Raw genomic sequence first — 40,426 nt, 5'->3', positions numbered from 1 at the left:
GACCAATTAGCCAAGCATTAGCAATATTTAACTGTTGTAGGAGGGTGACTAAATCATGAGCGTAAGCAGCTGGTGTATGGAGAGACTCAAAAGCGTAATTTAGGTTGCTAATGGATTTAGAGGCAGAACTGACAGAACTTTCTTCCTCTGGGAACTCAGTATCTAACTGAGACTGAGATTCACCAAAGCCCCTTAAATCATAAGACAAACACTGAAAATCCTCTGACAAACGAGAGATCACAGGTTGCCAGTATCCACGACTGTTTAGCCAACCGTGAACGAACACCAAAGCATGGGGACTGGACGTGGGAGCTGTTAGCTCGTATGCGTGTGGGAAACCCAAGATTTCAATAGTTGCCATATCTATATCGTACCGTTAAGAGTGGGCGCGACTGGATATAAAGCCAGACAAACTATCGAAAATTCAAAATTCTCTGTGGTCAGAAACTACAAAATTTTAAGAAAGCATTAGGCATTGATTGGCTTTTTCTCCTCCATTGCCTATGCCATTACTTACCTAGTAATCTTTGACGCACTCCCTCCGCAATCTTATGTCCTAGATACTCAGGAATTAAACTTTCATTTGGCCCTAATAGGTAGAGAATCAGTCTTGTACGTCCTCGCCAAACTAATAAATTGGCGTTAACAACTAAAAGGTCTTCCTGCCAAATGGCGTACATCACCTTATAAAATAGCCCTGGTTGATTATCCGCCTCAATGACTAAAGCCGGCAGATGAAATACCGGATCAACGTAAAATTCCGTCTGTACCTGTTCTAAACCCACATCTAAGTTAAATTCTACTGCTAGCATCTCTTCCACCTCGAATCTGCCGCCCAAGGCTTCACGAATGGCGCGACAAACATTGTCGGCGGTTTTCTCTGTCAAGGCTTTACTACCACGAGATACCAAAAGTTTGATAAAAACGAGCATGGGGGGACGAATCTGTCCATATAGACTCAAACTGTGGATAGTTAGTCCATAAGCTGCTAGCACACCAAAAATATCGCTTAACAGAAATGACTGATTGCGATAGGCAAAATGTAATGCACTTTTACTACCTTCTGGTTTTAGTTCAATGACAGCCCGTTTGGTTTTATAAAGCCGATAGGCTAACCGGAGATTTTGCAGTTGAATTTCACTGCTGACAAATTGCTCATAAAATTGGGGAAACGCTCGGTTGAAGCGTTTTAGGAGTTCCAGTGTTGAAGATTTTAAGCCAGAAGCCATCTTTGGGGTTAAAACTCGCTTGCTTACGTCGCCTGGGAAGTGGGAATGGGGTAAAGAGAGAATTGGGAATGGGGAATTGGGACTGGGTGTGAAAGTTTCAAGGTGTAAGGATTTTTTCTGTTACGAACAAGGTCAAGGTTTACAGTCTAACCCCTTGTTGATGATCTAGGTTTCCCAATTCCCCATTCTCGACTCCCTATTCCTTGTCTTTAGTCTTCCCCATCTTGCCCTTGACTCATCTTCAGTAATTAATACCTAATCGTTAAGTATTTATATACAAATCGATCCTAGTATTTTTGCCTTTTCAGGAATTTCTCCTAGCCTTTACAACAAAGTGCTAAAGTTGAAGATGATTGGTGTGAAACACGCAATATCTGCCTGTTGCTACAAAAAACCTCAACGATTTCTCACAAACTTGAGAATTCAGGTTAAAAATAGTACAGGTTTCAGAAAACGTGAATCAACACTTTTAAAAGTGGAAACCAATTCAGTTATACTACCCGAACCACGTTGGCATGGGTTTTTGGAAAACTTGGTTTAGTACATCAGAATCTGCGACAACAAGTAAGACAACCTCTTTTGAAGAGCATACAGCAGATGCTACAGGCAACTCTTACTCCAATAGTGATGCCTCCGCAGCTACGCGGAGCGCGGAACGTATTGTTTTCAGTACGGAGCGAGATATTGATCTGTATGAATTAGAAGAACTGTGTGATGCTGTCGGTTGGTCGCGTCGTCCCTTAAGAAAAGTTAAAAAGGCTATTGAGCATAGTTTTCTCGTAGCCTCCATGTGGCAAGTCAGAGGCAATCAAAGACGACTGATTGGCTTTGCTCGCGCTACCTCAGATCATGCCTTTAATGCCACTATTTGGGATGTGGTAGTTCACCCTGACTTTCAAGGTAGAGGGTTGGGTAAGGCTTTGATGAAATATGTCCTCAAAAAACTCAGAAGTGAAGAGATTAGCAATGTCACACTGTTTGCTGATCCTCATGTTGTAGATTTTTACAGGACTATGGGTTTTATGCCAGATCCAGAGGGGATCAAAGGTATGTTTTGGTATCCTCATTAACTTTACTCATCTAGGGCGAATGTTGAAATTTCGACTCGGCTCGGCTTCTTCTTCGGGCGCAGTCGAGGTTTCAACGGCTAGCCGTCGATTGCTTGGAGGGCAGATAAAAAATCGGTATGGAAAAGTTAAATGTTGTGGTAAGTTGTTAACAATAGTGATATAATAAAAAAGTTGTTACGGGATGTAGCGCAGCTTGGTAGCGCGCCTGCTTTGGGAGCAGGATGCCGCAGGTTCAAATCCTGTCATCCCGATTTAAGTTAATCAAGTTGTAACGTTAAGTCAAGACTAGAGTCGTTTTGCTTGAAAACAGAAAAGCTAAATTACGTTAAGTAATGTGAAAAAACTAGGATTAAGTTTGTAGTAAGAACTTTAGTCCTTATCTGTTCGCGGAGCATCTCATAGAGAGAACTTTAGTTCTCTCTACCAACCTTTAATGATTCAGTATGATCTACCTAATCGAGTAGCATCAGTTTTAACTTAATGCCAATCCATAGGAAATTCCCTCAAAAATAGAAAATTTAACTTGAATAGATAAATGTTAAGCTGTTGACCATTGAAGTTATATCAGGTCAATCAATTCATGCTGATAAACTTGTAAAGGTTGATTGGAACTGCATAGGATTGATTGCCTAAAACGCTGCTAAATGGAACAATTAACTATTTAATGGTGTCCCTCAAGTATGAGGAATTCCAGAAAATGGCCTTTAATCCTGGAAAAGTGAGAATGTTTTTTTGCGCCATAAGTGCTACAACAGCTAAATACTAATAGGCATCTACAGTATTACTTAGTGCATAGCAAGGTAAATTTGAAAGAAAACACAACTTGACCACATTCCAATAGTGATGAATATCACGATCGCAGTTCCCAAAAGCTTGAAGATATAACTTTTTGAGAGATGCTTGCTAGTATTAATCAACTGCGATAAGTTTTTCACATCTCCAAGGGATTGCTATATAACTAAGACTAGTTGGTGCTATGCCAATCACACAATTTGTCTCACTTCATAACTAAGTTGAACTATTGATACGAGGAACTGTCATGAAAACATTGGTTCGTTGGGGCTTAATATTGGGTCTTACTGGTAGTATAATACCTGCTGAATTGCCAGGATTAGGTAGTCAACAGGCACTAGCACTACCACAAGATCAGGTAGTTAGTAAACTACAACAAGTACCTGTATTTACACTCACCAATGCTAAAGGTGAATTTATCGTTGTTTCTAGAGACAACCAAGGGAAAAAGCTCTCACAGGTAGGATTTTTTCTAAGCAAACAGGATGCTCAAAAGTTTTTAGATAATCGTCTGAAGAAAGAAAACCCCCAATTGGCTGGTACGCTACAAGTCAGGCCTTTATCTTTAGCCGATTACTATAAGATTGTCCTAGAAGGTAAAAAGAAATCAGATTCGATTATTTATACCTTGATGCCAATGCAACAACAGGTTGAATCGGCTGTTAGTTTGTTAAATCAGAGTGGTCAAAAGGGAAATCAATTCAATGGTATCCCCCTATTTGTACCTAAGTTTAAGAAAGAAAATAGCTATTTGACAATCCCTTTAGCACAGGGAAATGAACGTTATATTCCGTTCTTTTTTGAGAAAGAGCAAGCTGTAGCTTTGTTAGATGAATTCAAGAAAGCTGTACCCCAAGAAGGTGCTAATACTGAGATTCAGGTGGTAGACCTTTATGGTGTGATGGAAGCTCTCAATAGCAGTAATGATCCGATGATGAATAAGATTGTCTTATATCCATCACGGGAATCTATAAGTTTTATTCGTTCTTTAGCTCCCAAATCTCCTGCGTCAAACCAACGTCCAGCAGCTACACCACCGAAGAAAAAATAATGACCCGAAGACTTACGCACTGTGTATTCAGGTAATTAAGTCGGTTGAGCATTTTGACGGCTAATATTTAATAAACAGCGATCGCTGGCGCATATAAAAAAATCAACAGTTCACACCTGATAATTCTGCTCAATGCGTAAGTACAATGTGGTTTCTGGTTTACAACTTTGGGAATGGCGCAACAAAGCAATCAAAACAGCGATCGCTGATCATATTCCAGTCGCGGAAATAGATTGGTTACTACAAGAGTTAGCGGGTTTAGACCGGTTAGCACTGCGTCTAGATTCTTTTAAAGACAAAGTTGAGATGAGTATGGCTTTGTCTTTAGAAGAACTAGAACAACTTTGGCAAAGACGCTTAGAAGAGCGTTTGCCAGTACAGTATATTGCTGGGAGTACACCTTGGCGAAATTTTCGCCTGAAAGTTTCCAATGCAGTTTTAATTCCCAGACCAGAAACTGAATGCTTGATAGATTTAGCTGTGGCTGCTACTGCTAACAGTGCGATCGCATCACAACTACAGCAAGGAAATTGGGTAGATTTAGGAACTGGTAGTGGCGCGATCGCTTTGGGATTGGCTGATGCTTTACCACAAGCGACAATTCACGCTGTAGATTTTAGTCGAGAAGCTTTAGCGATTGCCCAGGAAAATGCTGATACTCTATGTCTAGCTGACCGCATCCGGTTTTATCATGGGTCATGGTGGCAACCGTTAACAGACCTCAAAGGTCAAGTTAGTGGTATGGTGTCTAACCCACCCTATATCCCCAGCCATGTTGTACCGACATTGCAACCAGAAGTAGTCAACCATGAACCACATCTAGCCTTAGATGGTGGTGCTGATGGTTTGGATGATATTCGCCAATTAATCGAAGTTTCCCCCAGTTATATAAGGCCTGGTGGCGTTTGGCTAATTGAAATGATGGCTGGACAAGCTGAGTCGGTAAAAACACTTTTACACCAGCAAGGTAGTTATGACAACATTCAAATTCACAAGGATTTAGAAGGTATTGAACGCTTTGCTTTAGCTTGGGTGAGTGCTGAGTGCTGAGTGCTGAGTGCTGAGTAATTGAGTAATGAGTAATGAGTAATGAGTGATGAGTAATGACTATTGACTATTGACTATTGACTATTGACTATTGACTATTGACTATTGAGTGCTGAGTCTTAATTTTGAATTTTGTAGGCGCAAGCCTTCTCGTAGAGTATTTTGAATTTTGAATTTTAAGTTGGTATGAGTAGTAGTGTTTCACACAACTCATAACTCAGGAATTTATGACTAAAGTGGCTTTAGAAAAATTAATTGCTGGTGTGCGTGCTGGTGTTGTTGTCAGTTTTCCTACGGATACTGTTCCCGCACTGGCGACTTTACCAGAAAAAGCAGGGTTGATTTTTGCGACTAAACAGCGCAGTCAGGATAAGCCTTTGATTTTGATGGGAGCTAGTGCGGAAGATTTATGGCCTTATGTTCAGGGTAGCGCAGAAGAATATCAGATTTGGCAGCAAGTGGTGAATCAGTATTGGCCTGGTGCATTGACACTGGTATTACCGGCTAGCGATCGCGTCCCTAAAGCGATGAATCCCCATGATCCTACAACTATTGGGATTCGAGTTCCAAATAGTGCGATCGCTCAAGCTATTTTGTCACGCACAGGCCCTTTAGCTACTACAAGTGCCAACTTATCAGGTCAGCCAGCTCTACAAACTATGGCAGAAATTGATGCTCAATTTCCTGATGTACTGACATTAGAGTTTACATCTGAAGAATTTTTCAGTGAAAATACTATACTGAGTCAGCCTTCTACTGTTGCTAAATGGACAGGGAACAACTGGAAAATTTTACGTCAAGGTGCTGTAAATTTAAGCATTTAGCGTTTAAATGGGTTGAAGTGGGAAACAGTTGTTTCCTGGTTGTGATCAAATAAAAAGTTAATATCTGTCAAAATATGGATTGGAGTAACTGGGTATATCTCGGAGTAGGATTATTTATCGGCTTAGGTTCTAGCTGGTTATTGACAAAACGCTCTGTCAAACCGATTGCGCGAGAATCACCAATAACACCCACAAATCAACAAGCAGAAATATTACTCCAAGAAACGATCAGAAATACTCAATTAGCCTATGAAATGGCTAAGGAAATGAGTGAGTTTAAAGGGGGATTTTTAGCGCGGACTACCCATGAATTGCGATCGCCTCTAAATGGTCTAATTGGATTACATCAGTTGATTTTGTCGGATTTATGTGAAGATCCAGCAGAGGAACGCGAATTTATTGCCCAAGCGCATGAACGGGCTTTAAAATTGCTGCATCTTATGGATGAAATTCTCAATGTTGTTAGAACAGAACATGGTACGAATAAATTAGATATTCAACCCCGGCCTGTAGCTGAGATTTTACAAGAAGTCTATAACTTAACTTATATGTTGGCAGTAGACCGCAATTTTAAATTGCGAGTCATACCCCCAGAGCCAGAGATTTGCGCTTTAGCAGACCAAAGATGGTTAAGACAGATATTACTAAGCTTCGTAGATACAGCTATTTCTCAAATGAAAGAAGGTAGTATTTGTCTTTCTTGTGGTCTTAGTGATGACTATGTACAAATTTGGTTAGATTTACCGCAACACGCTTTGTTGAGCTATGAGTCTATAGATTTACTCACATCTGAAACCAGTGATGCAGAACCAGAAAAAACTGCTCTTTCCCCTGGGATGAAACTATTGCTCAATCAAAAGTTACTGGCAACGATGGGGGGTAAGTTGGAAATATTAGCAGATCCCGTGGCTGGGGAGACAGAGCAGTTAGCGAGGATACAAATATCTATGCCCCTAGAGATTCTGAAAGTTGAACTTCCGCAGTAGTCATGCTGCTCAGATTGGCTTGATTATACAGAACCATAGTGGTAGTGTTATTAGTCTGGAAACCAATTTTTTCATAGAACTTCTGTTGATAAGTAGTCATCAAATAAACACGCTCAACTTGCATTTGTGGATGACTCAAAACAGTTTCCACTAATTTACTACCTAACCCAGTTCCTTGATAATCTGGGTGAATAACCACATCCCAGATTGTCGCTCTATATATCCCATCGGAAGTAGCTCTAGCAAAACCAATCAGTTTTTTGCCATCCCAAACAGAAATTACCGGCTTGCTATTAGCAATAGCTATACTCAAATCTTTAATAGTACGTCCTTTCGCCCAAAAAGCTGCAATATCAAATAAATTTTGGAGTTGATCAAGGTCTATTTCAGCATGGTGATGCTCACGAAACTGAATTTGTGGGTGATTCATCATGTAGGCACTCCGATGTGGCAGTCTTTTCACTGTCTTTCAATCATATTGTGCAAGAAATCACCGGATTCTGGTATTCGTGTCCTGGGAAATTTGGGGATTGGGGATTGGGGATTGGGGACTGGGGATTGGGGATTGGGGATTGGTAGACAAGGTAGACAAGGTGGACAATGACTAATGACTATTGACTAATGACTATTGACTAATGACTATTGACTATTGACAAACCCATTTCCATAGGGGATGAGTAGGGCCTTGTTGGCGAATTTGAAATACTTGTTTTTCTAAACGATGCTTTTCTTGTTGCGGTAATCCCAACAAAATATTGCGACTTTGCCAAACTAACACAGAAGTTGTCATCCCGATACAAAAGGCTAACCCTAGAGCCGAAAAGGGATGGTAGACAACTCCATAACGCAGTGCTACCCAAGTAAAGTATTGTTTCCACAAGACGATTTCGGAACGGAGATTCCACAAACACAAGGGAGCAATTGTCAACCATAAACAGCCGACAAATATCCATCTACCATACACAGTTAACTGGTGTAGTCTTTGGACTTGTTGCGTTAGAGATTGTTCATTACCAGAAATTTCTGGTTCTTCTGATTTAGTCATGGGGATTGGGGATTGGGGATTGGGAATTGGGGATTGGGGATTGGGGATTAGGGATTAATCAATTTAAGATTCTATTCCCTGTTCCCTGTTCCCTATTCTCTATTCCCTAATTGACTACTCTACAGATGTATCAGTGACTCCAGTAGTTTCTACTACTGTATATTTACCTGTGCGTTCTCGCCATAGTGTTAGTAAGGTACTGGCGATAAAAATACTGGAGTAAGCTCCGGCGGTGAAGCCGATAATGAGTGCTAGAGCAAAGTTTTTCAGGGTTTCGCCACCAAATAAGAAGATGGCGAACAATGGGAGCATAGTTGTGAAAGTGGTATTGATGGATCTGCCTAAAGTTTGGTTGACGGCATCATCAACAATCTCGGTTATTGGTTGCTTAGGGTTGGTTTGTAATGTTTCTCGGATGCGATCGTAAATGACTACTGTATCGTTGACAGAGAAACCTGTAATTGTCAACAGAGCCACAATAAATAAACTGTCTACTTCCGTACCAAAAACCAGACCGAAAATTGAGAAGAAACCTACTGTGATCATCACGTCATGAAGTAGAGCGATGATGGCAAAGACGGCGTAATCTAACTGAAATCGGAATGTTAGGTAAACTACAATACCTACGAAGGAAACTATCAGAGCAAGAAGACCAGAGGTAAATAATTCTTTCCCCAATGTCGGCCCTACAGTGTCAATCTGATTTTTCTGTTCATCAAAAGTACCTACTTTTTCGCTTAAGGCGGTTTGTAGTTTGGTACGTTGTTCCCGATCTAAATTTTTGGTACGAATGAGGATGCCGTTTTCTTTACGTGTATCTTTGTCGGCGACGATTTGAATGCTGCTATCACCAAGTCCTTCTGCTTTGGCGACTTCCCGCACCACATTAATATCTATGGGTTTGTCGCAGTTTCCTGGTTTATTACAATCTCGTTCAAATTGTAGCCGTGTACCACCAACAAAATCCAAACTAGGGCGTAAGGGGGCGCGAATGTTGGGGTTTTGCCAGGAAATGAACATGGAGATCAAACCAGCCAGAGTGATAGCAGCAGAAAGAGTCCACCAGAGCGATCGCGATTTGTTAATACTTAATTTCATTTAGCCACCTCTGCCTGATTTGATGCTCCTGAATTTGGCAGGTTAGGACAAAAAAGTTCTGGTTTTCGCAGCGCAGGAATAGAAATTGCGACGAACATTAAACTGCGACTACAAGTAATAGCACTAAACATACTCACAGCCACACCTAAAGCCAAAGTTAAAGCAAAGCCTTTGACTAAGCCCGCCCCTAAGTAAAATAAAGCAGCACAAGCAATAACTGTGGTGACGTTGCCATCTAAGATGCTGGAAAAAGCCCGATAAAAGCCAGACTCAACAGATCGATAGAGTGATTTACCGGCTCTTAACTCTTCCCTAGTACGCTCAAAAATCAGCACGTTTGCGTCTACTGCCATACCGATACTGAGAATAAAACCTGCAATTCCTGGTAAGGTGAGGGTGACATTCAATAGACAAAAGCTAGCCCAGGTTAAGATGGCGTAGATAATTAGGGCAATATCGGCAATTAATCCTGGTAGTCTATAGTACACAACCATAAAGATTAAGACTAAAATCAGACCACCAATCCCAGCATAGATACTGCTCTTGATGCTATCTTGTCCCAGGGTTGCGCCGACTGTGCGGATTTCGGCAATTTCTACGGGTACAGGTAAAGCACCACCACGCAGTTGCACGCCTAAATCATTGGCTTGTTGGGCAGTAAATCTACCCGTAATTACCGCAGATCCACCAGTAATCCCAGCACTGGCAAATTCTACACCCACAACGGGCGCGCTAATTAGTTCATTATCGAGAAAAATCCCGATACTGCGTCCTGTACCTGCGAGATTTTTGGTAAGTTCGGCAAACAGTTCACCACCTTTTTGGTTAAAGCGGATAGCAACGTTCCAGTTGTTACCTTGTCGGGTGGGTTCGCCGTAGGCATCTGTGAGATATTTACCATCAAGCGGGGGTTTGGTGCTTTCAAATAAATCCGCGATCGCTTGATTATTGTTCTTTAAATCTTCTAAATTTTTATTAATTGCTGCTTGGTCTTGACTTTTTCTTAATGCTTCTTGCTTGGCTTTCAATTCCGCCCGTGATGCTTGAAATGCCAATAATTGAGTTTCTGTACTGGGTTTTTGCAGACGAAATTCTAGCTGTGCTGTACCGCCTAGAACTCGTTCTGCTTGTTCTGGATCATTTACCCCTGGTAACTGTACCAGGACTTTATTTCCACCCACGGTTTGAATAATAGGTTCAGAAACACCCAAACTATTAATCCGCCCTTCCACAACCTTTTTCACCCCATCTAATTCCCGTTCGGTAATTTGGGGAATTTCGGCTGTAGGTTTCACTTCGATGGTAAGTTGTGAACCACCGCGTAAATCTAAGCCCAAGGGTGCAGGAAATCTCCAGCTAAAGGCCAAGGAGGCTATGACTAAAATTAAGATTAACGCTAAAAGCGATCGCTGTCTCTCCATACCGTAACTCGCAAATGACAAACGCTATAATAACGCTCTTTGCATCAGTTATGAGTAGGTGGGTATGGGGAATGGGGCATTGGGAATGGGGAATGGGGAATGGGGAATGGGACATTGGGAATGGGGCATGGGGCATTGGGCATTGTATTTTTCTCCCCCTGCTCCCCCTGCTCCCCCTGCTCCCCCTGCTCCCCCTGCTCCCCCTGTTCCCCCTGCTCCCTACACCCCTAGACTCGCATCGCCACCATTTTCTGCACTGCTTCCACAATTTGTTCTGGCTGGACGATGGTTAGGCGTTCTAGTGCGCCGTTGTAAGGTGTGGGAATATCTTGGGATGATAGTCTTAATACTGGGGCATCTAGTTCGTCAAATAGGCGATCGTTAATAGATGCCACTAATTCTGCACCAATACCGCCGGTTCGCATACATTCTTCTACGATAATGACGCGATGGGTTTTACGTACTGATGCACCGATAGTATCAAAATCTAGTGGTTTGAGAGATATTAAATCAATTACTTCTGGGTCGTAACCTTGTTTTTCTAAAGGTTTCACAGCTTGCATCACATGATGACGCATCCGTGAGTAAGTTAAAATTGTGACATCTTTACCTTTGCGGACAACTTCAGCTTTATCTAAGGGAAGTACGTATTCTTCCTCTGGGAGATTTTCTTTTAAGTTGTAAAGTAAAACGTGTTCAAAGAACAATACGGGGTTATCATCGCGAATGGCAGCTTTTAGCAGTCCTTTGGCGTTGTATGGGGTGGAACAGGCGACAATTTTCAATCCTGGGACGGCTTGGAAGTAAGCTTCTAGACGTTGGGAGTGTTCTGCACCTAGTTGTCTACCGACACCACCAGGGCCGCGAATGACCATTGGGATTTTAAAGTTACCACCGGAAGTGTAACGCAACATCCCGGCGTTGTTGGAGATTTGGTTGAAGGCGAGGAGCAGAAAACCCATGTTCATACCTTCAATGATGGGTCGCAATCCTGTCATGGCTGCGCCAACTGCTATCCCAGTGAAGCTGTTTTCTGCAATGGGAGTATCTAAAACTCTTAAGTCGCCGTACTTTTTGTATAAGTCTTTGGTGACTTTGTAAGAACCGCCGTAGTGTCCTACGTCTTCACCTAAAACGAAGACACTGGAATCACGCGCCATTTCTTCATCAATGGCTTCCCGCAAAGCGTTGAAGAATAGTGTTTCTGCCATTTAGACCTTTTTTACAACTATTGTTTTAGAATCTTATCGCGCTACCGCGACTAATACCGTGAGCGATCGCACTAGTGAGAGAGTTAGCAAGGCTCAAAATTACCCTGAAATTATCTCTTAGCTTGTGGCAGATTTACACCTGAAACTGAATCAAACAGTGGTTATACAGCAATTAACTACTCAGACAGTTAGCTAAAGCCATTTTCAAATATGAGACTTTGAATTAGCAGGCTATCAGTTGCAAACCGGCGAATCAGTCACCTGTGTTACCTGATTTTCTGGAAAGCGTCTGGGCCTTCCTGGTTTGCGTTTGTGTTGTTGATTAATTGACTTTTCACTGGCGATCGCTAATTCTTCAGGGGTACATTTAAATATCCGCAAAGCTTCCAAATATTTTTTTGGGGTCATGGTTGGCTCAGTCCGCCCAGCTTCCCAGTTACGAACGCTGGTTTCACTGATTGCAAGTCTGAAGGCCACTTCGGCGCGACTGACACCAGCACGCTCTCTCAGGACTTGCATATCCATAGTTCATGCTCCCATTACAAAATTTAAACTTTTTTGTTAAACCAATTGACATTTTTGTCAATTATGAAATTCAAAAGACTAAATTTATTATCTATGTTTATTTTATAGGCGATCGCTGCACTCTTTGACAAAATCAGTCACTAATTTCTGTAACATCTCATACCAAATTGCCTGTGTCCGCATTAATAAAGCAAAAATAACCGATTTGAGCCATATAATAGCGCAAATCAGCCTTTTACTCTTGAACAGAAAAATATACTGTTATGAAGTCTGGTCAGGTTACTCACCCAAAGACAACCGGACAGGTGACAACTGACGCAGACCAGAAACTACGCTTAGTCCACCCATCCCAATGGCTAGCCAAGATACGAATGATTCCAGGGGTTCGACTTCTCTCGCTGTAGTTATCGGTTGTTTGGGGTCGTAACGCACAGCTACTATTTTGCCTTCGCTGACGCGGGAGGAATCATAGTCACCTGTGAAGCGGACAGGATCACCCTTGACGAGAAACTCGATTACTGGCGCGTAGGTATCTTTTTGTTTATCATTGCGATCGCGATCGCGGCGATGAACCGTATCTACTACCTTACCTTGGGTTTCTGTGAGTGTGGCACGCTCATAAGCAATTTGTTTATTTGACCAAAAACCAGCCCCAATAAACATTAGTCCCACTAATAAGCCAATCATTCCACCCAATTTATCTTCAAAGGTAACTTGACGCAGTTGCACATTCATAGAATTTAAAATAATCAACAAGAAGTTTATCGACTGTCGCTTGATTAAATAACAGCGAAGTAGCTAAAAATTATGTATATAAAAATTAGTAATTTGTGATATTGATTCATTTAAAAATATTACAATTGAGTTTGTAGTAAGGACTTTAGTCCTTTCCTGAGAACTAAAGTTCTCACTACAAACTTTCAAATTAAAAGACGTAGCAATGCTACGCCTTAAAAAAACACTCATTTCTTGATTTCTCAACATCACACAGATGATCGCAACCATCTAGCCGCATCTTTGGCATGATAGGTTAATATCAAGTCTGCGCCGGCACGTTTGAAACTGGTTAAAGTTTCCATAACTACGCGCTGTTCATCTATCCAACCATTCAAAGCCGCAGCTTTGACCATTGAATATTCACCAGAAACGTTGTAAGCAGCCACAGGTAAATTGCTTGCTTCCTTCACACGCCAGATGATATCCATGTATGCTAAGGCTGGCTTAACCATGAGCATATCTGCACCTTCAGCAATGTCTAGCTCAATTTCTTTAATCGCTTCCCGTGCGTTACCAGGGTCCATTTGATAGGTTCTTCTGTCGCCAAATTGGGGGGTTGAATCGGCTGCGTCTCGAAATGGGCCATAGTAAGCGGAAGCATACTTAGCAGCATAAGACAAAATGGGTGTGTCTTGGAATCCTGCTTCATCTAAAGCAGAGCGAATTGCTTGTACAAAGCCATCCATCATTCCCGAAGGCGCGATAATGTCAGCACCGGCTTGAGCTTGGGAAACTGCTGTTTTTTTCAATAGTTCTAGGGTGGGGTCGTTGAGAACTCGTCCTGTCAAATCACCCACTTGCAAATAACCGCAGTGTCCATGACTGGTGTATTCACATAAACAAGTATCAGCAATCACAATCAAATCTGGCACGGCTGATTTTACTGCTATGGCTGCTTTCTGCACAATACCGCAATCATGCCAAGCACCGGTAGCATCGGTGTCTTTGTCGGCTGGAATACCAAATAAAATGATGGCGGGAATGCCTAAGTCGTAAACTTCTTTGGCTTCTTCGACAATTTTATCTATCGAAAGTTGGTACACTCCAGGCATGGATTTGACTTCGTTGGCAATGCCCTCACCTGGTACAGCAAACAAGGGATAGATTAAATCATTTGTCGTTACTATGGTTTCTCGTACCATCCGGCGCAATTGGGGATGGGTACGCAGACGGCGGGGGCGATGGGTGGGAAACATAAATTTCTGTGAAAAAATACGAATATGATGGACACAAAACAAAGCGTCACAAAAGCCGGACGAAATTCCGCTATTGTCAGCCAGACTACAGACAGTGCTTAACTGTCCTTTGCCCTACTCCTGCTCAAGCTGTGGGGCAATTTTGTATTTTACAAGAGGCAGGAGACGAAGAATTTTAGATTTCGGATTTTGGATTGGTTATCTCAAAACCTAAAATAGTTGGCGGTCTGTTTTCAGCATGAGGTTAGACAAATATTGGAAATTGTCATTGAGATATGAACTAACTTTCAATTATCTACTTCTAAATTCTCAATTTTTTGGAAGGTTTTATGATAATTTTTATTAAAAGTTTATGTTGGGTGAGTAAGTTGGAGTTTTAACGCGGAGGTGCGCGGAGTTTTTTGGGTGTGGTTTAATTGATGCTTTTTAATTTTGAGTTACTTTTGGTGAGGTGCGTTGTTTTAAGATGAAGGGACTCGCTAAAGTAGAAAAGCATTAAGTTACGTAACAAGGAAGTAAATATAATTTTATGTCAACTGAACTTCAGGCAGAATTGGGTCAAGCAGTTGAGATGCGGCGCAATTTTGCGATTATCTCTCACCCTGATGCTGGGAAAACTACGCTGACGGAAAAGTTGCTGCTCTACGGGGGGGCAATTCATGAGGCGGGTGCTGTGAAGGCTCGCCGGGCGCAGCGTAAGGCGACTTCTGACTGGATGGCGATGGAACAGCAACGGGGTATTTCTATTACATCTACAGTATTACAGTTTGAATATCAAAATTGTCAAATTAATTTACTGGATACTCCCGGACACCAGGATTTTAGTGAAGATACTTATCGAACTTTGGCGGCGGCTGATAATGCGGTGATGCTGATTGATGCAGCTAAGGGTCTTGAACCTCAAACTCGCAAATTATTTGAAGTTTGTAAACTACGCGGTTTACCAATTTTTACCTTTGTAAATAAATTAGACCGTCCTGGTAGAGAACCACTGGAATTATTAGACGAAATTGAGCAAGAGTTGGGTTTGCAAACCTATGCGGTAAATTGGCCGATAGGTATGGGCGATCGCTTTAAGGGTGTGTTTGATCGCAAACAGCAGCAAATTCACCTGTTTGAACGTACTTCCCACGGTAGTAAGGAAGCCCTTGATACAGTTGTCAACTTGGGTGATCCGCGCATTGAGGAATTACTGGAACAAGAGTTGTATCACCAACTGAAAAATGATCTAGAACTATTAGAAGGGGTCGGCCCAGAATTAGATTTAGATTTGGTACATCAAGGCAAAATGACTCCAGTTTTCTTTGGTAGTGCCATGACTAACTTTGGGGTAGAGTTATTTTTGAAATCCTTCCTCGACAATGCCTTAAAACCAGGTGTCCACGTCAGTAGCGTCGGTGAAGTCCCCCCCACTTATCCAGAGTTTTCCGGTTTCGTTTTCAAATTGCAAGCCAATATGGACCCTAAACATCGCGATCGCGTCGCTTTTATCCGGGTCTGCACTGGTAAGTTTGAAAAAGATATGACAGTGAATCATGCGCGAACTGGTAAAGTTGTGCGGTTATCTAGACCCCAAAAACTGTTCGCGCAAGAACGGGAATCTATTGATGTAGCGTATCCAGGTGATGTCATCGGTTTAAATAATCCAGGTGTTTTTGCGATCGGCGATACAATTTACACTGGGCAGAAGCTGGAATATGAAGGGATTCCGTATTTTTCACCAGAACTATTTGCGACTCTTCGCAATCCCAACCCCTCCAAGTTTAAGCAATTCCAAAAAGGCATCTCCGAATTGCGGGAAGAGGGTGCAGTGCAAATCATGTATTCCGTTGATGAAGCCAAACGCGACCCCATTATGGCAGCCGTGGGGCAGTTACAGTTTGAAGTGGTGCAGTTTCGCTTACAAAACGAGTATGGTGTAGAGACCCTCCTAGAACTATTACCCTACAGCGTTGCTCGTTGGGTAGAAGGTGGCTGGGAAGCTTTGGACAAGGTGGGACGTATCTTTAACACCACCACAGTCAAAGACAACATGGGTCGCCCAGTTTTACTGTTCCGCAACGAATGGAACTGTCAACAATTACAGGGAGATCATCCAGAGTTAAAACTCAGCGCGATCGCCCCGGTGTTTTCTAGTCAAAAGGCAGTTGAAGAGTGAGTTAGTGCTGAGTGCTGAGTGCTGAGTAGTGAGTGCGGAGTTATTCTGCCCCCTGCCCCCTGCCTCCTCCTAGAAACCACAGGCTTTGATGTAGACCACATCTGAATGATCCGCGCTTTGTTATAGCAGTTATTTAGTTGGATGAGAACAAACAGTGATCAGAAAACTTTAGATTCACAACAACTTTCTTCACTGTTTCCTGTTCCCTGTTCCCCGTTCCCTGTTATATAACCGTGGATCAAATCACACAGATGGAGTGTCAAGATTTCTATGCCTTCACACGCTAAATCGTCTTTGGAGGCTGGTTTAGTTGCCCTCAAACAAGGAAATTATCAAGCAGCGATCGCTCAACTACAACCGCTAGCCAGTCATCAGGGTGATGAGACTGTGAGTTTACAGGCTAGGGTGGGGTTAGTTATGGCTTATGCGCGCAGTGGCGAAGTTCGTAAGGCGATCGCCCTGTGTCAAACTCTCACGGATAGTCAAAACCCCAAGGTACAAGAATGGGCAAAAACCGCCCTTGTACATTTGACCAAAAAGAAGCGTAAAAAAACAGATAATACTCAAGTTAAACAGGCATCACAACCAACACAAGCTCAATCTCAACCTAACTACGCTTCAACTTTGCCCTCTGTAGGGTTACACAATGTCTATCAGGGACAGAGTTTAGCTGGCAATCCCTTGATTAATCAAGCCAGTTACAACAAAACTCAGGAATTTGGTGTTTATTGGCGACAGGCAAAGCGCGCGAAGGTTTGGCAGCCTTTACAAAAAACAGGTTTAATCCCCTTGCGATTATTGGCAGCAGGCACGTTTATGGCACTGTTTTGGGTGCTGCGAGAACTGCTCAATTTCACAATCGACTCGATTAACTTGGCTATAGTAAAACTGCCGTATTTAGAGCCTGTGCAGTTTCTCTATCGTGATCTTACCCCAGCGTTATTTGCTATTTTGTTCATTGCGATCGCCATCTCACCTTGGTTATTGGATTGGCTATTAGCAAAATTTTACGGTCAACGTGAGTTGTCTAAGGATGTTTTAAACAACCATAGTCGGGAAACACCCCGCGTATTGCATCGCTACTGCCAACAACGTCACTGGCCATCGCCCCAATTGCGGATTTTACCCACGGCTGCACCTATAGCTTTCACCTATGGCAATTTACCCAGAAATGCCCGAATTGTCGTCAGTCAAGGTCTGTTAGATCAACTGGCAGATGATGAAATTGCTACTATCTATGCGGCACAACTAGGACAAATCACTTACAAAGATTTCGTCCTCATGTCTTTAATCTTGCTGGTGACGCTACCAATTTATCAACTTTATCAGCAAGTATCAGATTGGGGAAATACGACCGCTAAGGGCATATGGCATTGGCCGTTTACCATTGTCTCTAGTCTCACCTATGGATTATGGTGTGTGCTGACCGGCACAGCTTTGTTATATTCGCGGTTGCGTCCTTATTATAGCGATCGCCTTGCCGCCGAAATCACAGGTAATCCCAATGGTTTGATTCGCGCCTTACTCAAAATTACCATTGGCATTGCTGCTGATATCCAAAAGTCAGAATTTACCAGTTGGCAATTAGAAAGCTTGAATCTGTTACTACCAGTTAGTTATCAACAAAGTGTGACTCTTGGTAGTATTGCTGGTCATCTCAATTTTGAGTCAATGTTGATGTGGGATAGTATCAACCCCTATCGCCGTTGGTTGATATGGAACAATACACATCCACTCATTGGCGATCGCATTGAACGCCTATGTAAAATAGCACGTCATTGGCACATTGACCCAGAACTACATTTAGCCAGTCAACAGTCCCTCAGCCAGCAAGCACTGACAGTTACCCGTCAGTCTTTCCTACTGCAAATTGCCCCATTTTTGGGCATTCCTCTCGGCTTTGTGTTTGCAGGTTTAATTTGGTTAGCGTGGCAAACCGCCTTTGCTCTTAGAATTATCAATCTGAAGTGGATTTACGAAGATTGGTCTTTTGTGACAGGTTGTCTTTTGATCTGCTTTAGCATTGGTTTGGTAATCAGGATGAATTCCTTTTTTCCAGACATTAAAACGAGTAACGTCCATACTGAAGAACAGTTACCTTACTTATTAGCCAATCCCTCTAGTATCCCCATCGATAGCATTAAAGTGCGTTTTGCTGGTAAGTTACTAGGTCGTCCTGGAATTAGTAACGCTCTAGCACAGGACTTAGTTTTACAATCCACCACAGGTTTAGTGAAACTACACCATATTTCTTGGTTAGGACAGCCAATTTACCATCAAGAATTAATTGGTCGCCAAGTCACCGTTACAGGCTGGTTGCGTCGAGGTGCAACACCCTGGATAGATATCCACACCCTGCAAACTCAAGGCGGTAAAACTCTCAATAGTCCCCATCCCATTTGGTCTACTGTCATAGCCGTTATAGCCCAAGCTTGGGGTGCTTATATTTTTCTCACAGGCTAGTTATACCAATTCACAATTCGCAATGGACTTCGTCCCGCTTCGCTAACGCAATTCGCAATTGATAAATCCTGACTTGACAAGGTTTTCTGGGTTTCGATCTGTATCAGAATTTTAGTGAATTGGTATTAGAAAGGAAAAAGGCAAAAGGCAAAAGTAAAAAGAGATTGATTGTTGAAAGTTTGCGCTGATTGCGACTGGGTAGTTAAGTTTGAAGCCATAACTATTCCCAATGCCCAATGCCCAATGCCCAATGCCCAATGCCCAATGCCCAATGCCCAATGCCAAAATGTAAATAAATATTGCAAAGACTGACGATTGATGTTACATTTGTTCACAAATATCTTGGTAACTGAAATTACACAGCGTTTCAGCTTGGCAACTGCCACTGTCTGTACACGCCTATCTATTCATGTTTATCCTCCTAAACACAGCAGCAAATTGACCAGCCAATGGCTGGTTTTTGTTTCCACCTTCAATATTCCTTCTTGAGAAAATATGTGTTTTATGCTACGATGGCTTAATAGAATTACAAAAAAAGTGTCTGCTGAACTAGCTACGTAGAAAATACCGTGGTAATGTAAGGGATGGTGTTTAATTCTGCGGGCGAAAGCATTGAAAAAAATGCTGACGGCAAGAAACAATTAAAAACAAATTTACAACTTCTAGAATTAAGGTGGTACTAGCATAGCGTTGTATGCGCTTTTGGATTCAGTTAAGTTTGATCCCAACAAAAAACTGTATTGTAAAGATTGACAGTTTGGAGTAAAAAAATTGGTTTATGGCAGACTTGGTCAATAGCATTTAACAGCCAACACCAAGCAGTTGTTTTCTTGCCTTGCCATGTTCATTCAACTCTGGAGGTATAGTTCATGTCCGTTCGCCTATATATAGGCAATTTGCCAAAAGAAGAAATAGATCGTCAAGAACTACAAGCGGTTTTTGCTGCTGAAGGTGATGCGGTCACTACTAAGTTAATCAAAGACCGCAAAACAGGCAAATGTCGTGGTTTTGGTTTTCTGACAGTCAACAACGATGAACAAGCTGATCAAATCATCGAAAAATATAATGGTCAGTTGTTCAAAGAAACACCCATCAAGCTAGAAAAAGCTTTACCTCGCACTAAAGGTGAGGAAGGAGACGAACAAGCAGCCCCAACACCTGCTGCTAGCGGTAATCCTAGCCCGAAAACTAACAAAGAAGGTTCTCGACGTGATCGAGGTTCTAAGAAGTCTCGTCGCGGTGGTGGTGGACGGGAAACCAGCACCAGCACCTCTGACTCAGATGCTATTCGCCCCGATCCGCGTTGGGCTTCAGAGCTAGAAAAGCTCAAGCAAATGCTAGCTGCTCAGACTACCAACTAGGTGCAAGAAGTGAAAGATTAAAAATTAAAAGTCAGATTTTTTTGATTTTTAATTTTTAATTGTTTAAGTTTCCGTCATGGCTCAACTGAGGGTTAATGATAGCTACGATTTTGGGTGCGATCGCTCTTTTAGTGTGAAGTGTACCGCTAATTCCGGTAAAAGTTGCGATCGTACTTAGTCTCAGTTAACTCATCAATTTTTTTTGAATCTTCCAGAGTCATTATCACCAGAGTGAGGGCAAGGAAAACTCCTCGACTGGAATCTGATTTCATTGCGGTAAAATGCTCAAAACTTCTGTCTTCAACAGGAGTAGTCAGATTTTCATATAAATGAATAACCCCTTTAGTCTGATTGGGTGTTGAATTAGGGCTAAAGGGGTTTTAATTTTTAATAGGGAACAGGGGGAAGATAGGGGTGAGACTTTTCCTTGTTGTCTAAACCCACCACAGAACTTTTCACAAACTCTCATTGAGGATGATTGATTTTTGGTGTTCCCTAAATATTAGTATTCCACTGGATTGATTTTCACAGATTGCAGGTGTTCAGCTACCCGACTTTTAAACAAGTCGGGTAGTTATGACCGATGATCATTTGTTTGGACGACTACTATATTTTTGGCATTTTTTGTATTTTAAGCTACAAAAAAATTGGCTATTTATTAGTAATATTTAGAGCTTTTTTGACGAAAAATAAACTGAATTTAATGCAAAAATCACTATTCCGTATTGATACTGATAAATTAGTCTAGCTCAATTGTTATTTGATGAATTCATGAAGATTGGGACGAAATAATTAAGTACAAATACGGTAGTTTAATTATACTTTTTACTAATAAAAATAGTATATCTATGGATATAGAAGGGGTGTTTTTCAGTAGGAAAACGGATTAATTGCTATTGGGAATAAGAGTATATCTGCGTCTTAATCTTTAGTTAAATAGAACTTTATCTATCACAAGGATTAGATTTGAGTATGACTATTTGTGTATAAACAAATCAAATATAAATACCAAGAAAGAAAGTATCATCCTAGCAATAGATAGATAAAAATATTTGACATATTAAATTAAAATAAAGGTTACTCAAAGTTCCTACATAATCCTAGTAATTGCACTGTAAGTAATCTGGGAATTGCCCACAACTTTATTCACATCAGCAACACACCAACGTATGAACGCTAACACTGAAAAACGTATAGCTTTGATTTCCGTCCACGGAGATCCAGCTATTGAAATTGGTAAAGAGGAAGCTGGGGGACAAAATGTGTACGTGCGTGAAGTAGGTAAAGCCTTGGCAAATTTGGGGTGGCAAGTAGATATGTTTAGCCGCAGAGTCAGTCCTGAGCAGGAGACAATTGTGCAGCATAGTCCATCTTGTCGAACAATCCGCTTAACAGCTGGGCCAGTAGAATTTGTCTCCAGAGATCAGGGTTTCAAACATTTGCCAGAGTTTGTGCAGCAATTACTGCAATTCCAGCGAGAGAACGACATTATTAAATATCCAGTTGTACATACAAACTATTGGCTTTCTAGTTGGGTAGGAATGCAATTGAAGGCTTTGCAAGGTAGCAAACAAGTTCATACATATCACTCTTTAGGAGCAGTTAAATACAAAAGTGTCGATACAATTCCTTTGATTGCTACGAAACGGTTAGCTGTAGAAACACAGGTTTTAGAGACAGCAGACAGAATTGTTGCGACTAGTCCGCAAGAACAGCAACATATGCGATCGCTAGTTTCCACAAAAGGTTATATTGATGTGATTCCTTGCGGTACAGATATCCGAAAATTTGGCTCCATAGATAGAGAAACAGCTAGAGCTGAATTAGGGATTGCATCTGATGCCAAAGTTGTATTGTATGTAGGACGTTTTGATCCGCGCAAAGGCATAGAAACTTTAGTACGTGCGGTGAATCAGTCGCAATTACGTGACTCTGGTAAACTCAAACTCATTATTGGTGGTGGTAGCACTCCTGGTGCTAGCGATGGTAGAGAACGCGATCGCATTGCAGGTATTGTGCAGGAATTGGGCATGAGTGAATTGACAATTCTTCCAGGTCGTTTAGGACAAGAGATTTTACCGACTTACTACGCGGCGGCGGATGTGTGTGTAGTTCCCAGCCATTATGAACCATTCGGACTAGTAGCAATTGAAGCAATGTCCTGTGGTACACCAGTAGTGGCTAGTGATGTGGGTGGTTTGCAGTTTACAGTCGTCACAGAAAAAACTGGTTTATTAGTTCCACCCAAAGACGTTGATGCGTTCTCTGTTGCCATTGACCGAATTCTTCTCAATTCAGCGTGGCGAGATGAATTAGGTGAAACTGCGAGAAAACATATTGCCTCTAAGTTCAGTTGGGGTGGCGTAGCAGATAGATTAAGCCAACTATACACCCAAATTCTCAATACATCGATTCTAGAACCGATGTTAGTTGGTAAATAAAAGGCAATGGGAATAGGGTATGGGGCATTGGGCATGGGGCATTGGGCATTAAAGTAAAATCTACCTTGTCTCCCATTCCCGATTCCCGATTCCCGATTCCCGATTCCCTACTCTCCCGCATGATAGGAACTACGAACCAGAGGCGCGGAACGGACATGAGTAAATCCCATTTCCCAGGCGATTTTGCCGAGTTGATCAAATTCTGCGGGTGTCCAGTATTTCTGCACTGGGAGATGATCTAGAGAAGGGCGCATATATTGACCGATGGTAATGCGATCGCATCCTACTGCCCTTAAGTCTTTCATGGTTGTGATCACTTCCTCTACTGTTTCGCCATGTCCCAGCATTAACCCTGATTTGGTGGGAATTGTGGCATCGAGTTCTTTAACTATAGCTAGTACCCGCAAAGAGCGATCGTATTTAGCACCCCGACGTACTGGCCCTGTTAAGCGTCGCACTGTTTCTATATTATGGTTAAAGCAAGCTGGTTGGGCTTGTACAATCATTGCCAGACGTTGACGTTGCGTAGTTTCACTTGCACCCACGCCTCCCCAGAAATCTGGTGTCAAAACTTCAATTTGTGTGTCTGGGTTGAGTTGACGAATAGTCGTCATTGTTTGGACAAAGTGGCTGGCTCCTTGATCTGGCAAATCATCACGGGCTACGGAAGTTAACACCACATAACGTAATCCTAAAAGCTGTACAGCTTCCGCTACCTTTTGGGCTTCCTCTGGATCGAGTGGCATAGGTGCATGACCCTTATCAACTTGACAAAAAGCACAAGCACGAGTGCAGGTTGGCCCCATCAATAAAAAAGTGGCGGTTTTTTGGGCGTAGCATTCACCCCGATTAGGACAACGACCTTCTTCGCAAATTGTATGAATTTGGCGTTGTTTAATTATGCGTTGTACTGTGGAAATTTCGCTGGCTTTGCCGATAGAACGACGTAACCAACTAGGCATAGCCATGATTTCCGCTTTGATTTCGGCTGGTTGAGAAGAAGTCATATCAATTTTGGATTTTAGATTTTAGATTTTGCGGAAAGTCTGTAGCTTGCTTCCCGCAGGGTGCGGAGGTTTCCTCCGTACAGAACTTTCCAAGATGGATTTTGGATTAAAAGCCTATATTCTTAGCCTGTTATAGAATATCGCAACAATACTAGCTATGCCGATTTGGTGTCATAGTCAATTCCAAACAGATCACTAGGTATGAAAAAATTTAATTCCTTTCAAGATTACTGGAAATAGCTGATTAACTCAGGCTGAGAGTTCAAAATTTATATGGGCTTTAAATTTTACCATGATACAAAATCGGCTCTCCGCATCCGTAAGTTTATTAAAACACTGGCTATAACGAGATTTATACCGAAATATACTATCCCCCAATTAATCACAATGTTGAGTATAGTGGGAGCATTCTCACAGTCAACCGCAGTGACCGTTATTGAAACTTAAATATTCTTTTAGAGCAATCAGTCGTGGCAAGTAACAAAATTCTAGTTATCGATGACACTACCGTTGTCAGGGTAAAAGTTAGGGAAATGCTACCTCCTGGCAATTTTGAGGTATTGGAAGCAAAAGACGGTTTAGAAGGACTACATTTTATCCGTCAAGAAAAACTCAGCTTAATTATGTTGGATTTTCTGTTACCCAAAATGAGTGGGTGGGAGGTTTTTCAGCAAGTTCAGGCTCATCCTGATTTAAGAAAGATTCCTTTAGTGATTATGTCTGGTCGCAAGGAAGAGGTAACAGAGAAAATTACCGAACCTTTTGAGTATTTTGAATTTCTCGGTAAGCCTTTTGACCAAAAACAGTTAATTGGTGCGATTAAGTCAGCAATGACTAAAGCTAAATTACCGCGTACAGAACCCGTAGCAGTAGCAGCTCCTACTGTGAAAAATGTTGCTGCACCTACTGCTACAGTGACACATAGCGCGGTAGCAACGGCTAGTACAACGGCGGTAGTTGCAAATACGGAAGTAAACACTGCTTCTGCGGCGGAAATTCAAGCATTGAATGAAAAAATTGAGAAAATGCAAGCTGAGATTGAGAGCTTGAAGAAACAGTTAACTCAAGTAGTGACTTTCATTAAGCAAAAAATCAAGTAGCTGAAGTCTTTAGCGATGTGCGGAAATCTCCTAGTGATACGAATCTATCTATATAATCAGTAAGATTTGGCAAGTGATATGAGATAGAGGAATTCATCTAAGCGATCGCCATCATGAAAATGCTCGCAATATACCTTCATACAAGTCCGCATAAGCGGACTTGTTTTATCTTTAACTATAGGAATCATATTTGATTTCTGAAAAAACTCGGTACACCTCTGTTACTTCTTTTCCTGTTCCCTGTTCCCTACCTACGCAAATCGTTTCAATAATCAAGTCGGATTCCTATATCATTGACTAGTAATCAACTCAGTTTGACGGTATTATCAAGTTTATCTCATGTTAACAATTAACTATAAATTCTCATTATATTTAATAAAACTCCTAAATATATTGTAGTGGAGTTAGGGTATTAATACACTTTGTGGTATTGGTACTGGAAGAATGGGAAAAATAATTACACTTATTGACAGATAGCTTTCCCACCTATCCAGAATTAACAATAATGACGCGTAATACTATTCAAATTTTTAGAAAATGGCCTCTCCGTTTCATCTTAATATTTCCTTTTGTAATGCAAATTTTTACCACAGTATCAATTGTGGGATACATTTCTTTTAGAAATGGACAAAAAGCTGTCAATGAACTGGCTCATCAACTAATAAATCGAGTCAATGAATTAGTTGAACAACACTTAGATACTTACTTAACGACACCTCATCAGATTAATCAAATTAACCTGGAGGCTGTAGAAATGGGGATGCTCAATTTAGCAGATTTACAGCTAACAGGGCATTATTTTGCTAAACAAATGCGAGTATATAACATTGGTTATATTAACTTTGCTAACCTCCAAGGTGAATATATTGGTGTTGAACGTTTAGATAATGGACAATTATTAATTAACGAAGTTTCTCAGGCTAAAGGTTTAGGGAAACTTTATATTTATACAACAGACGATCAATTACGTCGCCAGAAATTAATAGAAGTTAAAGATTATGATCCTCGCTTAGAAGCTTGGTATAAAGATGCAGTACAAGCAAACAAACCCATCTGGAGTCAAATATATCAATGGGAAGATAAACCAGAAATACTATCTATATCTTCGAGTTATCCTCTCAATCAGAAAAAATACAAATTTTCTGGTGTGATAGGCGTAGATTTAATATTGTCACAGATTAGTAGTTATCTGGGAAAGCTCGAAGTAGGTAAAACCGGAAAAGTATTTATTCTAGAGCGTTCTGGTATGATCGTAGCTACTTCTACCAATGAACCACCATACAATGTTGTCAATGGTAAATCTCAAAGACTATCAGCTGTAAATAGTAAAAACTATATTATAAAAAGTACAACAAAAAATTTAATCCAAAACTTTGGTTCTCTACAAAATATTAAGTCTACACAACAAAGTATTTTAAATTTACAAGATGAAAGAAATTTTGTACAAGTCACACCTTGGCGAGATTCATTAGGTTTAGATTGGCTAGTCGTGGTAGTTGTCCCTGAAAACGAGTTTATGGCAGAAATTAATGCCAGTAATCGTACAACTATTTTTTCATGTTTGATTGCCCTAGTTTTAGCTACAGCTATAGGTGTATATACTTCCCGTTGGATAGCATATCCTATTGTTCAATTAACTCAAGCTAGTAGCATAATTGCATCTGGTAATTTAGAGCAAACAGTAGTAAATTCCGATGTCGAAGAAATCAACATACTGGCCCAATCATTTAATCAAATGGCAGGACAATTAAAGGAATATTTTACATTTTTAGAAACTACCAATCAAGAACTAGAGAAACGTGTAGCTGAAAGAACCGCAGAAATTACTGCTGCAAAAGAAGCTGCTGATGCAGCCAATCGGACGAAAAGTGAATTCTTAGCGAATATCAGTCATGAATTACGTACCCCATTAAATGGCATTATTGGTTATGCACAGCTTTTGCAACTCAATCCCCATACTAGTGCTGAACAACTGCAAGGTATTAATGTGATTCATGATTGTGGCTCTCATTTATTAACGCTCATTAATGATATTTTAGATGTCGCCAAAAATGAAGCTAAAAAATTAGAACTATACCCCAATGCTTGTGATTTTAAAAAACTACTATTGGGAGTAGCTGATATTTGTCGTATTAAGGCTGAACAAAAATCTCTTGATTTTAGTTGTCGCATCGATGAGGACTTACCGATAACTATTCAAACTGATGAAAAACGCCTCCGGCAAGTTTTAATTAATCTCTTGGGTAATGCTATTAAATTTACCCAAAATGGGGCAGTAAGTTTTATTGTAGAAGTTATCGCGCATGATATCAACACACAGCCTCCCATAACCAGAATTAGTTTTCAAATTATCGATACAGGCATTGGTATGCTACCTGAACAATTAGAAAAGATATTTTTACCCTTTGAGCAATTAGGAAATACTTTACAAAAATCCGCAGGTACAGGTTTAGGACTAACAATTAGTCAGCAGATTATAGAAATGATGGGTAGTAAAATAAATGTTGAAAGTAGATATGATACAGGAAGCAAGTTTTGGTTTGAATTAGATCTACCAGTCGTGAGCGCAGATAGAAGTTTAGACATATCCTATATTCCCAACACCTTGCTGAATTTTGAGCAGAAATCCCATTCAGCAATAGAGGAAATAATTTTTCCCCCTGCTAGTGAGTTGCTCAATTTATATCAAGCTGCTAAAGCCGGTTATGTTGTCGATATCAAAGCAGAAATACAGCGTATTCATGATTTAGATGTCAAATATGAAGCATTTACTCACAAAGTTTTGCAACTATTAGAGGAATTTGAAGATGAAGCTATCGTAGAAATGATTCAACCTTATGTAGAGAAAATTCAGTGACGGATAGACTAGGAAAAAGCGATAAACTCAGAAATAAAATGGTATATTTAGCAGGATTTGGGGATGAAGACTTATACAAATGAATCTATTTTAATCGTAGATGATATTCCTACTAATATCAAAGTTTTATTTGAAATTCTTAATCAAGCAGGTTTTAAGGTGGCTGTGGCTAAAAGTGGTAAAAGTGCTTTAAAAAAAGCAGAAGAGACGTTGCCGAATTTAATTTTATTAGATGTCATGATGCCGGAGATGGACGGTTTTGAAACTTGTCGTCTGCTCAAGGAAAATTCTCAAACTAGGAATATTCCAGTAATTTTTATGACGGCGCGCTCTGATTTAATAGACAAGGTACAAGGATTAAAAATTGGCGCCGTAGATTATATTACTAAACCCATTGAATATGAAGAAGTTTTAGCAAGGATTAATGTTCACTTAGAATTAAGACGTACTCAATTACAACTGGTGCAGGAAGAAAAAATGTCTGCACTAGGACAATTAATATCAGGAGTAGCACATGAAATTAATAATCCGATAAATTTTATTGTTGGTAATATAATTTATGCTCAAAGTTATGTTGATAATTTATTGGCATTATTAAATTTGTACGAGAAGCATCAACAACAGAAATTGCCAGATATTCAAGCTTATGCTGATCAGATTGAATTGGATTTTCTGAAATCAGACTTACCCCAACTATTATCATCGATGAAAACAGGTGCAGAACGCGTTGAAAAAATTGTGCGATCGCTCCGTTCATTTTCGCGTCTAGATGATACAGAATACCAATTATTTAATATTCATGAAGGTATTGATAGCACGTTGGTGCTTTTAAGTAATCGAATTAAAACCGTTTCCAAAAAAGTCGAAATCAATATAGTCAAGAATTATGGAGAAGTCCCGGCGGTAGAGTGCTATGCAGGCCCAATTAATCAAGTGTTGATGAATCTACTAGCAAATGCCATTGACGCTGTAGAAGAATCCTTATTAAGTGGTAAAATTTCGGAAAAACCAACAATTGAAATTATTACAGATGTCACGGAGGATAAACAATCTGTTTTAATTATTATTGCTGATAATGGTGTAGGCATCCCTGAAGAAATCCAACAGAAAATATTTGAGCAGTTTTTTACTACTAAACCTCTAGGGAAAGGAACAGGTTTTGGATTAGCGATCGCTCATGAAATCATCGTAGACAAACACAAGGGGAAATTAGAAGTTCAATCTGCTTGTGGGGAAGGCGCGCGATTTCTCATTACTATTCCTATCGAACAAACCCTAAGCAACGTGCAATGAATCAATTCAAAATTCAAAATTCAAAATTCAAAATTAAAGACAGCCACCCACAAGGGGTGGGGTTTCTACCTACCTTGCGAAAAAATCCTTGTTTCGCAAGGTAGGGGCGTTAGCGTAGCGGGACGCAAGTCCGGTTTTCAACCTAACTTTTTCCAATAAAAGATTCTTGAGTCTGTCACATCCAAGATGTTGTTACATTTGATTTTCTGGGAACTATAGTCTTGTAGCTTACTCGTATTGGCAAATTGCTCAAGACTGTCATAATTAATGGTGGTTTGCTCTCGTAGTCAACAGCACGAAAAATTAAGTGTTTACCCTGTGACTTCAAGTATATTCTCGTCACAAAGCACTGGGGGTCTGTTGATCACATAATCAAGGTGTGAAGATATTGCTGAATTTCTTCTCTAGCCATTTACCTTTAAGCCAAAGCAGAAGAATACCCATAAACTTGCAAGTCCCGTAAAATGCTTCATACATCACCAGAAAATAACTTGATTTTAGTTGTCGATGATACACTAACAAACTTAGAAATTATCTCAGTTGCACTGATTGATAGTGGTTTTACTGTCATTACAGCTATTAATGGAGAACAAGCAATCCAGCAGATAGAATCTCGATTACCAGATTTAATTTTATTAGATGTCATGATGCCCAGAATGGATGGCTTTGAAACCTGTCAAAAAATCAAAGCCAATCCCCTGACACAAGATATTCCAGTGATTTTTATGACTGGGATTACAGATACAGATAGTAAAGTCAAAGCTTTGAACTTAGGTGCTATTGATTATATTACTAAACCTTTTCAAAAAGAAGAAGTTTTAGCACGCATTCAAACACATTTACAATTAAGAAATCTGAATAAGAATTTAGAAAAAATAGTGGCGGAACGCACGGCTAAACTTGATAGAACTCTGCGAGAATTACAGGAATTTCAAGTTCAGCTTGTCAAACAAGAAAAGATGTCAGTTCTGGGTCAATTAGTCACAGGAATTGCCCATGAAATTAATAATCCTGTAAGTTGCATTTATGGTAATTTAGGTCATGCTTTGACTTATTTTCAAAATCTGATTAATCTGATTGAACTTTATCAAAAAAATTACCCCGAACCCGTAGAACCAATTCAAGATGCAATCACAGCAATGGATCTAGATTATGTCTGTGATGATTTACCGAACTTGATTTTTGCGATGAAAGAAGGGATTCAACGGATTCGAGATATTAGTAATGGACTGCGAATTTTTTCTAGAGCCGACACAGAAAACAAAGTTGAGTGCAATATTCACGAAGGTATTGATAGTACACTTTTGATTCTCAAACATCGCCTTAAAGGTTCAGAAATCAGTTTACCCATTGAAGTTATTAAAGATTACGGTGATTTACCTTTAATAGAATGCTTTCCTGGTCAGTTAAATCAGGCATTTATGAATATTTTAGCGAATGCGGTTGATGCGTTAGAAGAATCTAACGATAAATATAGTTTAGAACAACCTAAACAAATATCTATTTGTACGATGCTGAGTGAAGATGAGAATCATGTTCTAATTAAAATTAGAGATAATGGTACAGGGATGTCATCAGAAATTCAACAGAGAATTTTTGAGTATCTATTCACTACTAAGCCTGTAGGTAAAGGCACTGGTTTAGGGTTGGCGATCGCGCATCAAATCATTGTACAAAAACATCAGGGTAATTTAGAGGTAAATTCTCAGATCGGTATGGGTTCTGAGTTTATCATTACTATTCCTAATTCTTAGCAAATTAAGTAACTATAAAATCTATTGAAATCCTCTATTTAGCTGCGAAGTTTGGGAACTATATATTTGTAGAGGTTGATTTACTAGACATTGAAATCGATGTTTAAGATAGTAGTTGGTCATAGTAATGACCCTGACTCGTTTGCAGCCGTTGAGGAAGTCATTCAGCAATGTACTACTTCCCTAAATGGACATATTCCCCAGGCGGGAATTTTGTTTACCGCCATTGATTTTGACCACATTCTGATTCTGCAAAAAATTCATCAGGTGTTTCCAGGAATTGAGTTAATTGGTGGAACTACTGATGGAGAAATTTCCTCAGTTTTAGAATTTCAGCAAGATTCAGTAACTTTAATGTTGTTCCACTCAGACGAAATAGAAATTTTTGCCGGAGTGGGAGTGCAAGTTTCTGTTGATCCTCTGAAAGCAACACAGCAAGCAGTAGCACAAGCAAAAGCTAAAACTACAAAACTACCGCAATTATGCTTAACTCATCCTGAAAGCTTGACTACTAGCGGTGTATCAATTTTAAAGGGTTTAAAACTGGCATTAGGAGAAAAATTTCCCATATTTGGTGGTTTAGCTGCTGATCAATCAAAATATCAGCAAACCTATCAATTTTTTCAAACACAAGTCCTCAGTGACTCTGTGCCGATTTTATTATTTTCTGGAAATATTCTCTTTTCTCATGGTGTTGCTAGTGGTTGGTTTCCCATTGGTAAAACTAGTAAAGTTACCAAAGTGGAAAAAAATATAGTCTACGAAATTGATCATCAACCAGCTTTAGAATTTTATCGCCGTTATTTAGGTACTCTGTCACCTTCCATAGAGTACCCCATCGCCGTATTTGCAGACGATGAGGTAAATTTCTATCTGAGAGCGCCCATTGCTCATGATGAAACAACGGGTAGTATTACCTTTTTTGCTGACGTTCCTGAGCAAGCAACCATTCAAATGGCGGAAGCTGGACATGAGGACATTTTGACAGCTGCTCACGCATCATTTATGAATGCCGTGAATAATTATCCAGGAAAAAAACCAGCCGGTGTACTATTTTTTTCCTGTGTAGCTAGGCGACAAATATTGGGTATGCAAACACAACAGGAATATCAAACAACCAGAAATTATGTAAATCAGTTTTTACCAGCTTGTGGATTCTATTCCAATGGTGAAATTGCTCCCATCAATTCCACCGGACAAACACATTTTCATAATGAAACATTTGTCACTTTAATTTTGGGAACTAGTTAAATAATTACAGAAACTATGAATTGCCAAGAGGAAATTCAAAAGCTCCAAAAAGAAAACAGAATATTACAAAAAAAGTTAGAGCGTTCGGATATAGACCGGATTAAGTTAGAGGAAACCAATAGAAAAAAGGAGTCACTACTAAAAAAAGTCATTGATGAATTACAAACATCACAAGCTCAACTAGAACAAAGAACATCAGAACTAGAACGAACATTAATTAACTTGCAAGTTATGCAGGATAAAATGACGGTTTTAGGGGGATTAGTTGCAGATGTAGCGCATGAAATTAATAATCCTGTGGGTTTTATTATGGGAAACATTACCCCAGCGATTGAATACATTCATGATTTACTATATCTGATTGACCTTTATCGGCAATTTTATCCTCACCCTTCCCCCGTCATCCAAAAACAAATTACACATATGGATTTGGATTATGTTCGTGAAGACTTACCAAAACTCATCACTTCTATGAAAGAAGGAACTACACGTATTAGCCAACTCAGTTACAGCTTGCGGACTTTTGCACGGGCTGATACAGAATCTAAAGTTCCGTTTAATCTGCATGAAGGGATTGACAGCACCCTTTTTATTTTAAAACATCGCTTAAAAGCCAATCAGTATCGTCCAGAAATTCAAGTAATTCAAGAATATGGAGATATTCCGATAATAGAGTGTTTCCCTGGGCAATTAAACCAGGTATTTATGAATATTTTAGCTAATGCGATTGACGCTTTAGAAGAATCTAACCAAGGCTTGAATTTTGCTGATATTGAAAACAAAGGCAATAAAATTATGATTAAAACAAAGTTAGATGAGCAGAATAATTTAGTTGTAATTCGGATTAAGGATAATGCTTTGGGTATGTCAGAATCAGTTAAAAGTAAAATTTTTGAACATTCATTTACAACTAAACCTGTAGGCAAAGGTACTGGCTTAGGATTAGCTATTGCTCATCAAATTATTGTCCAAAAACATGGCGGAACTCTGGATGTAGAATCAGTTGCAGGAGAGGGTTCAGAGTTTGCGATCGCCATTCCTCTGACTTAGTTGTCATAACAATAAATTTTGATTAACCTAAGTTAATAAAATTCATTATTTTTGTTGTATATTTTTCAGCTTTGTTTGGGGAATATTAAATTTAGATGAACCACTAACTAGGAACTAATTGTATGAGTCAAATACTAGAATCATCAATAGATGCGGCAAACATCTCCCTGGAGCGAGATGTTTTTTTACGCACATTGATTCGAGAACTCTCTGGAACTTTACAAGATGTAGTCGGCTTAGAAGAAGCTTCTGGATTTATTAGTGTAGTTGGTCAACGTATGGGTGATAAAATCAACCAAGAATATAAATCTGTTTTGAAAGTTTCTCAACTAACTCGTGAGCAAATTGCTGAGGTTTTAGTTGATTTAAAAAAACGGATTCAAGGTGATTTTTATATCATCGAACAAAATGACGAAAAAATTGTCTTTGGTAATCGAGTTTGTCCCTTTGCAGAGAAAGTCTTAAATCGTCCAGCTATGTGTATGATGACTTCTAATGTATTTGGCACTATCGCTGCTGATAACATAGGCTATGCCAAAGTAGAACTACATGAAACCATAGCATCGGGTGGTGATGGGTGTAGAGTTACAGTTTACCTCAAACCTACAGAAGAGTCAGAAGATGCAGAAGGTAGAGAATATTTTAGAAGTCTGGATCATCGCTAAATTTTTCTAGCACTTAATTTTGAATCGATTAGGGTTTAGTGCTTGTAATCATATAATTAAAAATTCATGACTCCTGAACAATTTCTGCAACTAGCAAGAGTTTTACCAGAACCTTTAATGTTAGTTAATCACGAAAGTGAACTACTAGCAACTAATCAAGCAGTAGCTGAGATGGTTGGTTTACATCGTCGTGACTTGCAGAAAAAACAGCTAGTGGATTTGATTGCGGAGTCACCAGAAGAGTTAAAGCAGTACCTGAAAACTTGTTCAACTAGTAGAGCAATGGTTGTTGGTACTCTGACGTTGCGCCATAGTGATGGCAACACATTAATATGCCGTAGTCAAGGAGCAGTAATTCAACCTGCAACTCCTGAATCTGCGGCTTTAATTCTTCTCCGGTTAGAAAATAAAGCTGCGGCGAACAGTAACTTTACTTTGCTCAACAAAAAAATCAACGAGTTAAGTCAAGAAATCCAACATCGTCAACAAGTAGAGGCGGATTTAGCCAAAATTAATGAAGAATTAGAACACAGAGTAGAAGAAAGAACAACTGCTTTACAAGCAACACTCAAAGAATTGCAACTTACCCAAAGCCAACTGATACAAGCTGAAAAGATGTCTGGTTTATGCCAAATTGTTGCGGGTATGGCGCATGAGATTAATAATCCTATCAGTTTTATTTTGGGTAATATTAATTATGCTCAAGAATATACACACAATTTATTACAATTAGTGGCAGTTTATCAAAAATATCTGCCTCATCCACCTCTAGAAATAGAGGAAATTCTAGAATCAACGGATTTAGATTTTCTCATACCAGACTTAGATAAAGTTTTTGCTTCTATGAAAGTAGGGGCGGAGCGTATTCAGGGCATCATCAAAACGTTAAGAAATTTTGCCAGATTAGACGAAGCTAGTGTTAAGCAAGTCGATGTTCATGAAGGTATAGATAGCACTTTAGTTGTATTAAATCATCAATTACAAACTCAGGGCGGTTTAAAAATTCAGGTGATGAAAAATTATGGTGAATTGCCGCAAATTACCTGTTCTCCTGACCAACTTAATCAAGTGTTCATGAATATTATCAGTAATGCCATTGATGCTCTAGAATGTTGCCAGGAATCACCTACAATCACTATTCAAACGGAACTCATAAATCATGATTGGATAGAAATTTCCATAGCAGACAATGGAGTAGGAATTAGTGAAAAAATCCAATCCAAATTATTTGACCCCTTTTTCACGACTAAACCAGTGGGGAAAGGTACAGGACTAGGATTATCTATCAGCTATCAGATTATCGTCAAAAAACATGGTGGCAAACTGAATTGTTATTCGCCTCCTAGTGGCGGCGCAAAATTTGTGATGCAAATTCCAGTCAATTTAATAAAAAATATAAAAAATGACTAATAGTGCTAAGACTACTAGTCATTTTTTAGTAGGGAGATAGGATTTACAAACCTTTTGATGGCTCAGTCGCAGCTACATTTACTGGAGTGTTCACCACTGCTGCTTGTAAAATTGCAGTGTGAGTAACAGAATTATTGGCCAAGGTAAATAGAGGATTGGACAAAATTCCAGCCAGGGAAGTAGCAATCAGAGTGATAATTAAGCCTACTTGCAAAGGTCTAAATCCGGGAATATTCCAACGTATTGGGGGATAATTCTTCACTACGTCAGACATTTCTTGGGGTTCTTTCACCACCATCATCTTAACTACACGAATGTAGTAGTAGATGGAGACGACGCTGGTAACTAGACCAAGTAGAACTAACCAGTAAAGACCGGCTTGCCAACCTGCCCAGAACAGGTAAATTTTCCCGAAAAACCCAGCTAAAGGCGGAATTCCACCTAAAGACAGGAGAGCAAGACTTAAACCCAAGGTGAGTAGAGGGTCTTTTTGGTATAAACCAGAGTATTCGGCGATTTGGTCTGTTCCTGTCCGCAGGGAGAACAGAATCACACAGGTAAAGCCGCACAGGTTCATGAATAGGTAAACCAGCAGGTAAAAAATCATGCTGGCGTAACCGGCATCAGTCCCAGCAATTAAGCCAATCATCACAAACCCAGCTTGGGCGATGGATGAATAAGCTAACATCCGTTTCATGCTGGTTTGGGCAAGGGCGACGACGTTACCCAAAATCATACTGAGGACGGCTAGGGCTGTGAAGACAAATTTCCATTCCTCGGCGACGAGGGGAAAAACTACGGTGAGTAAGCGGATAGCCAGGGCAAATCCAGCTGCTTTAGAACCCACAGACAAAAAGGCAATCACTGGAGTAGGTGCGCCTTCATAAACGTCTGGTGTCCATTGGTGGAAGGGTGCAGCAGAGATTTTAAAGCCAATACCTGCAATTACAAACACCAGGGCAATCACCACACCCAAGGATTGACCCACATGGGCTTGAGATATACCATTAGCGATCGCACTCAGTTCTGTTTGTCCACCAGACAGACCGTACAGTAATGATACACCGTACAAAAAGACTGCTGTGCTGGAAGCTCCAATTAGTAAGTATTTCAGAGCTGCTTCATTAGAACGGGGGTCACGCTTGGTATAACCTGTCAGTAGGTAAGAGGAAATACTCAGGGTTTCTAGGGAGATGAAAATCATCACCAACTCACTAGCCCCAGAGACAAACATCCCGCCAAGGGTTGCTGTCAACAAAATAGCGATGAATTCTGCTAAAGCAGTACCACTCTGCTCAACGTAGCGAATTGACATCAATATAGTCACGGCAGCAGACAAAGCAACGATACCGCGAAAAACGATACTGAGGTCGTCACTATTAAAACCACCGCTAAAAGAGATGGGATTAGTAGCATCCCATTGAAATACTAGGGCGACAGTCGCAGCTAGTAAACCTGCGATCGCTAGATATCCAATCCAGCGTGAAGATGTCCGCCCTAAAATCAAATCAACGAGCAAAACCCCCATGAGGGTAACAATGACAATTCCCTCTGGTAAAATCGTTCCCGCATTTAATTGGGATGCAAGATTAGCAAAATCCATGAGATATATAGGTTTTGGCGATTAGACATTAAGGCTCACTGTGTTCACTCTAGCAATTTTTCTTCACCAAAGTTGCATTTAACTTACTGTCTTTTTACTCAGGGTTGATTTTAGCTGAAAACTAGTTCCTGTGAGAGTAGTAGCTTTTAATCACGCAAGGTTGCTATCCTTACCATTCGATTAATTTATGGTAATGACGCATAGGGAATTGGGAATTGGGCATGGGGCATTGGGAATGGGGTAAGAAATTCGGCTTTGCTGATTAATGGAATGATTTATGTTTCGCGCAAAGGCGCAAAGCCGCGAAGAACCAATCTTCTGCTTTGCATACAAGCCTCAGTTCATCCCACATTTATACAACGCCAGAAATTCTACCTTGTCTATCCTGCCTCCCCTACCGCCTTGCCTACGCAGTGATAGGATATCTTTTAAGTTGGGAGTCCCTTAATTTTTGGTAGTTCCTCAGTAAAAGGTAGGATTTAATTGATTAGTGAGGTTCTATGATGACTTTACAAGAGATTATTAGTTCTATTGAAAGTTTACCGCCGGCTGAACAGGATTATTTGCTTGATTACCTCAGTAAAAATAAGGAGGAATCTAGAGGGGATAATTTTTGGCAGGGATTACAAAAATTTAGAAGTGCCATCGAAAGTGAGGGTATTATTTTCACTGATGATGTTATACACTCCTAACCACACACTCAGGAAACTGACGCTTCAAGGCTGAGAACACTGGACAGGGGGCTTGTTCTTGGAGGTTTTCTGGTTTACTCCAGGTGAAGGGGGCTTTTTGTGCCGCAGACATCCATAATAATTGTTTGGCTCTAGTCATCGCTACATACAGCAAACGATACTCTTCGGCTGTTTTGAGGTGTTTGGCTTGTTTCCAGGCTGGGGTGACTTCGGGGATGCTGGCTTCACCGTGGAGGGCGGCGCGAATTTGGGCGCGGGCTACTTCTGATAGGGTGAAGTCGCCTAAAAATTGGCTTTGGGGTGGAACCCAGAACCTTCCAGGAATCAGGTTTTCATGGAGGAAGGGCAGAAATACATAGTTCCAATCTAGCCCTTTAGCTTTGTGCATGGTGATAATAGTAATTTGACCAGGGCGGGTGTAACGGGCTTCTACATCCTCTGTTTCCACTGGTTCAAAGCGTTCGGAACTGACGATTTCACTTAAAACTGACAGCATCGAACCCATTGAGTTATTCACAGCGATTTGTTTGTTGATTCGTTCTGAGAGTTTGTCGGCTGTGGCTAGTTCGGCTTGGTCGTAATTTAAGGTTAAAGCTAAGAAGGAAATTAGCTGATACAAAGGTAATTCCAAACGGGCGCGCAGTAAACTACGACACAGGTGGGCAGCTTTTTGGACTGGTTCTGGTTGTGGTGCAGCTAAGGGACTGGGATAGAGAAATTCTTCAGGGAGACTGGCTAGGGCGTTGAGGTCTTGGGTGGGGATGAGTTGACGCTGTACTAAGACTTCTAGGGCGGTTTTGAGGTAGTCGGGAGAATGGGGACGATCGCAAAATTGTAACAGTGCTAATATTTCTTGGGGAACATGGGAACGGCGATCGCTTTCTCCCACATCAAATATATTAATGTTATGTTCCTTACACAGTGGTTCTAGTGCTTGAGATAACCAACGACCTTGGCGATTTTCACGCACTAACACCGCCGCACTTTTAGTCATATCTTGAGTTAATAGCTCAATTACCCGATTACCCAGCAATTCGACTGTGTGATGAATATCACGGGGTATATAGATTTCCAAACCTTGACCGACGGCTATAGGGTTGACATCCGTGGGGTGGACAGGACGAATCATTTGCAGACTAAAGGGACTGGGAAGTTGGGGAGACTTCTGACTTTTAGCCCCATAGGAACTATTCACCCATTGCAGAGCAAAATTAGCCGCTTCGATAATGATCTGCGTACTGCGACCAGCTTGATCCATTGTTGCCAATCTACCAGAGCGATCGCACCCTTGACAAAACTCCCGAAAATAAATCGGGTCAGCCGGCGTAAACGTCGAGTTAATCGCTTGGTTAGGATCACCCACACGGATTAAATTTATTGGGAATTGGGCATGGGGCATGGGGCATGGGGAATTGGGCATTGAGTATTGAATTTCCTCCCCTGCTCCCCCTGCTCCCCCTGCTCCCCTGCCCCCCTGCCCCCCTGCTCCCCAATCCCCATCACTCGCCAAAATCTCTAATAACTGCGTCTGTAATGGGCTAGAGTCTTGGGCTTCGTCTTCAAAGACGGCGAAAACTTGGTTTTGTTCGATGCGGCGTGCGCTGTCGTTTTCTAGGACGCGGAGAGCAGCCAAAATCATGTCGTCATAGTCGATAAAATCACGCGATCGCATGAGATTTTGATATTCTTCATACAATCCGGCAGCGATCGTTAAAATCTCATACGCATCAGTGGTTTGTTCGCTCCATTTTCGTAATTTAGCAGGAGAAATCCCAGAACTTTTGGCTTCATGAATCACGGTAGTTGCTAAGTCTGGTAAAACTTCAGTTCTTAGCACCGACTGACGACGCAACCTTTCTGTCTCCTCACCATCAAATTGCTGTCCTTCCAATAACTGCAAATATAGACGGGGATGATTCACAATCCATTGTTCTACGGCGGTGCGAATAAAGCGGTGACTTTGGTTGGGGGTAATGAGGGTGACGTTTTCTAAATCTAAACCCGATAAATCAGGGTGACGACTAGCGATATTGAGAGCCAAACCATGCAGAGTATAAACAGCAAAACCAGTTTGGGGTAAAGATAACTGCTTGAGATAGTCGCGAATTTTTAACTTAATATTAGCAGCCGCAGAACGTGTAAAAGTTACTACCACCAACTGACGACGAGCCAAAGGGCGTGATTGCAGAGCATTTTGATATTGACGAGCAATTGCGATCGCCGCCGCCGCCGCCATCCCCGTAGATTTACCAGCACCAGGAACAGCAGAAACAGCCAGTGGCCCAGATTGCCAATCAGCCATTTGTTGCTGTCCAGGGCGCAAAGTCTGGCGGATAGCTAAAATTTTCTCTTGTAAAACTGCAACAGATGAAACTTCAGATGTCAGTGGAGCAGTAGTAGTAAAATTAGTATCGGGCATGGTTGTGGAGGAAAAGGAAATGATTCTATTGCACGCAGAGACGCAGAGGCGCAGAGAGTGAGAGAAATTTAAATAAATATCACTAAACTAATTCATCTAAATCTTTAAACATATCGACACTTGATAGACACTACTCAATATTTTAAAGTCTTAAACTCTTTTTCCTCTCTGCGTCTTTGCGCCTCTGCGTGAGACAGCCCACCCCACAAATATGCAACGCCACTTGATATATTGAGTTAAAATTATAAACCTGCGACTAGCTATATAAACCTAAATTAAATCTAATGGAAATTGCTAATTCTCACCAATTAATTCCTGAAATTCTCGCACCTGCCGGTAACTGGGAATGTGCGAAAGCGGCTGTAGAAAATGGTGCAGATGCAATTTATTTTGGTTTAGATAGATTTAACGCCAGAATGCGGGCGGAAAACTTCACTGAAGCAGACTTACCAGAACTAATGACCTTCCTACACCGTCGCGGTGTCAAAGGTTATGTCACCGTCAATACTTTGATTTTCCCCAAAGAACTAACACAAGCCCAACAATATCTCCGTACAATTATCGCGGCTGGTGTGGATGCGGTGATTGTTCAAGATGTGGGCATTTGTCGGTTAATTCGTCACCTTTCCC

At 40.7% G+C, this 40,426-nt stretch carries 33 protein-coding genes and 1 tRNA gene; 21 read left to right on the top strand and 13 right to left on the bottom strand.

Annotated features, from left to right (window positions below):
• Positions 1–361: alpha/beta fold hydrolase (locus CV014_RS20815; RefSeq protein ID WP_236143776.1), on the bottom strand; the 361-nt coding region annotated here is incomplete at its 3' end.
• Positions 362–509: 148 nt separating this feature from the next.
• On the bottom strand, positions 510–1,229 hold the full coding sequence (locus tag CV014_RS20810) for a hypothetical protein (protein ID WP_103137637.1): 720 nt from the start codon (positions 1,227–1,229) through the stop codon (positions 510–512).
• Positions 1,230–1,744: 515 nt separating this feature from the next.
• Between CV014_RS20810 and CV014_RS20805 the strand changes: the two genes are divergently transcribed.
• The 6 genes from CV014_RS20805 (at position 1,745) to CV014_RS20780 (ending at position 6,999) form a co-directional block, all read left to right on the top strand.
• Positions 1,745–2,299: a GNAT family N-acetyltransferase gene (locus tag CV014_RS20805; RefSeq protein ID WP_236143775.1), complete on the top strand. Its 555-nt coding sequence runs from the start codon at positions 1,745–1,747 to the stop codon at positions 2,297–2,299.
• 177 nt (positions 2,300–2,476) lie between these two features.
• Positions 2,477–2,550 (top strand) — tRNA-Pro (locus tag CV014_RS20800).
• A 788-nt stretch (positions 2,551–3,338) separates the two neighbouring features.
• Positions 3,339–4,142: a Tic22 family protein gene (locus tag CV014_RS20795; RefSeq protein ID WP_236143774.1), complete on the top strand. Its 804-nt coding sequence runs from the start codon at positions 3,339–3,341 to the stop codon at positions 4,140–4,142.
• A 132-nt stretch (positions 4,143–4,274) separates the two neighbouring features.
• Positions 4,275–5,192, top strand: a complete 918-nt coding sequence (prmC, locus tag CV014_RS20790) for a peptide chain release factor N(5)-glutamine methyltransferase (RefSeq protein WP_236143773.1) — start codon at positions 4,275–4,277, stop codon at positions 5,190–5,192.
• A 224-nt stretch (positions 5,193–5,416) separates the two neighbouring features.
• The gene (locus CV014_RS20785; RefSeq protein ID WP_236143772.1) at positions 5,417–6,013 is read left to right on the top strand and encodes an L-threonylcarbamoyladenylate synthase; all 597 of its coding nucleotides are present in this window, start codon (positions 5,417–5,419) and stop codon (positions 6,011–6,013) included.
• Positions 6,014–6,087: 74 nt separating this feature from the next.
• The gene (locus CV014_RS20780; RefSeq protein WP_236143771.1) at positions 6,088–6,999 is read left to right on the top strand and encodes a sensor histidine kinase; all 912 of its coding nucleotides are present in this window, start codon (positions 6,088–6,090) and stop codon (positions 6,997–6,999) included.
• Here CV014_RS20780 and CV014_RS20775 read toward each other — a convergent pair.
• The 8 genes from CV014_RS20775 to hemB all read right to left on the bottom strand — a co-directional run bounded on the left by CV014_RS20775 (position 6,959) and on the right by hemB (position 14,272).
• Complete coding sequence (locus CV014_RS20775; RefSeq protein ID WP_236143778.1) at positions 6,959–7,429, bottom strand: GNAT family N-acetyltransferase; 471 nt, start codon at positions 7,427–7,429, stop codon at positions 6,959–6,961. The two genes, CV014_RS20780 and CV014_RS20775, sit on opposite strands and share 41 nt — an antisense overlap.
• Before the next feature lie 216 nt (positions 7,430–7,645).
• Positions 7,646–8,044 (bottom strand): hypothetical protein, encoded by a 399-nt coding sequence (locus CV014_RS20770; RefSeq protein ID WP_236143770.1) that lies wholly within the window; start codon positions 8,042–8,044, stop codon positions 7,646–7,648.
• Between the two features lie 114 nt (positions 8,045–8,158).
• Positions 8,159–9,142, bottom strand: coding sequence for a protein translocase subunit SecF (secF, locus tag CV014_RS20765; protein ID WP_236143769.1), 984 nt, complete (start codon positions 9,140–9,142; stop codon positions 8,159–8,161).
• Positions 9,139–10,563: a protein translocase subunit SecD gene (secD, locus tag CV014_RS20760; RefSeq protein WP_236143777.1), complete on the bottom strand. Its 1,425-nt coding sequence runs from the start codon at positions 10,561–10,563 to the stop codon at positions 9,139–9,141. The genes secF and secD overlap by 4 nt, the downstream gene beginning before the upstream one ends.
• Positions 10,564–10,790: 227 nt before the next feature.
• Positions 10,791–11,774 (bottom strand): alpha-ketoacid dehydrogenase subunit beta, encoded by a 984-nt coding sequence (locus CV014_RS20755; RefSeq protein ID WP_236143768.1) that lies wholly within the window; start codon positions 11,772–11,774, stop codon positions 10,791–10,793.
• Positions 11,775–12,008: 234 nt separating this feature from the next.
• Complete coding sequence (locus CV014_RS20750; RefSeq protein ID WP_236143767.1) at positions 12,009–12,299, bottom strand: helix-turn-helix domain-containing protein; 291 nt, start codon at positions 12,297–12,299, stop codon at positions 12,009–12,011.
• Positions 12,300–12,578: 279 nt separating this feature from the next.
• A complete protein-coding gene (locus CV014_RS20745) occupies positions 12,579–13,034 on the bottom strand; it encodes a DUF3592 domain-containing protein (protein WP_236143766.1) in 456 nt (151 codons plus the stop codon).
• Positions 13,035–13,282: 248 nt separating this feature from the next.
• Positions 13,283–14,272: a porphobilinogen synthase gene (hemB, locus tag CV014_RS20740; RefSeq protein WP_236143765.1), complete on the bottom strand. Its 990-nt coding sequence runs from the start codon at positions 14,270–14,272 to the stop codon at positions 13,283–13,285.
• Positions 14,273–14,801: 529 nt separating this feature from the next.
• On the opposite strand from hemB, the gene prfC reads away from it, so the two are divergent.
• The 5 genes from prfC to CV014_RS20715 all read left to right on the top strand — a co-directional run bounded on the left by prfC (position 14,802) and on the right by CV014_RS20715 (position 22,695).
• Positions 14,802–16,430: a peptide chain release factor 3 gene (gene prfC, locus CV014_RS20735; RefSeq protein WP_236143764.1), complete on the top strand. Its 1,629-nt coding sequence runs from the start codon at positions 14,802–14,804 to the stop codon at positions 16,428–16,430.
• 270 nt (positions 16,431–16,700) lie between these two features.
• Positions 16,701–18,893 carry a zinc metalloprotease HtpX gene (locus tag CV014_RS20730; RefSeq protein ID WP_236143763.1) on the top strand — a complete coding sequence of 731 codons (2,193 nt, stop codon included), beginning with the start codon at positions 16,701–16,703 and terminating at the stop codon, positions 18,891–18,893.
• Positions 18,894–19,064: 171 nt separating this feature from the next.
• The gene (locus tag CV014_RS20725) at positions 19,065–19,205 is read left to right on the top strand and encodes a hypothetical protein (protein ID WP_236143762.1); all 141 of its coding nucleotides are present in this window, start codon (positions 19,065–19,067) and stop codon (positions 19,203–19,205) included.
• A gap of 557 nt (positions 19,206–19,762) precedes the next feature.
• Positions 19,763–20,254 carry an RNA recognition motif domain-containing protein gene (locus CV014_RS20720; protein ID WP_236143761.1) on the top strand — a complete coding sequence of 164 codons (492 nt, stop codon included), beginning with the start codon at positions 19,763–19,765 and terminating at the stop codon, positions 20,252–20,254.
• 1,169 nt (positions 20,255–21,423) lie between these two features.
• Positions 21,424–22,695, top strand: a complete 1,272-nt coding sequence (locus tag CV014_RS20715; RefSeq protein WP_236143760.1) for a glycosyltransferase family 4 protein — start codon at positions 21,424–21,426, stop codon at positions 22,693–22,695.
• Positions 22,696–22,802: 107 nt separating this feature from the next.
• On the opposite strand, the gene lipA is transcribed toward CV014_RS20715, so the two are convergent.
• Positions 22,803–23,702 carry a lipoyl synthase gene (gene lipA, locus CV014_RS20710; protein ID WP_236143759.1) on the bottom strand — a complete coding sequence of 300 codons (900 nt, stop codon included), beginning with the start codon at positions 23,700–23,702 and terminating at the stop codon, positions 22,803–22,805.
• Between the two features lie 470 nt (positions 23,703–24,172).
• Here lipA and CV014_RS20705 point away from each other — a divergent pair, with 470 nt between their 5' ends.
• From CV014_RS20705 to CV014_RS20670, 8 genes are all read left to right on the top strand, one after another.
• A complete protein-coding gene (locus CV014_RS20705; RefSeq protein ID WP_236143758.1) occupies positions 24,173–24,802 on the top strand; it encodes a response regulator in 630 nt (209 codons plus the stop codon).
• Positions 24,803–25,403: 601 nt separating this feature from the next.
• Entirely contained in the window at positions 25,404–27,659 is a 2,256-nt protein-coding gene (locus tag CV014_RS20700) for an ATP-binding protein (RefSeq protein ID WP_236143757.1), read from the top strand.
• Between the two features lie 63 nt (positions 27,660–27,722).
• Positions 27,723–28,952: a hybrid sensor histidine kinase/response regulator gene (locus CV014_RS20695; protein ID WP_236143756.1), complete on the top strand. Its 1,230-nt coding sequence runs from the start codon at positions 27,723–27,725 to the stop codon at positions 28,950–28,952.
• 464 nt (positions 28,953–29,416) lie between these two features.
• Complete coding sequence (locus CV014_RS20690) at positions 29,417–30,706, top strand: sensor histidine kinase (protein ID WP_236143755.1); 1,290 nt, start codon at positions 29,417–29,419, stop codon at positions 30,704–30,706.
• A 99-nt stretch (positions 30,707–30,805) separates the two neighbouring features.
• A complete protein-coding gene (locus tag CV014_RS20685) occupies positions 30,806–31,957 on the top strand; it encodes an FIST signal transduction protein (RefSeq protein WP_236143754.1) in 1,152 nt (383 codons plus the stop codon).
• A gap of 15 nt (positions 31,958–31,972) precedes the next feature.
• On the top strand, positions 31,973–33,007 hold the full coding sequence (locus CV014_RS20680; RefSeq protein WP_236143753.1) for a sensor histidine kinase: 1,035 nt from the start codon (positions 31,973–31,975) through the stop codon (positions 33,005–33,007).
• Positions 33,008–33,129: 122 nt separating this feature from the next.
• On the top strand, positions 33,130–33,672 hold the full coding sequence (locus CV014_RS20675) for a methanogen output domain 1-containing protein (protein ID WP_236143752.1): 543 nt from the start codon (positions 33,130–33,132) through the stop codon (positions 33,670–33,672).
• A 66-nt stretch (positions 33,673–33,738) separates the two neighbouring features.
• On the top strand, positions 33,739–35,082 hold the full coding sequence (locus tag CV014_RS20670) for an ATP-binding protein (protein ID WP_236143751.1): 1,344 nt from the start codon (positions 33,739–33,741) through the stop codon (positions 35,080–35,082).
• Between the two features lie 43 nt (positions 35,083–35,125).
• On the opposite strand, the gene CV014_RS20665 is transcribed toward CV014_RS20670, so the two are convergent.
• On the bottom strand, positions 35,126–36,685 hold the full coding sequence (locus tag CV014_RS20665; RefSeq protein ID WP_236143750.1) for an NAD(P)H-quinone oxidoreductase subunit N: 1,560 nt from the start codon (positions 36,683–36,685) through the stop codon (positions 35,126–35,128).
• 500 nt (positions 36,686–37,185) lie between these two features.
• Between CV014_RS20665 and CV014_RS20660 the strand changes: the two genes are divergently transcribed.
• Complete coding sequence (locus CV014_RS20660) at positions 37,186–37,377, top strand: hypothetical protein (protein WP_236143749.1); 192 nt, start codon at positions 37,186–37,188, stop codon at positions 37,375–37,377.
• Here the strand turns inward: CV014_RS20660 and CV014_RS20655 are convergent.
• Positions 37,364–39,796 (bottom strand): ATP-dependent helicase, encoded by a 2,433-nt coding sequence (locus CV014_RS20655; RefSeq protein WP_236143748.1) that lies wholly within the window; start codon positions 39,794–39,796, stop codon positions 37,364–37,366. The genes CV014_RS20660 and CV014_RS20655 overlap by 14 nt on opposite strands.
• A 284-nt stretch (positions 39,797–40,080) precedes the next feature.
• On the opposite strand from CV014_RS20655, the gene CV014_RS20650 reads away from it, so the two are divergent.
• Positions 40,081–40,426: peptidase U32 family protein (locus CV014_RS20650; RefSeq protein ID WP_236143747.1), on the top strand; the 346-nt coding region annotated here is incomplete at its 3' end.

This window comes from Nostoc sp. CMAA1605 (assembly GCF_021596505.1).
In the GTDB taxonomy this organism is placed as follows: Bacteria; Cyanobacteriota; Cyanobacteriia; order Cyanobacteriales; family Nostocaceae; genus Trichormus.
The sequence above is the reverse complement of the archived record's forward strand: the minus strand, read 5'-3'. Positions and strand labels throughout refer to the sequence as shown.

Coding starts and splice junctions, on each gene's coding strand:
- CV014_RS20810 (WP_103137637.1), bottom strand. CDS start 1,229: ATGGCTTCTGGCTTAAAATCTTCAACACTGGAACTCCTAAAACGCTTC.
- CV014_RS20805 (WP_236143775.1), top strand. CDS start 1,745: ATGGGTTTTTGGAAAACTTGGTTTAGTACATCAGAATCTGCGACAACA.
- CV014_RS20795 (WP_236143774.1), top strand. CDS start 3,339: ATGAAAACATTGGTTCGTTGGGGCTTAATATTGGGTCTTACTGGTAGT.
- prmC (WP_236143773.1), top strand. CDS start 4,275: ATGCGTAAGTACAATGTGGTTTCTGGTTTACAACTTTGGGAATGGCGC.
- CV014_RS20785 (WP_236143772.1), top strand. CDS start 5,417: ATGACTAAAGTGGCTTTAGAAAAATTAATTGCTGGTGTGCGTGCTGGT.
- CV014_RS20780 (WP_236143771.1), top strand. CDS start 6,088: ATGGATTGGAGTAACTGGGTATATCTCGGAGTAGGATTATTTATCGGC.
- CV014_RS20775 (WP_236143778.1), bottom strand. CDS start 7,429: ATGAATCACCCACAAATTCAGTTTCGTGAGCATCACCATGCTGAAATA.
- CV014_RS20770 (WP_236143770.1), bottom strand. CDS start 8,044: ATGACTAAATCAGAAGAACCAGAAATTTCTGGTAATGAACAATCTCTA.
- secF (WP_236143769.1), bottom strand. CDS start 9,142: ATGAAATTAAGTATTAACAAATCGCGATCGCTCTGGTGGACTCTTTCT.
- secD (WP_236143777.1), bottom strand. CDS start 10,563: ATGGAGAGACAGCGATCGCTTTTAGCGTTAATCTTAATTTTAGTCATA.
- CV014_RS20755 (WP_236143768.1), bottom strand. CDS start 11,774: ATGGCAGAAACACTATTCTTCAACGCTTTGCGGGAAGCCATTGATGAA.
- CV014_RS20750 (WP_236143767.1), bottom strand. CDS start 12,299: ATGGATATGCAAGTCCTGAGAGAGCGTGCTGGTGTCAGTCGCGCCGAA.
- CV014_RS20745 (WP_236143766.1), bottom strand. CDS start 13,034: ATGAATGTGCAACTGCGTCAAGTTACCTTTGAAGATAAATTGGGTGGA.
- hemB (WP_236143765.1), bottom strand. CDS start 14,272: ATGTTTCCCACCCATCGCCCCCGCCGTCTGCGTACCCATCCCCAATTG.
- prfC (WP_236143764.1), top strand. CDS start 14,802: ATGTCAACTGAACTTCAGGCAGAATTGGGTCAAGCAGTTGAGATGCGG.
- CV014_RS20730 (WP_236143763.1), top strand. CDS start 16,701: ATGCCTTCACACGCTAAATCGTCTTTGGAGGCTGGTTTAGTTGCCCTC.
- CV014_RS20720 (WP_236143761.1), top strand. CDS start 19,763: ATGTCCGTTCGCCTATATATAGGCAATTTGCCAAAAGAAGAAATAGAT.
- CV014_RS20715 (WP_236143760.1), top strand. CDS start 21,424: ATGAACGCTAACACTGAAAAACGTATAGCTTTGATTTCCGTCCACGGA.
- lipA (WP_236143759.1), bottom strand. CDS start 23,702: ATGACTTCTTCTCAACCAGCCGAAATCAAAGCGGAAATCATGGCTATG.
- CV014_RS20695 (WP_236143756.1), top strand. CDS start 27,723: ATGAAGACTTATACAAATGAATCTATTTTAATCGTAGATGATATTCCT.
- CV014_RS20690 (WP_236143755.1), top strand. CDS start 29,417: ATGCTTCATACATCACCAGAAAATAACTTGATTTTAGTTGTCGATGAT.
- CV014_RS20685 (WP_236143754.1), top strand. CDS start 30,806: ATGTTTAAGATAGTAGTTGGTCATAGTAATGACCCTGACTCGTTTGCA.
- CV014_RS20680 (WP_236143753.1), top strand. CDS start 31,973: ATGAATTGCCAAGAGGAAATTCAAAAGCTCCAAAAAGAAAACAGAATA.
- CV014_RS20675 (WP_236143752.1), top strand. CDS start 33,130: ATGAGTCAAATACTAGAATCATCAATAGATGCGGCAAACATCTCCCTG.
- CV014_RS20670 (WP_236143751.1), top strand. CDS start 33,739: ATGACTCCTGAACAATTTCTGCAACTAGCAAGAGTTTTACCAGAACCT.
- CV014_RS20665 (WP_236143750.1), bottom strand. CDS start 36,685: ATGGATTTTGCTAATCTTGCATCCCAATTAAATGCGGGAACGATTTTA.
- CV014_RS20660 (WP_236143749.1), top strand. CDS start 37,186: ATGATGACTTTACAAGAGATTATTAGTTCTATTGAAAGTTTACCGCCG.
- CV014_RS20655 (WP_236143748.1), bottom strand. CDS start 39,796: ATGCCCGATACTAATTTTACTACTACTGCTCCACTGACATCTGAAGTT.